We start from the raw sequence: 56,293 nt of genomic DNA, 5'->3' as shown, positions 1-56,293 counted from the left end.
GCCCAGGCCTCCAGGGCCAGGCCGACGACCATGCCGCACGAGCCGATGAGCGCGAGCGGCTTGCGGCCGACGCGGTCCACGAAGATCATCGCGATCACGGTGCCGACGATGTTGATGATCGACGTCGTGAACGAGTAGAGGAACGACTCCGTCGGGTTGACGCCGACCGACTGCCACAGCGTCGCGGAGTAGTAGAACGCGACGTTGATGCCGACGAACTGCTGGAAGGCCGACAGGCCGATGCCGATCCAGACGATCCGCTTGAAGAGGAAACTGCCGCCGAGCAGGTCCTTGAAGGTGGACTTGTGCTCGCGCTTCATGGCGGTCTCGATCTCGGCCACGCGGGCGTCGAGGTCGATGTGGTCGCCCTCGACCTCGGCGAGGATCCGGCGGGCCCGGTCACGGCGGCCGACGGAGAGCAGGAAGCGCGGGGACTCGGGGATGGCGAAGGAGAGCAGTCCGTACAGGACGGCCGGGACGACCATCACGCCGAGCATGACCTGCCAGGCCTCCAGGCCCATCAGCCGGCCGCGCTGGTTGCCGCCGGCGGCGTTGAGCAGACCCCAGTTGACCAGCTGGGAGATGGCGATGCCGACGACGATCGCGGCCTGCTGGAAGGAGCCGAGGCGGCCGCGGTAGGCGGGCGGGGCGACCTCGGCGATGTAGGCGGGGCCGATGACCGAGGCCATGCCGATGGCGAAGCCGCCGACGATGCGCCAGAAGGCGAGGTCCCACAGGGCGAACGGCAGGGCCGAGCCGACAGCGCTGATGGTGAACAGGGTCGCGGCGATCCGCATGCAGCGGATGCGGCCGATGCGGTCGGCGATACGGCCCGCGGTCGCGGCGCCGATCGCGCAGCCGATCAGAGCGATGGCGATGACCTGGGCCAGCTCCGCGGATCCGATGCCGTAGCGGCTCCGGATGGCCTCGACGGCGCCGTTGATCACGGAGCTGTCGTATCCGAACAGGAAGCCGCCCATGGCGGCGGCCGCGGTGATGAAGATGACGTGCCCGAGATGTTCGGGGTGAGCCGTCCGGGCTCCGGGCCCTGGGGCCTGCGTTGTGGTCACGTGTACTCCTCGGGCACACCGGCAGCACTGCCGGGGTGGAGATCAGCCCCTCCAGATGATGAGATCTGAAGACAAAAACTACGACACAGAGATTATGGCTTCATCTATCGAAGTCAATATCACCCCTTCTGGGGGCAATCAGCGACCATCCACCATGGACAGTCCTGGACTTTGAATCAAGTGTTGTAGTCAAGCTGCGGACACGGTTCCGTCTACCCCGAAGTGACGGAGGCACGCGGGATCCCCGGCACCGCACGTGCCGGGGCGCTGACGCAGTGCTAACGCAGGCGCTGACTGATGACCTTCGACACACCGTCGCCCTGCATGGAGACGCCGTAGAGCGCGTCGGCGACCTCCATCGTGCGCTTCTGGTGCGTGATCACGATCAGCTGCGAGGCCTCCTGAAGCTCCTGCATGATCCGGATCAGCCTTTGGAGGTTGGTGTCGTCGAGGGCCGCCTCGACCTCGTCCATGACGTAGAAGGGGCTCGGACGAGCCTTGAAGATCGACACGAGCAGCGCGACGGCGGTCAGCGACCGCTCGCCGCCGGAGAGCAGAGAGAGCCGCTTGACCTTCTTGCCCGGCGGACGTGCCTCGACGTCCACGCCCGTGGTGAGCATGTTGTCGGGGTCGGTCAGTACGAGCCGGCCCTCGCCGCCCGGGAAGAGCCGGCCGAAGACGCCCTCGAACTGGCGGGCGGTGTCCCGGTAGGCCTCGGTGAAGACCTGCTCGACGCGCTCATCGACCTCCTTGACGACCTGGAGCAGGTCGGCGCGGGTCTTCTTGAGGTCCTCGAGCTGCTCGCTGAGGAACTTGTGGCGTTCCTCCAGCGCCGCGAACTCCTCCAGGGCCAGCGGGTTGACCTTGCCGAGTTGCTGGTAGGCGCGCTCGGCGGCCTTCAGCCGCTTCTCCTGCTCGGCCCGCACGTAGGGACGGGGCCGGTTGCGGGGGTGCTGCGGGTCCTCCGGCAGCTGCTCGCCCTCGGCCGGCGGCGAGGGCGGGACGAGCTGGTGCGGCCCGTACTCCGCCATCAGGCCCGCCGGTTCGACCCCGAGTTCCTCCAGTGCCCTGGTCTCCAGCTGCTCGATGCGCAACCGCTTCTCGGCGCCGAGCACCTCGCCCCGGTGGACCGAGTCGGTCAGCTTGTCGAGTTCGGCCTTGAGCTCCCGGCCCTCGGTGCGGGCGGCGGTCAGCTCCTGCTCGCGCCGGGCCTTGGCGGCCTCGGCGGCGGCCCGCTCCTCCTCGGCGCGGGCCACGGAGACCTCGACGTGCGCCAGCAGCTGCCGGGCGCCGGAGGCGACCGCCGAGGCGACCTCCGCCTCGTGGCGCAGCCGGGCGCGCCGCTGCTCTGCACGCGCGCGTGCCTCACGTTCGACGCGGGCAGCCCGGTCCAGTGAGTCGGCCCTGCCGGCCAGCCCCCTGACCCGTTCCTCGTGCGTACGGACCTGGAGGCGGGCCTCCATCTCGGTCTGGCGGGCGTTGGCGCCGTCGGCCGCGAGCCGGTCGCGTGCGAAGGTGTCGGGCTCCTCCTCGATCGGAGTCTCCTCGGCCACGGCGAGCCGCTCGGCGAGTTCCTCCACCTCCTGGAGGGCGTTGTCGAGGGCCTCCTGGGCGCGGGCGGCGGCGGCCGCGGACCGCTCGGCCTCCCCGGCGGCGCCGCGCGCCTGCCCGGCGAGCCGGCCCAGTTGCTGGGCGACGGCCGACTTCTCCCGGTCGGCGGTCCGTCGCCGCTCCCCCAGCTCCTCGACCAGTGCCGTGCACCGGCCGCGCCGCTCGGCGGCCCGCTGCTGGTTCTCGGTCAGCTCCTCGCACCGCACGGCGAGCCGCTCCAGCTCGGCGGCGGCCTCGTCCACGGAGGCCTGCACCTCCAGCAGACTGGGCGCCCCCGCGGAGCCGCCCTGTGCGAAGTACGCCCCGAGCAGATCCCCTTCTCCGGTCACGGCGGTCAGCTCGGGTCGGGCGAGGACCAGATCCTCCGCGTCCTCCAGCGTCCCCACCACGACGATTCCCCGCAGCAGCCACCGCACGGCGGGCATGAGCTCGGCGGGACCGCGCACGAACTCGGCGGCGAAGGGGTGCCCGGACACGGGGGTGCCGGTGGTGACGGATGCGCCCGCCGCACCGCCGGTACGGTCCTCGGACCCACCCCACCCCGCAGCGGCACCATCCGGCCCACCGGCCACGGGGGACCCAGCTCCCGCGGCGCCGCTCCCACCCGCGTCGGCGGCTGCCACGCCTCCGGCCGCGGACGGACCGGCGCAGGCCTCGGAGGTCGTGGCCTCGGCCGGTCGGGGGGCGTCCGGCGTGCCCGGCGAGGTGGTGGGCGTCGTCGGGGCCGCCGTCGGCGCGGGCTGCGGGGCGCTCGGGAGTGCTTCGCCCGACGGCGTGGGTGCTCCGGTCGTGGGGGTTTCGGGTGCGGGGCCCGCGAGGAGCAGGGCGGCTCGGCCCGCGTCCTGTTTGCGCAGCAGGCGGAGGGCTTCGGCGGCGGCGGAGGGGGTGGTCACGGCCAGGGCGTCGGCGGCGGTACCGAAGGCGGTGGCCAGGGGGGTTTCGTAGCCGGGGGTGACCGTCAGGAGTTCGGCGGCGGGGCCCAGCAGGCCGGTGAGGCGATCCTTGGCGTCGAGCAGGGCGCCCGTGCCGTCCTTGCGGCGCAGGCCCAGGGCGAGGGCGTCGTGCCGGGCCCGGGTCGCGGCCCGCCTGCGTTCGGCCCCGGTGACCGCCTCTCGGGCGGCGGTGAGGGCGGCCTCCGCCTCGGCCAGTGCCGCCTTCGCCGCCTCGTGCCGCCCGGCCAGTTCCTCGTCGCCCGCGTCGAGGCCGTCGACCTCGGCCTTGAGCGCCTCGTACTCCTCCTGGGCGTGGACGGCCCGTTCCTGGGCCTCGTCCCGGGCGGCGGCCAGCCGCTCGATCTCGGCCTGGGCGGAGGCGGCGCGGGAACGTGCCGCGTTCACCTGGCCACCCAGCCGGGCCAGGCCCTCGCGGCGGTCGGCGATGGCGCGGGCCGCGTCCTTCAGGCGCCGCTCCTCGACGGCCAGTTCCCGCTCCAGCTCGGCGCGGTGGCCGATGGTGTCGTCCAGGGCGCGCTGGGCCGCCTCCAGGGTCGCCTCCAGCTCGGCTTCCTGTTCGCGCACGCGTTGGGCCTCGTGCTCCAGTTCCTCGGGGTCGCGGCCGCGCCGCTCCTCGGGTGGCGCGGAGGTGGCGCTGTGCACACGCGCGTCGGCGAGCGAGATCGTGCCGCGCACACGTTCGGCGAGCTGGGACAGTTCGTACCAGGTCTGCTGGGCGCGCTGGAGGCGCGGGACGAGCCGGCGCACCTCGTCCTCCAGCAGGGCCTCGCGCTGGAGGGCCTTCTTCAGTTCCTGCTCGGCGGTTTCCTTGCGTTCCTTCAGGGCCGCCTCGTCGGCGACCTCGGCCTTCAGGGCCTCGCGCAGGCCGACGAGGTCGTCGGCCAGAAGCCGCAGGCGCGCGTCCCTCAGATCCGCCTGGATGACCGCGGCTCTGCGCGCGACCGCTGCCTGCCGTCCCAACGGCTTGAGCTGGCGGCGCAGTTCGTCGGTGAGGTCCTGCACGCGCGCGAGGTTGGCCTGCATCGCGTCCAGTTTCCTGAGCGCCTTCTCCTTGCGCTTGCGGTGCTTGAGGACGCCCGCGGCCTCCTCGATGAAGGCGCGGCGGCCCATGGGGTCGGCGTGCAGGACGGAGTCGAGCTGGCCCTGGCCGACGATGACGTGCATCTCGCGGCCGATGCCGGAGTCGGAGAGCAGTTCCTGGATGTCGAGCAGCCGGCAGGTGTCGCCGTTGATCTGGTACTCGCTGCCGCCGTTGCGGAACATGATCCGCGTGATGGTGACCTCGGCGTACTCGATGGGCAGGGCCCCGTCGGAGTTGTCGATGGTCAGGGACACCTCGGCGCGGCCGAGCGGCGGACGGCCGGTGGTGCCGGCGAAGATGACGTCCTCCATCTTGCCGCCGCGCAGCGATTTGGCGCCCTGTTCGCCCATGACCCAGCTGAGCGCGTCCACGACATTGGACTTGCCCGAGCCGTTCGGCCCGACGACACACGTGATCCCCGGCTCGAACCGGAGCGTGGTCGCCGAGGCGAACGACTTGAACCCGCGGAGGGTCAGGGCCTTGAGGTGCACGCCGCCGGACTTTACCGGCCGTCGGTACCCCACTCCACGAACCCCCGCAACCTCGCGGTTTCACCTTTGAATATGCAGGGCACACCAAAAGTTAAAGACGGTGAAAGGACGCGCGGGGGCAGCAAAGGCGGGGCAAGAAGGGCGGGGGAAAGAAGGAAGGGACGCCGAAGCGTCCCTTGCAACTCTGACAACTGAGCGGTTGACGGGCAGCCCAACCACTGTGTCGTTGTGCGATGCAGTGATCAGGTGAGCGCAGGCTCCGCCTGGTGTGCGTCGACTCGCTCCATGATCCTGTCGTGAGAAGCGGCAGCCGTCAGGGCGTCGTTCTCCGCCTGGATCCGCACAAGCTCGGATTCCAGGTCCTGGACGCGCTGCTGGAGCCGTCGCATCTCGGCGAGGAGTCGAGGGTCGGAGCCGCCGACGTAACCGAGAAGCGCCTTTGCCATGATGGATGGTCCTCCACACTGAGTGACCGACCGAAGCGGTGTGGGTCGTGAGGGATTCGCACCCGTGGTGCTTGGCACTGCCTGAGTTGTGGTGCCGTTCATCCATGCCAAACAGCTAAGGTGCGCGGGCTTTTAGCGTCTCACCAAAAAGTTTGACGGTCAACACGATCACGCCCCGTATCCATGGGCGTCCCGGGGGCGCGCGACCGGAAACCAGGTGGCGCTGCGACTCCTGCGGGCCCCTCGGGGCGTGCGGATCATCCTGCTGAGCGGAGCCTCCCACGCCGCGCGTTTCTTGGCAACCACCTGCTCCTTTTCCCTCCGGGCAGATGCCTGTGGCAGTTTCCGCCGCCGCCGGCGGACCCGCGCCGCGCCACACGATCAGCGGATGGCGAAGCCGTCGTACCCACCGCGCGGTGTGTCCCAGATCTCCGTGACACCGTCCACACGTCCGGGCGTGTCGCCGCCCTGCAACCAGTCCAGGAGCTTCTGGCACCCCTCGCGGGCCCCCTCGGCGACCACTTGCACACGCCCGTCCCCGAGATTGAGGGCGAAACCGCTCAGGCCCCCGATCTCCAGCGCCCTGGCCCGGGTGAACCAGCGGAAACCCACTCCCTGGACTCGTCCGCGGACCCAGGCGACCAGTCGAACATCCTCGCTCATGGGTGCAACCTAACCGGCCAATGTCTCTCGGGGCACCTCCGCCTCTCGCGCCATGCGGTACCGTCCCGATCCAATGAATCTCATCTGAAACTCACTCCATTGAGTGAGTTGGGTTGACCGCGTCGGCTCAGGGCGCGCGTCGACAGAGAGAGACGAGGAAGGCCAGCACATGGGACGCCACCGACGCTCGGACGCCGGCCGCGCCGCCACGGGCCGCGCCACGGGGGACAGTCGGACGCACGGCTCGTACGAGCGGGACCGTGATCCGTGGGACAGCCACCCGCAGGACGACGACGGCCGCCTGGGCATCGCGCCCTACCTGAACCCGGATCTGTACGCCGACCCCCGCACCAGGCCCCAGGAGTACCTCTTCGACACCGACGACGGCGCCGCGCACGCCAGGACCACCGTGGTCTTCCCCTCCGAGGGCTTCAGCCCGGCGGACGGACCGCGGGAGCGGGGGCACCGCCGGAAGAAGAAGGCCGCGACACCGGTCCGCACGGGGCTCCTCGGGGTCTCCGCCGCGGTCGCCCTCGGCACCGTCGCGGTCGCCACCGGCGCGGTGCCCGGCCTCGAGAACTACAAGCTGGGCGGCCCGAACGGCGGCGCCGACAAGGTGCAGGCCGCGGGCTCGCCGACGAACAGCGAGAGCCCGCAGGGCGGCACCTCCGGCAGCGCCGACGCCGACCCGGGCGGCACCTCCCGGGGCTCCGCGACGAGCCGCGACGCGGACCGGTCCACGTCACCGGAGCGGTCCGCCTCCGAGTCGGCCCCGGCCTCCGCGCCGGACGCGGACCCGGCGTCGGCCACACCCACGAAGGCGCCGGAGGCGAAGCCGACCACGGCGCCGGAGAAGCCGGAGACCGCGCCGGCCGAGACCGCCACCAAGGCACCGCCGAAGACCCAGGCCCCGACCGCCGTCTCCACACAGGCCGCCGTCGAGGCCGAGGTGCTCAGGCTCGTCAACGAGGAACGGACGAAGGTGGGGTGCAGCGCGCTGACGGCGAGCAGCGCCCTCGCCGGCCTCGCCCAGGACTACAGCGAGGCCATGGCCGACGAGAACTTCTTCGACCACACCGATCCCAGCGGCGCCTCGCCGTGGGACCGGGCGGCGAAGCTCGGCATCACCGGCCTCGGCGGCGAGAACATAGCCCGCGGGCAGGCCGACGCGGCGGCGGTGATGGACGCCTGGATGAACAGCCCCGGCCACCGCGCCAACATACTGAACTGCGACTTCAAGACCCTCGGCGTCGGTGTGCACTTCGGCTCCGGCGGTCCGTGGTGGACGCAGGACTTCGGGTACTGAGATAACCGCAGGTCAGAGGCATAATCCCGCTCCTGGGCCGTCTCGGGGCCGTCTTCCGTAGGTTCGTCGTCCTGGAACACGCGATCCACGGCGGCCCGGGTGCGGGTCTTGCTGGTCGGCATCAGGTGCGTGTACGTGCGCAGCGTGAAGCCGGGGTCATGGTGGCCAGGTACTCACTGAGGGCCTTGATGCTCTCCCCCGCGTCCAGGAGCACCGAGGCGTAGAAGTGCCTCAGCGCGTGCATGCCGTTGTCCCTCCCGGTCTCCACGTCCGCAGTGCGAAGAGCAGGCCGCCACACGCGATCGCCTAGGGGCGGCGGCCGGTGGCCGAGCCGAAGCCCAGCCAGGTGTGCCGGTTGTTCCACCAGCACCAGCCCACCTTGGGGGCGTCGCGCCGCTCGCGGCCGTCCCGACCGGTGCCGTTGCTGATCCAGATCGCCGGGGTGCGGGCGTCCAGGGCGCCGTTGGCCTTGCGTAGCCGCGAAGCGATGGTCATGAAGCAGTGATTGCGCTCCAGCACCTCAGGCTGCTGCAGCAGCCAGTGGATGCCCTCGGTGAGCACGAGCGGGGTGCGGTCCTCCTTGGTGAGGGCGGGCAGGGCCTCGTCCGGGCTCCAGTTGGCCATGTGGTCGCCGCGGTCGAGGCCGGTGACGAGGTAGAGGGGCGCGTCGGGCAACTCGGCGTGGTGGGGCACGAACTGGTCGACGTCGGGCATGTCGACAACGACGAAGCCGGGCTTGCCCTCGCGACGGAGCAGCGATGCGAGGGCGGAGGCGGGGGCCCGGTCCGGGTGGACGGCGAGCAGGACGCCGCCGTCCCCGACCTCGGCGCCCTCGGCGAAGGCCCGCAGCTCGGCGGCGGATATCCCGGCGAGCTCGGGCACCCCGAGCCCGATCAGGCACTCGGCCTGGGCGGCGAGCGGCGGAAGCGGAGTCACAGCGTCACCGGAAACGGCTTCGGGCACGGGCACGGGGGTCGTCCAGCATGCCGCACCCTGCAGCCAGCAAGAACGTGGCCGCTACCGCGACGATCCGCGCGTGGACCGAAACAACCGCCACACAGCGACGACGGGCCCTGCTCTGGCCTGTCGACCGCGCCAGGTGCGCTGGCCTCACCCGCTGCAACTGGTCCGGCACGTCGTTGTCGGCGTCCACGAACAGACCCTTCTTCGCTCTCAAAGCCCCTCCCCAAACCCATGCTTGATCGCAGCCGGACCATACCCGCCGGCACCGACATGAGATGCCCGGTGCCGGCGATGTCGCCTGCAGCAAGGAGCCCAAACAGTCGCGGGACTTCCTCACGGCTGACCGTGCGCATCTGGCCGGGGACCACTGAATCGTCCTCGGTGTCCTCCCAGAGCAGCAGCCCGCCGGCGAACGCGCACCAGCTCGGGCACTGGCGGGACCCGTCCGGTGGATCGTCAGGTGGGGCTGACTCCTGGTTAGCGCCACCTGACGGTTAGCGCTGTGCGCGAGTACGCTTGGGTCATGAGCACCCCACAGACCCAGGACGACCTCCCTTACAGCGTGTTCGCCAGGGCCTGCCCTTCGCGCGGCACGCTGGAGCATGTCACGGGGCGCTGGGGCGGGCTCGCGCTGAGCGCTCTGTACGAGGGCTCGTTCCGCTTCAACGAGCTGCGCCGCCGTGTCGACGGTGTGAGCGAGAAGATGCTGTCCCAGACCCTCCAGGCGCTGGAGCGGGACGGCCTGGTGCATCGCGAGGCCCAGCCGACCAACCCGCCCCGGGTGGACTACGAGCTCACGGCGCTGGGCCGCGAGGTCGCCGAGCGGCTGCTGGCCCTCATCCACTGCGTGGAGGGGCGCATGGACGACGTCCTGGCGGCACGCGACCGTTACGACGCCACGCGCGGCGCCCGCTGACACTTCGGGCAGTAGTAACTGGAGCGGTTCATCCACGGGCGGCGGCGCAGCGGGGTGGCGCAGCGGCGGCAGGGCAGGCCCTCGCGGCCGTAGGCGTCCAGGGAGCGGTCGAAGTAGCCGGATTCCCCGTTGACGTTGACGTAGAGGCTGTCGAAGCTGGTGCCGCCGACGGCGAGGGCTTCGTTCATCACGTCCCGGACGTGGGTGAGGAGTTCGGCCGTGCGGGGGCGGGTGAAGGTCGCGGTGGGGCGTTCGTAGTGGACGCGGGTGCGCCACAAGGCCTCGTCCGCGTAGATGTTGCCGACGCCGCTGATCAGGGACTGGTCGAGCAGGGCCCGTTTGATGGTGGTCCGCTTGCGGCGCAGGGCCTGGTGGAAGGCCTCGTCGTCGAACAGCGGATCGAGGGGGTCGCGGGCGATGTGCGCGATGACGTCGGGCAGCCCGTCGGGGGTGGTGTCGTGCAGCGACAGGCCGCCGAAGGTGCGCTGGTCGACGAAGCGGAGTTCGGTGGCCTCCGCCGCGGAAGCGGCTGATGTCGGCGTGTCGGCGAAGCGGACCCGGATGCGCAGGTGCTTCTCGGTCGGCGCGCTCAGCGGCTGGACCAGCAGCTGGCCGCTCATGCCGAGGTGGGCCAGGATCGCCTGGCCGCTGTCCTGGAGGGGCAGCCACAGGTACTTGCCGCGGCGGCTGGGCAGACCGAGCCGGTGGCCCTGGACGCGGTGCGCGAAGTCCTCCGCGCCGGCCGGGTGGCGGCGTACGGCACGTGGGTGCAGCACTTCGACGCCGGCGACGATCCGGTGCGCGACCCACCGTTCCAGTCCGCGCCGTACGACCTCGACCTCGGGCAGCTCGGGCATGACTTCCCCGTTCACACATCGCGGCCGGTGCGGCCGTCACGGGCCGAGCGCCCGCCCCGGGGCGGGGACGGGCGCTCGGTCGCGTTCTGCTGGGCACGGCCTGGCGGAGGACCGCCGGACAGCCGTGCTCGGTTTCCCGGTTCTCAGGCGGAGGCCGGCGCCTCATCGGCGCCGTCGGAGGACTCCACCGCCTTGGCACGCTCGTCCGCCGCGGCCCGGATGGCCCGCCACGCGGACTCCGCGGCCTGCTGCTCCGCCTCCTTCTTGCTGCGGCCGGTGCCGGTGCCGTACGAGACGCCTCCGACGCGGGCGGCAGCAGTGAAGGTCTTCTCATGATCGGGGCCGGTCTCCGTGACCAGGTACTCGGGGACACCGAGCCCCTCGGTCGCGGTGAGTTCCTGGAGACTGGTCTTCCAGTCCAGGCCGGCTCCGAGGTTGGAGGACTTCTCGATCAGCGGGTCGAACAGGCGGTGCACCAGTTCGGAGGCCGCGTCGAGGCCCTGGTCGAGGTAGACCGCGCCGATCACCGCTTCCAGGGTGTCGGCGAGGATGGATGCCTTGTCCCGGCCGCCCGTGCCCTCTTCACCACGGCCGAGCCGGATGAAGGCGCCCAGGTCGAGGCCACGGCCGACTTCCGCCAGCGCACGCGAGTTGACCACCGCGGCCCGCAGCTTGGCCAGCTGGCCTTCGGGCAGGTCGGGGTGGGTGCGGTACAGCGTGTCCGTGACGACCAGGCCGAGGACGGAGTCACCGAGGAACTCCAGCCGCTCGTTCGTCGGCAGACCGCCGTTCTCGTACGCGTAGGAACGGTGGGTCAGCGCGCGCACCAGAAGGGCGGACTCGAGCTTGTAGCCGAGCCGCCCTTCCAGAAGCGTGTGGGACGAGGCCGTGTTGTCCGACGGAGCACCTGCGCGTCGGCGATTGCCCGCTTCGGCGCCTTCCGCCTTCTTGGCAGTGGACACAGTGCCTCTCACCAGCCGCTCAGACCTCGAGGACCTGGCGCTTGTTGTAGGTGCCGCACGACGGGCACGCGATGTGCTGCTGCTTGGGCTCGTGGCAGCGCTCGCACGCAACCAGGGTGGGGACCGCAGCCTTCCACTGCGACCGGCGGTGGCGCGTGTTGCTGCGCGACATCTTCCGCTTCGGAACAGCCACGGCTACTTCTCCTGCTTCTCGTCGGCGCGTGCTGATCGAGGCGCGCCGCCGCTCATCTCGTCCTTCTCGCCGTCCTTCATGGTGCCGGCGAGTCCCTGCAAAGCCGCCCAACGGATGTCGACGGCGTCGTGGTGGTGGTCCGGGTCGTCCACGAGCCGCGCTCCGCACTCGGAGCACAGACCAGCGCAGTCTTCCCGGCACACCGGCTGCATCGGCAGTGCGAGCACCACCGCATCCCGCAGCAGAGGTTCGAGGTCGAAGAGTCCGTCCTCGAGGAAGAGCCTGTCCTCGTCGTCCTCGTCGTCGGCGGCGTCTTCGTCGGACCGTGCGATCGCACGGCCCCGCTCGTCGGCGTCGGGGTACGAGAACAGCTCCTGGAAGTCCGCGTCGAGTTCGAGCTCGAGCGGCTCCAGACACCTTACGCACTCCCCCTCGGCCTGTGCACGGGCGGTGCCTGTGACGAGCACCCCTTCCATGACCGACTCGAGCCGGAGTTCGAGCTCCACCGGGGCGCCTTCCGGCACTCCGACGACGCCCTGGAGACCGAGGTCCCTGGGGGCGGGGACCGTGCGGGTCTGGCGCTGCAGCGCGCCGGGCCGCCGCCCCAGCTCGTGTGTGTCGAACACAAGAGGGTTGCGGTGGTCGAGGCGGGCGTTCTGAGCCATTCCTGCTTTCGGTTTCCGAACTCGGGGGACGCTTTCCCGGTGGCGTTCCGGGCAGCGCAGATCGCGGACGTATGCACGACCGAAGAGCCAGGATACTTGACCTTTCGCTCTCGGCCCAATCGGGCGGCCCGCCTAGAGGCCGCGACCCTGTTCGTAGGCGCGCAGCTGCTCGGCGCTGATCATGCTGGTGTCGAAGAGGCTGGTCTCGTCGAGGGCGTGGGCCTGCGGCTGCGCGTACCCGTGGTGGTCCTGGGGGTCCTGCTGCCCCTGCTGGGCCTGGTTCGGGTCGTAGCCGGCCGGCTGCTGGGCGTCGTAGGCCTGGAAGGGGGCGCCTCCCGCCTGGGCGTAGCCGGAGGTGCCGGCGGTGGGGGCGTAGGGGTCGGGCTGCTGGTAGCCGTACTGGTCCTGCTGGCCGTAGCCCTGCTGGTAGCCGCCGTACGGATCGCCCTGCTCGGGCTGCTGGTAGCCGTAGGCCGGCTGCGGCTCGTACTGCGGCGCGGCGGGCCGCTCGGCGGGCGGGGCCGCCGCGGAGCGCGGGGCCGCCGGGGCGTCGGCCAGGGCCGCGAGGTCGGCGAGGTAGTCGGCGTCGCTGGAGTGCTGGACGGTGGTGGCGTCGTCGGCGAGGGCGCCGAGGTCGTCGGTGGCGATGCGGCCGTGCAGCTTCTGGCGGCCGCGGCCGACGGCCTCCAGGGTCTTGGCGAGGACCGCCTCGAAGGCACCGAGCTTGGCGTCGACGTACGCGTCGGCGTTGCGGCGCAGGGTCTCGGGGTCGTGGCTGCGCTCGGGGGCGTCCTCGTCCTCGTAGCCGTCCTCGTCGAGGCCGGGGCCGGTGCCGAGCAGCTTCTCCCGGCCGCGGCCGACCGAGCCGAGGGTCTTGGTGAGGACGACCTCGAAGTTGGCGAGCTTGGAGTCGACGTAGTCGTCGGCCTCGGCGCGGACCTCCTCGGCCTCCTGCCGGGCCTCGCCGAGGATCCGGTCGGCCTCGGCCTGGGAGCGGCGGGCGACCTCGGTGCCGGAGACCAACGAGCCGCGCTCGGCGTGCGCGCCCTCGATGATCCGCTCGGCCTCGCGCCGGGCCTCCTGCACCATCTGGTCGCGGTCGCCGATCAGCTCCTGGGCCTGCGCGAGGGAACCGGGCAGGGCCTGGCGCACCTCGTCGAGCAGCGCGAGCAGGTCGGCGCGGTTGACCACGCACGACGCCGACATGGGCATGGACCGGGCGCCGGAGACCGTGGCCACGATCTCGTCGAGCTTCTTCTGCACGTCCACCGTGTGCTCGCCACTCTCTACAGGTGTGTTGGACTACCGATGTGTCGGAGACGGACGGGACGACTGTACGTCCATGAGGTGATCGCCGGACACCGGGTGACGGGCCGTCAGCCGCCTCAGTCCTTCTTCAGCCGCTGACTGAGGGCCTCGAAGACCAGCGGCGGCACCAGGTGGGAGACGTCTCCGCCCCATGCCGCGACCTCCTTGACCAGGGAGGACGACAGGAAGCTGTAGGTGGGGTTGGTGGGCACGAACAGCGTCTCGACGCCGGAGAGGCCGTTGTTCATCTGGGCCATCTGCAGCTCGTAGTCGAAGTCGCTGACGGCGCGCAGGCCCTTGACGATGGCCGGGATGTCGCGCTGCTTGCAGAAGTCGACGAGGAGGCCGTGGAAGGCCTCGACGCGGACGTTTCCGTACTCGGCGGTGACCTGCCGGATGAGGTCGATCCGCTCGTCGATCTCGAACAGGCCCTTCTTCGACTGGTTGATCATCACCGCGACGTAGACCTCGTCGTAGAGACGGGAGGCGCGGGCGATGATGTCCAGGTGTCCGTTGGTGATGGGGTCGAACGACCCGGGGCAGACGGCGCGGCGCACTTGAGATCCCTCGCTCTCCGGTCCGGTCATCGTGCGTCTTCGCACGTAGAGGCGGCGCGACCGTACCAAAACGTCCCTTCGCCGTAGCGACGGGCCCTGATCGCGTCGAACCCTCGCGGCCACGTGAACTCGCCGCCCCTGGTGCTGCGCTCCACGGTGACGAGGGCGCCCTCCGCGAGCCACCCCTCGGTGCGGAGTGTGAGCAGAATCTCGCGAAGATCGTCGTCGGAGACCGCGTACGGCGGGTCGAGGAAGACGATGTCGTACGGCTCCGCCGGGGGCGGCGTGTGGACGATCTGTTCCGCTTTGCCGGCCCGTACGTCGGCGCCGGGGAGGCCGAGCGCCTTGACGTTCTCCCGGACGGTGCGCACCGCTCGCGCGTCGGCCTCCACGAGCAGGGTGTGCCCGGCGCCCCGGGACAGCGCCTCCAGGCCGACGGCGCCCGAGCCGGCGTACAGGTCCAGGACGCGTTCGCCGTCCAGCGGGCCGCCCAGGAGGGACTGCCAGGTGGAGAACAGGCCTTCGCGCGCCCGGTCCGAGGTGGGGCGGGTTCCGCTGCCCGGCGGTACGGCGAGACGGCGTCCGCCGGCCCGGCCGGCGATCACGCGGGTCATGTCTGGTCCTTGCTTGTCGGTGGCGGCCTTGTCGGTGGCGGCTCGGGTGCGGCCGGTCCCAGTCTGTCAGCCCTTCTCCAGGTATTGCTCCCGCTCCTCGTCCAGCAAAGCCTCCAGCGCCGTGCGCAGCCCGGGCAGGTGCTCCAGGTCCGGGTCGGCGGCCACCACCGCGGCGGCCTCCTCTCGGGCCTCGGCGATGATCTCCTCGTCGTCGATGACGGCGAGCACCCGCAGGCTGGAGCGGGCGCCGGACTGGGCCTGGCCGAGGACGTCGCCCTCGCGGCGCTGTTCGAGGTCGATGCGGGAGAGCTCGAAGCCGTCGAGGGTGGAGGCCACCGCGTTCAGCCGCTGCCGGGCGGCGCTCGCCTCCGGCATCTCGGTGACCAGCAGGCACAGGCCGGGCGCCGCGCCGCGGCCGACGCGGCCGCGCAGCTGGTGCAGTTGGGAGACGCCGAAGCGGTCGGCGTCCATGATCACCATCACCGTGGCGTTCGGCACGTTCACGCCGACCTCGATGACCGTGGTGGCGACCAGGACGTCGGTCTCGCCGGCGGCGAAGCGGCGCATGACCGCGTCCTTGTCGTCGGGCTGCATCCGCCCGTGCAGCACCTCGACCTTCAGGCCGTGCAGGGGGCCCTCGGCGAGCCGGCCCGCGATGTCCAGCACGGCGAGCGGCGGTCGCTTCTCCGCCTCGTCCTCGGCGGACTTCTTCGCGGCGGCCTTCTTCGGGTCGTCCTCCTCGTCCCCGATGCGCGGGCAGACCACGTACGCCTGGTGGCCCTTCGCCACCTCCTCGCGCACCCGCTCCCAGGCCCGGGCGAGGAAGTGCGGTTTGTCGGCGGCCGGGACGACATGGCTGGCGATGGGCGAGCGGCCCGCCGGGAGCTGGTCGAGGACGGACGTCTCCAGGTCGCCGAAGACGGTCATCGCGACCGTGCGCGGAATGGGCGTGGCGGTCATGACCAGCAGGTGCGGGGGTTGCCTGCCCTTGCCGCGCAGGGCGTCGCGCTGCTCGACGCCGAACCGGTGCTGCTCGTCCACCACGACCAGCCCCAGGTCGTGGAACTGGACCTTGTCCTCGATCAGCGCGTGGGTGCCGATGACGATGCCCGCCTCGCCGGTGGCCAGGTCGAGCAGGGCCTGCCGGCGGGCCGCGGCGCCCATGGATCCGGTGAGGAGGACCACTTTGGTGCCGTGCTCGGCACCGCCCAGCATGCCTCCCTCGGCGAGCTCCCCCATCATCTCGGTGACCGACCGGTGGTGCTGCTGGGCCAGTACCTCGGTGGGCGCGAGCATCGCGGCCTGCCCGCCCGCGTCGACGACGGCGAGCATGGCGCGCAGGGCGACGAGGGTCTTGCCGCTGCCGACCTCGCCCTGGAGCAGGCGGTGCATCGGGTGCTCGGTGGCCAGGTCGGCGAAGATCTCGCGGGAGACCTTCCGCTGTCCCTCGGTGAGGGTGAAGGGGAGGCGGTCGTCGAAGGCTGCCAGGAGTCCGTCCGGGACGGCTACGCGGGCGACGGCGGGGAGTTGGGTGTCCGCGTGGCGGCGGCGGGCGAGGGCGACCTGGAGGACGAAGGCCTCGTCCCACTTCAGGCGGGCGTGGGCGTCGGCGATGTCCGCCTTGGTGTGCGGGCGGTGGATCTTGAGCAGGGCCTCGGGGAGGGTGACCAGGCCGCGGCCCGCGCGCAGCGACTCGGGCAGCGGGTCGAGCGCCTCCTGGGCACTGGGCAGGACGGTCTGGACCGCCTTGCCGATCTTCCAGGACTCCAGCTTGGCGGTGGCCGGATACATCGGGATGAGGGCGCCGGCCCAGCTCTCGACCGCTTCTCCGTCCTCGCCCTTCAGCAACTCGTACGCCGGGTGGGCCAGTTGCAGCCGCCGGTTGAAGACCGAGACCTTGCCCGCGAACATCGCGCGCGTGCCCGGCAGGAGTTCCTTGTGCGGCTTGTGCACGCCGTTGCCGAAGAAGACCAGTTGGAGCCGGCCGCTGCCGTCCGTGATCGTCACCTCCAGGCGCTGGCCCTTGCCGCGGGGCGCGCGGGCGGAGGCGAACGTGTGCAGGCGGGCGTCGGCGACCTGGGCGACCACCGTGACGTGCTCGTCCATGGGCAGGTCGGCGAGGTGCGTGAGCTGGCCGCGCTCCTCGTACCGGCGCGGGTAGTGGTGCAGGAGGTCGCCGACGGTGTGCAGGCCGAGGTGCTCGGCCATCACCTTCGCGGTGGCGGGGCCGAGCACTGACTTCAGTGGCTGTTTCAGTGGTTCTTGCAGTGCGGGCACGAGATCCATTGCACACCACGGCACCGACAATGCCGTAGACCTCCCGGGAAACCCCTGGTCAGCCGGTCCGTCCGGGCCTAGGATGACGTGCTCCGGCCATCCCCGCGGCAGCCGCCTCACAGGTGCCGCCCTACCCCGCGCCGACGCGAAGTCCCCCCACCGGCGCTGCGACGATGGACTTCCAGATCTCACAGTCAACACAGGCATCCCTCTCACCACAGTCGTCCCGCCGGCCCGACTCGGCCCATATGTTCCAGGTCGATCTGCGGGGTCTGGTGGACCTGCTCTCGCACCACCTGTACTCCAGTCCCAAGGTCTACCTTCGCGAACTGCTCCAGAACGCCGTGGACGCCATCACCGCCCGGCGCGCGGAGGAGCCCGGCGCCCCCGCGCGCGTACGGCTGTTCGCGGACGGCGACATCCTGCGGGTGGAGGACACCGGCGTCGGTCTCACCGAGTCCGACGTGCACGAACTGCTGGCCACCATCGGCCGCAGCTCCAAGCGGGCCGACGGCCTGCGGGAGGCGCGCTCGGACTTCCTCGGCCAGTTCGGCATCGGCCTGCTGGCCTGCTTCGTGGTGGCCGAGCGGATCCGGGTGGTCAGTCGCAGCGCCCGTACACCCGACGCCCCGCCCGTGGAGTGGACGGCACGCGACGACGGCTCGTACACCGTGCGGACCCTCCCGGACTCCGCCCGCCCGGAACCCGGCACCACCGTGTACCTCCAGGCCCGGGCCGGGGCGGGCGAGTGGCTCACCGAGCAGCGTGTGCTCGCCCTGGCACGGGACTTCGGGTCGCTGCTGCCGTACGACGTGCGGGTGGGCGAGGAGCCGGTCACCGACCTGCCGGCGCCCTGGGACCGGGCGTACCCCTCCCCCGCGGCCCGCCGGGTCGCCCTGGCCCGGTACTGCCACGAGGCGTTCGGGTTCACCCCGCTGGACACCATCGGCCTGGACGTACCGCTGGCCGGGATCCGCGGGGTGGCGTACGTGCTTCCGTCGGCGGTCAGCCCGGCGCAGCGGGCGGGTCACCGCGTGCACCTGAAGGGCATGCTGCTGACCGAGCGGGCGGAACAACTGCTGCCCGACTGGGCGTTCTTCGTGCGCTGCGTGCTCGACACCGACAGCCTGCGGCCCACCGCCTCGCGGGAGTCGCTGTACGAGGACGAGACGCTGGCCGCCGTGCGCGAGGCGCTCGGGGAGCGGATCCGGTCCTGGCTGACCTCTCTCGCGGCCGGCGATGCGGAGCGGCTGGCGGCGTTCCTCTCGGTGCACTTCCTGGGCGTGAAGTCCCTGGCCCGGCACGACACGGAGATGCTGCGCACGATGCTGCCGTGGCTGCCCTTCGAGACGACCGACGGGCGGCTGTCCCTGGAGGAGTTCGCGCAGCGGCACCCCGTCGTGCACTTCACGCGCACGGTCGAGGAGTACCGGCAGGTCGCGCCGATCGCCTCCGCGCAGGGCATCGGCGTCGTCAACGGCGGCTACACCTACGACAGCGAGCTGGTCGAGGCGCTGCCGTCGGTACGCCCGGGGACGATGGTCGCCGAGCTGGACGCGGACACCGTGACCGCGCACCTGGACTCCGTCGATCCGGCCGAGGAGCTGGCCCTGTCGGGCTTCCTGGCGGCCGCGCGGGACCGGCTGGACCCGCTGGGCTGCGACGTCGTACTGCGCGCCTTCCACCCGCTGTCCGTGCCGGCGCTGCACCTGGACGACCGGGCGGCCCGGCACGAGCAGGCCCGCGCCGAGGCCGAGGCGCAGGCCGACGACCTGTGGGCGGGCATCCTGGGCTCGCTGCGGGGCGGCGCCCCGCGCGCCCGTCTGGTGCTCAACCACCTCAACCCGCTGATCCGCCGGATCGGTTCGCTGGGCGACCCGGAGCTGATCGGCACGGCGACCGAGTCGTTGTACGGGCAGGCGCTGCTGATGGCGCAGCGCCCGCTGCGGCCGGCGGACTCGGCGCTGCTGAACCGGGCGTTCATCGGCCTGCTGGAGTGGGCCACGCACAGCGGCACCGACGCGACGGGGACGGCCACCGATGAGTGAGATCACCGACTTCGACTCGCTGCGCCGGGAGATGGCGGCCAACGGCGCGCGGCCGGAGGGCCCGGCCCGCAACGCGCGCGCGGAGCGGCTGCTCGCCGAGGCCGAGAGGCTGAACATCCCGCTCGCCGTGATCGAGGCGCTCGGACACCAGCTGAAGGTCTACAACTACAGCTCCGAGAAGGACAGGATGTTCGTCCCGTTCGCGCGGCTGCTGCGCATGTGGGACGAACGCCCGGAGGACTTCGACGAGTACGAGACCCACTCGCTGCACTGGGTCTTCAAGTGGATGTCGGCGGGCATGCTGCGCCAGCCGCACATCCCGCTGGCCGCCGTCGAGAAGTGGCTCGGCGAGATGGAGCACCGCTACCGGCTCGCCGGCCACTCCGAACGCGCCGTGCGCAGCGCCGAGTTCAGCGTCGCCCGGCACATAGGGGACCTCGCGCGGGCGGAACGGGCGTACGCGGAGTGGCTGGCCGCCGACCGGGACAGCATGGCCGACTGCCACGCCTGCGAACTGCACGACCAGGGCCAGTGGCAGGCCGAGTGCGGCCGGGACGCGGAGGCGGTCGAGCTGTGGCGGCCGGTGCTGGACGGCGAGTTCTCCTGCGCCCACGAGCCGCACGGCGTCCTCGCCTCCTCGCTGCTGCCGCTGCTGCGGCTCGGTCGCCTCGACGAGGCGCGCGCCCACCATCTGCGGGGCCTGAGGCTGGTGCGGCCGATGGAGAGCATGCGCGACGCCTACGCCGACCATGTGGAGTTCTGCGCGCTGACCGGCAACGAGGCGCGGGCCCTGGAGCTGCTGGCCGAGCGGCCGGCGTACTTCACGGACGACGGCAACCCGCTCGGCAGGCTGGACTTCCTGGCGGTGGCGGCCCTGCTGATGGACCGGCTGGTCGAGCTGGGGCGGGACGGGCAGGCGGTGCCCGGTCCGGCGGGGCGTGCCTGGACGGCCGGCGAACTCGCCGTGCACGCGCGCGCGGAGGCGTCGGCTCTGGCGGCCCGCTTCGACGAACGCAACGGCACGTCCCGGGTCGGCGAGTGGGCACGCGCGCGCATGGCGCGGCGCCCGCTGGTGGACCGGCTGCCGCTGGGTGTGCGCACGGCTCGGACCGCCGGCGTCGCTCCGGCTCCCGCCGTGCGCGGGACCGTTGAGGCGGCGGCCGAAGCGGCGGCGCCCGAAGAAGCCGACCTGCCCGTGCTGATCGCGAAGGCGCGGCGGCTGTCGGACACCCTGCGGCCGCACGCCGTGGAGGCGTGGGCGGCGGTCGCGCGCGCCGCGGAGGGCGTCCAGCTGGAGGCCCGGGACCTGGCCGAGATCGCCGACCACGAGGCGATGGACCGGGGCCCCGAGGGCGACGCGCTGTTCGAGCGGGCCGCCGAGCTGTACGCGCGGGCGGGCGATCCGGGCGAGGCGTTGGCGGCACGCTCGCGTGCGGCCTACGTGAGGGCGCTGACCGGCGACGTGGACGGGGCGCTCGCCGCGGTCGCCGAACCCTACGAGCGGGTCCTCGCGCTGTACGCCGAGGAGGGCACCGGCGTACGGCAGGCCGCGTCCGTGGTGATGGGACGGGCGCGGATCCTGATGCGGCCGGTGTACGAGGCCGAAGGGCCCGTGGACCCGGGGACGCTGTCCGCCGCCGAGGAGGCCGCGCGCGAGGTCCTGGCCCTCGTGGAGGGGCACGCCGGGGACGATGTGCGGCTCGCCTCCCGGGCGGCCGAGGCACGGGCGATGCTCGCCGAGACAGCCGCGCGCACCGGGAACCTCCGGGGGGCCGCGGAGCTGTTCGCGCGGGCGGCGGCCGAGTACGTCGGGGCGGGCCTGCCGTGGTTCGCGGTGGAGTACGAGGCCCGGCTGGCGGCGCTCGCGCACCACCTGGGCGATCCGGAGGGCGCCGAGCGGGCGCTGCGGGCGGCCCTGGAGCACGGCGGGACGCATCTGGAGGCCGTGGGCCGGGCACAGCTGCACCTTCAGCTCGCCGAGGTGCTCGGCGGCCTGGACCGGACCGAGGAGGCGGCGGAACACGCCCTGGAGGCGGCGCACTGGGCCGACGAGGCGGACCAGGGGCCGGCGCTCGGGGCCTGGGCCCGGCAGCAGCTCGGTGGTCTGCTGCTGCGGCTGGGGCGGTGGGCGGAGGCCGCCGAGGTGCTGGAGTCCGCGCTGCCCGACCTGTCCGCCGGGACGCACGGCGACGGGGCCGTCGTACAGACGCAGTGGTGGCTCGGCGACTGTCTGAGCGAGCTCGGGGAGCACCGTGCGGCGGCCGAACGCCGGCTCCAGGCCGCCGAGACCGCCCGGCACTGGCCCGAGCAGCAGGACCACGCGACCCTCGCCCATCTGGCCGCCGAGTCGCTGAGCCGGGCCGGGCTGCACGACGAGGCGGACCGTGCCTACACGCGCGCGGGCGACCTGTGGCGCTCCCTGGGCGACGTGCACGGTCTGGTCCGCGCCCTGCGCGCACGCGCGTGGCTGGCGCTGGGCACCGAGGCCGGCTTGGACGCGGCGCGGGAGCTGATGTTGGCCGCCGTCACCGAGTGCGAGGCGGCGCTGGACGCGGTGGACGACACGGCGGCGCGGCAGCGGCTGGTCGCCGAACTCGGGCACACCCACCGGCAGTTCGGCGACCTGCTCGCGGACAGCGCGGAGGACGAAGGGGACGGGGCCGCGTCCGAGGAGGCCCTGTCCAGGCTGGAGCAGGCGATCGCCGCCTTCGCCCTGCTGGGTCCGGCCGCCCTGCACGACCGGACCGGAGCGGAACTCGCCGCGGGCCGGCTGGCGACCGACCTGGGCCGCCCCGCAGAGGCCACCACACGCGCGCGTGCCGTGCTGGCGGCCTTCGAGGACGCCGACGAGGAGGACGGCAGGACGCCTTCCCGCCGCACGGAAGCCGAAAGACTCCTGCGAGCCCTCGAGGAGGGATCCGAGGACTGAGGCTCACTCCACCCCGATGAGCAGCAGCGCCCCCTGCCGGCCGCCCTGGTAGACCACCGTGTCGACGGCGAGGTAGGTCTCGCGGACGCGGGTCTGGAGGCGGTCTGCGATCGAGTCGGGGGCCTCGTCGCCGAGGACGAGGGTGACCAGTTCGCCGCCGGCCGAGAGCATGCGGTCCAGGACGGTCTCGGCGGTGGCCGCGACGTCCGAACCGATCACGGCCACGTCGCCGTCGATGAGGCCGAGGACGTCACCGGCCTGGCAGATGCCGGCCGTGGTCCAGGACTGGCGTTCCGCGACGGCGACCTCGGCGTGCCGGGTCGCCCCTGCCGCCGAGGTCATGGCGACGACGTCCTCGTCGAAGCGGCGCCCCGGCTCGTGCACGGCGAGGGCGGCGATGCCCTGCACGGCCGAGCGGGTCGGGATCAGGGCGACGCGGACGCCCTCCCCGCGGGCCTGCTCGGCTGCGGCGGACGCGGTGTGGCGCAGTTCGGGGTCGTTGGGCAGCAGGACCACCTCGCGCGCGTGTGCCCGCCGTACGGCCTCGACGAGCTCCCCGCTCGCGAGCTGCTCCCCGGGCCGGGCGAGCACCGCGGTCGCCCCGGCCTCGGTGTAGAGCCCGGCCAGGCCCTCGCCGGGCACGACGGCCACCACGGCGCGCTGGGCCCGCTCCCGGTGCGGCCGCCCGGACCCGCCGGTGTGCGCGTCACCGGCGCCGAAGTGCGTGATCCGGATCCGGTGCGGCCGCCCGGCCTCCACGCCCGCCTCCACGGCGGCTCCGGCGTCGTCGACGTGCACGTGCACGTTCCACAGGCCGTCGCCGCCGACCACGACGAGGGAGTCCCCGAGCCCGTCGAGCCGCTCGCGCAGCCGGGCGACGGCCGCGTCCTCGGCGTCCAGCAGGTAGATCACCTCGAAGGCGGGACCGCTCGCGGGCGGCGCGCAGGTGCCGGGCCCGTCGTCCTCGGCGGCGGACACGCGCGCGTGAGGCACGACCGGCCGGCCGTCAGCCGCCACCGCGGCTGCCGAGGGGGACGCGCCCTGCTCCGGCGTCCGTCCCGTGAACGTCTCCACCAGGGCCGCGAGGACCGCCACCAGCCCCCGCCCGCCCGCGTCGACCACCCCGGCACGCTCCAGGACCGCCAGCTGGCCGGGGGTCGCGGCGAGGGCCGCGCACGCTCCCTCGTAGGCGGCCAGCGCGACCGTCCCGCAGTCTCCCTCCGCCCCGGTGGCCGCGTCCGCGGCGGCCGAGGCCACCGACAGGACCGTGCCCTCCATCGGATGTGCCACGGCCTGCCGGGCGGAGTCGGCCGCGCGGCGCAGGGCCAGGCACAGGCCGCGCCCGTCGGCGTGCGCGCGGTCACCGTCGGCGGCGAACACCTGGGCCATGCCGCGCAGCAGCTGGGCGAGGATCGTCCCGGAGTTGCCGCGGGCCCCGATCAGCGCGCCGTGCGCCATCGCCCGCGCGGCGTCGGCCAGGGAGGGGCCGAAGGAAGTCCCGGCGGCCCCGCCGGTCCCGCCGCCCACCTCGTGCGCGGCGAACACGGCCTCCACCGCCGCCGCGGCGGACTCCACGGTCAGATACAGGTTGGTGCCGGTGTCCCCGTCGGCCACGGGGTAGACGTTGATCGCGTCGATCTCCTCGCGCGCGCGCCCCAGCGCCCGCAGCGCCAGTCCGCACCAGGTGCGCACCGCCGGCGCGTCGAACGTCTGCGGCACCTGCGCCACCTGCGCCTCCCTGAGCTGCTGGACTGGACGCAGCGTAGACCCCGGGGCGGTGCCGGACGGAAGAGGGCCCGCGCGGGCCCCGGAGCCACCATGGTAGTTTCGCCCTACGGACGCAGCCGTTGTATGCTGCTCCGGTTGCCCGATCCTGATCGGGCTCTCCCCCTGGCAACGCCACTCGGATTTCAAGTTTCAAGAGCATTCTCTGAGCCTGAGATCTTGATCCCGGCATGCCGGGATCAACCGTAAGTGCATCTGAAGTCTTTGGAGTGACCCGTGGCTGCCAACTGCGACGTCTGCGGCAAGGGGCCGGGCTTCGGCAACAACATCTCGCACTCGCACCGCCGTACGTCCCGTCGCTGGAACCCGAACATCCAGCGTGTGCGTACCGTGGTCGGCGGGACGCCGAAGCGCGTGAACGCCTGCACCTCGTGCATCAAGGCCGGCAAGGTCTCGCGCTGACGCACAGCAACAGCTAAGCGCGCGGCCACCGCTGGTTCGCTGCACTGAGCCGGTCCACCTCGGTGGACCGGCTTTTTGCCGTACCCTCGCACGCCATGCCCGCACAAGCCGTACCCGCGCACCGGGACCGCCCGTCGGTGCGCGGGCCGCGCGACTACCCCGCCCGAGACCTGCGCAGGGCCCACCCGTGGTCCACGGGCCCGATCCCCCCGCCGAGCGCGAAGCCGGCCGCGATCGCCCCGGTGACGTACTCCTTGGACGCCGCCACTGCCTCCGGCACGGAATCGCCCTTCGCCAGCTGCGAGGCGATCGCGGAGGCGAGGGTGCAGCCGGTGCCGTGCGTGTGCCGGTTGTCGTACCGGGAGGCGCGCAGCCAGTGCTCCTCGGCGCCGTCGGTGAGCAGGTCCACGGCCTGGTCACCGACGCCCTGCCCGGCCTCCCCGGCGAGGTGGCCGCCCTTGATCAGCACCCACTTCGGCCCGAACGCCAGCACCGCCTCCGCGGCCTCCCGCATCTGCTCCTCCGTCCGGACCCGGACGCCGGTCAGCTGGGCCACCTCATCGAGGTTCGGCGTGGCCACGGTCGCCACCGGCAGCAGCCTGGTCCGTACGGCCCGAAGGGCGGACGCGGCAAGGAGCGAGTCGCCGTGCTTGGAGACGCCGACCGGGTCGACGACCGCGGGCGCGTCGGTCCCGGCGATCAATTCGGCGACGGCCCCGGCCAGTTCCGCCGAGGCCAGCATCCCGGTCTTGACCGCCTGGACGCCGATGTCGTCCACGACGCTGCGGTACTGGGCCCGGACCGCCTCCACGGGCAGTTCCCACGCGCCCTGCACGCCGAGGGAGTTCTGCGCGGTGACCGCGGTGATCACGCTCATGCCGTGCACACCGAGGGCGAGCATCGTCTTCAGGTCGGCCTGGATCCCGGCGCCGCCGCCGGAGTCGGAGCCCGCGACGGTCAGTACCCGGGGAGGGGCGGCGGTCATGACTCGATGTCCCCGAAGTGGTCCCAGCCGCCCTTGCTGGTCCACGGCGCGCCGTCGACCGTGACCTGGGGCAGGGCCGAGGGGCTGAGCACTTCGCCGATCACCTTCCAGCGGGCCGGCAGCTTCACGTCCGAGGGGAAGGCCGCCACGATGGCGTGGTCCTCTCCCCCGGTCAGCACCCACTGCAACGGGTCGACGCCGACGGCCTGCCCGATGTCGTTCATCTGCGAGGGGATGTCTATGGCTCCGGAGCGGATGTCGATGTGGACCTTGCTGGCCTCCGCGATGTGCCCGAGATCGGCGATCAGTCCGTCGCTGACGTCGCACATCGCGGTGGCGCCGAGCCCGGCGGCCGCGGGGCCCGCGTGGTACGGCGGCTCGGGGCGGCGGTGGGCCTCGACGAAGGCGCGGGGCGAGCGGAAGCCCCGGGAGAGCACCGCGTATCCGGCCGCTGACCAGCCCAGCCAGCCGGTCACCGCGATCAGGTCGCCGGGTTGCGCGCCGGCGCGGGTGACGGGCTCGTGGTTGCGCAGATCACCGAGCGCGGTGATCGACACCATGATCGTGTCGCCGCGCACCACGTCGCCTCCGACGACGGCGGCTCCGGCGACCTGGCACTCGTCGCGCAGCCCGTCCATCAGCTCGGTGGGCCAGGTGACCGGGAGCTCGGTGGGGACGACCAGGCCGAGCAGCAGCGCGGTCGGCACGGCGCCCATGGCGGCGATGTCCGCGAGGTTCTGGGCGGCCGCCTTGCGGCCCACGTCGTAGGCCGTGGACCAGTCCCGGCGGAAGTGCCGCCCCTCCAGGAGTATGTCGGTGCTCGCCACGACCCTGCGGTCGGGGGCGGCGACCACCGCGGCGTCGTCGCCGGGGCCGACCCGGACCGCCGGGGTGGTGGTGAGACGGGAGGTGAGCTCCCTGATGAGCCCGAACTCCCCGAGCTCACCAACAGTGCCCTTCATCGACCTTTCGCCCCTTCTGTCCCTGTACGTTCCCAGTCGCGCTTCAACGCGGTCCTCGCTACGGTCGAGGTGACCGTCAACTTCTGTCCTACCTGCACCCCGGCGCGTGCGTCACGGTCTTCCCGGGTCTCCCCACGGCGTGTGACGACGCGATACCGTGGCGTTCCTTTTCCCCACATGATCCTCGTGGCCGCCCTGGAGGTTCCGTGGTACAGGCGTACATCCTGATCCAGACGGAGGTCGGCAAGGCGTCGACCGTCGCCGAGACGATCAGCAAGATCCCTGGGGTGATCCAGGCCGAGGACGTGACGGGACCGTACGACGTCATCGTGCGCGCCCAAGCCGACACCGTGGACGACCTGGGCCGCATGGTGGTCGCGAAAGTCCAGCAGGTGGACGGCATCACGCGCACCCTGACCTGCCCGGTCGTGCATCTGTAGCCCCCGTCTACCCTTGGCCGGTGAGCTTCTTCCGTCACCGGCTTCTCGGCCTGCCCGTTCTCGCCGCGCTGATCACCGCCGCGGGCTGTTCCCCAAGCGACGACAGCGCCACCGTGGCGGTTCCCAGCCCACGGCCGTCGGTTGCCGAACTGTGCCGGAATCTGGACAGGGAACTGCCTGGGAAAGTGGACGGACTGAGCCGCGAGGACCCCCGGCCCGCCTCCGCGCTGACCGCGGGCTGGGGAAGCCCGGCGATCATACTGCGCTGCGGCGTCCCGCGGCCCGCCGCGATGGACGATCCGGAGGCCGACGGGGCCGAGGTGAACGACGTGGGCTGGCTGCTGCAGAAGCAGGGGGACGGGTCGTTCCGCTTCACCACCACGCTGCGCCTTGCCTATGTGGAGGTGACGATCCCCGCCGGGCGGACGGACCACGGGGTGGCGCCGCTGATCGATCTGGCCCCGGCCGTGAAGAAGGCGATCCCCAAGGGGATCGCCGACTGAGCGCCCGACACGCGCCGCGGGGGCCCTGGACGCCTGCCGGCGCCCGCCGCCCCCTGGGCGCGCGTCCTCAGCGCAGGCCCGTCGAGCGGCGCAGCGCCGCCTGGATCAGCCGGTCCACCAGTTCCGGGTAGCTGATCCCGCTCGCCTGCCACATCTGCGGGTACATCGAGATGGGCGTGAAGCCGGGCATGGTGTTGATCTCGTTGATCACGAACTCGCCGTCCTCGGTGAGGAAGAAGTCCGCGCGGACCAGGCCTTCGCAGGAGGCCGCCTCGAACGCCTCCACCGCGAGCCGCCGCACCTCGGCGGTCTCCTCGTCGGTCAGCGGGGCGGGCACGACGCCGGGCGTGGAGTCGATGTACTTGGCCTCGAAGTCGTAGTACGCGTGCGCCTCGGGCGGCGGGATCTCGGCCGGCACGGAGGCCCGCGGGCCGTCCTCGAACTCCAGCACCCCGCACTCGATCTCACGGCCGCGCAGCGCGGCCTCCACGAGCACCTTCGGGTCGTGCCGCTGGGCCTCCTCGACCGCCTCGTCCAGGCCGGAGAGGTCGTCGACCTTGGTGATGCCGATCGACGAACCGGCGCGCGCGGGCTTCACGAACAGCGGCCAGCCGTACTCGCCTGCGAAGTCGACGATCTTCTTGCGGGCGGCGGACGGGTCCTGAGCCCACTCGCGCGGCCGGATCACCACGTACGGGCCGACCTTGAGCCCGAAGGAGGTGAACACCCGCTTCATGTACTCCTTGTCCTGGCCGACGGCCGAGGCGAGCACGCCCGAGCCCACGTACGGCACGCCGGACAGCTCCAGGAGGCCCTGGAGGGTGCCGTCCTCGCCGTAGGGGCCGTGGAGCACCGGGAAGACCACGTCGACCTCGCCGAGCGCCTTGGGCACCGAACCGGGCTCGCTGTAGACGACTTCGCGGTTGGCCGGGTCGACGGGGAGCACCACGCCGCCCTCGGCGGAGTCGGTGAGCTCCTCGACGCTCGGGGTGCGGCCCTCGGTGATGGCCATGCGCTCCGGCTCGTCGGCGGTCAGCGCCCAGCGGCCGTCGCGGGTGATGCCGATCGGCAGGACCTCGTACTTGGTCCGGTCGATGGCGCGCAGCACCGCGCCCGCGGTGACCACGGAGATCCCGTGTTCGGAGCTGCGGCCGCCGCACACGACGGCCACGCGGGGCTTGCGGGACGGCTGCTCGGGGCTCTGGGGGAGGTTCTCGCTGCTCATATCGCGATGAGAGTACCCGCTGGTATCCACGACGTCAGTGCCCGCATGGGCACCGTAGCTCAGCGTCGCACGGACGGTCGCGCAACGTGATGCGGACGGCCGAACGGCGCCGGTTTCAGCGGCGTTCGGGCTTGGCGCTGCGCGACATCAGTTCCCGGAGGGCCACCACGGGCGGCTTGCCCTCGTGCACGATGCCGACGACGGTCTCCGTGATGGGCATGTCGACGCCGTGCCGGCGGGCCAGATCCAGCACCGACTCACAGGACTTGACGCCCTCGGCGGTCTGCTTGGTGACCGCGATGGTCTCCTGGAGGGTCATGCCCTTGCCGAGGTTGGTGCCGAAGGTGTGGTTGCGCGACAGCGGCGAGGAGCAGGTGGCCACCAGGTCGCCGAGACCGGCGAGTCCGGAGAAGGTGAGCGGGTCGGCGCCCAGGGCCATGCCCAGCCGGGTGGTCTCGGCGAGGCCGCGGGTGATGAGCGAGCCCTTGGCGTTGTCGCCGAGCCCCATGCCGTCCGCGATGCCGACGGCCAGACCGATCACGTTCTTGACGGCGCCGCCGAGTTCGCAGCCGACCACGTCGGTGTTGGTGTACGGCCGGAAGTACGGGGTGTGGCAGGCGGCCTGCAACCGCCGGGCCACCGCCTCGTCGGTGCACGCGACCACGGCGGCGGCCGGCATGCGGGCGGCGATCTCCCGGGCCAGGTTGGGCCCGGTGACGACGGCGACGCGGTCGGCGCCGACCTTGGCGACGTCCTCGACGACTTCGCTCATCCGCATGGCCGAGCCCAGTTCGACGCCCTTCATCAGGGAGACGAGGACCGTGTCCGGGGCGAGCAGCGGCGCCCATTCGGCGAGGTTGGCCCGCATGGTCTGCGAGGGGATGGCGAGCACCGTGAAGTCGGCGTCGCGGGCGGCCTCGGCGGCGTCGGCCGTGGCCCGCAGGTTCTCCGGGAGTTCGACTCCGGGCAGGTAGTCGGGGTTGGTCCGGGTGGAGTTGACCGCGTCGACGAGTTCGGCGCGGCGGGCCCACAGGGTCACCTCGCAACCGGCGTCGGCGAGGACCATGCCGAAGGCGGTGCCCCACGATCCGGTACCGAAGACGGCCACCTTGACCGGCTTGCTCACGTGCCCTGCCCCTCTTCCTGTACGGATTCCCGCACGGCCGGCCCGCGCTGCGCGGCCGGCACGGTCCTGCCCTGGTTCTGCGACTCGGTGCGGCGGCGCTGCTCGATCCGCTCCCGACGCGGATCGTACGGCTCGGCGGGCGCCTTCTCGCCGCGGATCTCCTCCAGTCGGCGGGTGATGGCCGCCATGATGACCTCGGTCGCCTCCTTCAGCAGTTCCGGGGTCATCTCCTGGTCGTAGAAGCGCGAGAGGTCCACGGGCGGTCCGGCCAGCACGTGGTGGGTCTTGCGGGGCAGCAGGTGGGGCTTCTTGGCGTAGGGCGGCAGCAGTTCGTTGGCCCCCCACTGGGCGACCGGAATCACCGGGCACTTGGTCTGGAGGGCGACCCGGGCGGCGCCGGTCTTGCCGGTCATCGGCCAGCCGTCGGGGTCGCGGGTGAGGGTGCCCTCGGGGTAGAACGCGACGCACTCGCCGCGCTCCACGGCGTCGATGGCGGCCCGGAACGCGCTCAGCGCGTCCGTGCTCTCGCGGTAGACGGGGATCTGCCCGGTGCCGCGCATCGCGGCGCCCACCAATCCCTTCTTGAAAAGCCCGCTCTTCGCCAGGAATCGCGGCACGCGGCCGGTGTTGTACTGAAAGTGGGCGTACGCGAAGGGGTCGACGTGCGAATTGTGGTTCACCACGGTGATAAATCCGCCGTCGGCCGGAATGTTCTCCATTCCGCGCCAGTCCCGCTTGATCAGAACCACCAGTGGCGGTTTGCAGATCACCGCTGCGAAGCGATACCAGAAGCCGATTCTGCGGCGGGGCACGCGGACACCTTCCTCTAGGGCCTGGGGGGCCGCACAAGTGTCGCCCCAGGCCGCCTGTCTGTCGAGAACACCGTACGCCCGCACGTCACCGGACAGCGCTCTTGGAAGGCGCCTCGCGCCCCTCCCCTTCCCGGCCCCTCGGACGGTCCGGGGGGACTCCGGGAGACAATGACGACCACACGAGAGGGGCGGAACGCCGGTGCAGTGGACCTTGGTCATCCCCCTGAAGCCCCTGACTCGGGCCAAGAGCAGGCTGTCGGACACCGCGGGCGACGGGGTGCGCCCCGGCCTGGCCCTCGCCTTCGCCGTGGACACGGTGGCGGCCGCACTGGCCTGCCCCGCGGTGGCGGATGTGGCGGTCGTCACGGACGACGCCGAGGCCGGGCGGGAGCTGGCGGCGCTGGGCGCCCGGATCGTCGCCGACGAGCCGCGGGCCGGTCTGAACGCCGCGCTCGCGCACGGAACGGCGGTGGTACGGGCCTCGCACCCCCGAAGTCCGGTGGCGGCCCTGAACGCCGATCTCCCCGCGCTGCGGCCCATGGAATTGGCCCGGGTTCTGGAGGCGGCCGCACAATTCCCGCGGGCATTTCTCGCGGATTCCGCGGCCATCGGCACGACTTTGCTTGCGGCGTCCGTCGGGCATCCGCTGCTCCCGGCTTTCGGCGCCGATTCCCGGGCCCGCCACCGGGCGTCCGGCGCGGTGGAACTGTGCCTTCAGGCGGTGGAATCCGTACGCCAGGACGTGGACACCGGGCACGACCTGCGGGCTGCGCTGGCCCTCGGAGTGGGACCGCGGACGGCCGCCGCCGCCGCGCGACTGCCGGTCCCGGGACAGTAGGCTGCCGTCATGCACGCGACCGCCTACACGTACGACCCCGAAAGCCGCAGCGGACAGGTGCTCCTGGACGACGGGACCCCGGTGCCCTTCGACGCGCCGGCGTTCGACGCGGGCGGTCTGCGGTTGCTGCGGCCGGGGCAGCGGGTGCGGATCGAGACCGAGGGTGAGGGGAACGGCCTGCGGATCACCCTGGTGACGCTGCAGACCTTCTGAGCAGGCAGGAAGACCGTCCGGTCGGCGCGTGAGGCCTTCCCCACCGGGCGGACCGGGCCGAGCGTGCCCGAACACGCCGCGGGCCGGGCTCCCTCGGGAGTCCGGCCCGGCGCGTGAGTACCCTGCGCCGCTACTTGCCGCGGGCGGTGGTCTTCTTGGCGGTGGTCTTGCGGGCGGTCGACTTCTTGGCGGGGGCCTTCTTGGCCGTCACCTTCTTCGCCGGCGCCTTCTTGGCCGTGGTCTTCTTGGCGGCGGCCTTCGTGGCCGTCGTCTTCTTGGCGGCCGCCGTGGTCTTCTTCGCCGCCGGGGTCGTCTTCTTCGCGGCCGCCGTGGTCTTCTTCGCCGCCGCGGTCGTCTTCTTCGCGGCGGTCTTCTTCGCCGCCGCGGTGACCTTCTTCGCCGCGGCCTTCTTGCCGGCGGCCTTGGCAATGGTGGCGGTCGGGCCGGACAGGCTGCCCTTGGGCGCCTTCTTGACCGCGATGTCGTGCTTCGGGAGCTTCTTCGAGCCGCTCACCAGGTCCTTGAAGCCCTGGCCGGCCCGGAAGCGGGGAACGGAGGTCTTCTTGACCCGCACCCGCTCACCCGTCTGCGGGTTGCGCGCATAACGGGCGGGACGGTCGACCTTCTCGAAGGACCCGAAGCCGGTGACCGAGACCCGGTCTCCCGCGACGACCGCGCGGACGACGGCGTCCAGCACCGCGTCCACGGCGTCGGCAGCCTGCTGGCGGCCGCCCATCTTGTCGGCAATCGCTTCTACGAGCTGCGCCTTGTTCACGTCTTCCCCTTCGGAGACCTTGCCAGAACGAAAGTGTTCAAGCGTTTTCGCACGTTAGGCAGATATATACCGCAAATCAAACACGAAACGGGCTAATCACCCTTGTGCCGCAACGGACTCGACGGCCTCGGGCTGTTCAGCCTTCCTCGCCGGGGATTCGCCCCTGGTCGAGGTCTGCCGTGAACCTCTCCAGACGCCTTGTCGCACCGGCGAGATCGTGCTTGGCCGCGGCCGTAATGACCAGCAGCTTCCGGGTCAGCGCCATCCGTACGCTCTCCGGGACTTGCAGTGCGCGCACTCTTTCGTGCGCTTCCTTGAGCTGGGCCGCGACTGCCGTATAGAGCTCGAGTTGGCCGTCGTTGTCCATGCACAGATTGTGCCATCTGGGGCGAGTTGTCGCCTGCGCTGGGGGGCAACTGGCGCCTGTGACGGCCATCCGGGCGGCTGCGGCGGGCGGGGTCCGGAACCGCGTCTACCCCGGCAATAACCCACTTAACGTGGGAAGTTGAGTGCCCCGACGGCGGCGCGCCGGGTGGTACGGACGCCAAAACGGCTGTACCCCCGATCGCCTCGATCGGGGGTACAGCGGGGTCGTACGGTGGCCGAAAGTCGACTTGCCACAGCGCCGGAGAGCGGTGTCCGGCTCGGCGGCCGATCATCGGCCGGGGCCGTGGATCAGACCGGCAGGGTGCGCGGCTTGAAGGCCGGGCGCTTCGCCTCGTAGGCGGCGATGTCGGACTCGTCCTGGAGGGTGATGGAGATGTCGTCCAGCCCGTTCAGCAGCCGCCAGCGGGAGTTCTCGTCCAGCTCGAAGGATGCGGTGATCCCCTCGGCGCGCACCTCGCGGGCGACCAGGTCGACGGTCACCTCGGCCTCGGGGTCCTTCTCGGTGAGTTCCCACAGCGCGTCCACGACCTGCTGGTCCAGGACCACGGTCAGCAGACCGTTCTTCAGCGAGTTGCCGCGGAAGATGTCCGCGAAGCGGGAGGAGATCACGGTCTTGAAGCCGTAGTTCTGCAGTGCCCAGACGGCGTGCTCGCGGGAGGAGCCTGTACCGAAGTCGGGGCCGGCGACCAGGACCGTGGCACCGTGGCGCTCCGGGCGGTTGAGCACGAACTCGGGGTCCTTGCGCCAGGCCTCGAACAGCCCGTCCTCGAACCCGTCGCGGGTGACCTTCTTGAGCCAGTGGGCGGGGATGATCTGGTCGGTGTCGACGTTGCTGCGGCGCAGCGGGACGGCCCGGCCGGTGTGGGTGGTGAAGGCTTCCATGATTCTCAGACTCCAGCGGGCGCGGGGGCGTCGGACAGGTCGGCCGGGGAGGCCAGGTGGCCGAGGACCGCGGTGGCCGCGGCGACCTGCGGGGAGACCAGGTGCGTGCGGCCGCCCTTGCCCTGCCTGCCCTCGAAGTTGCGGTTGGAGGTGGAGGCGGAGCGCTCGCCGGGGGCGAGCTGGTCGGGGTTCATGCCCAGGCACATCGAGCAGCCCGCGTGCCGCCATTCGGCGCCGGCCTCCTTGAAGACCACGTCCAGGCCCTCGGAGACGGCCTGGAGACCCACGCGCGCGGAGCCCGGGACGACCAGCATCCGTACGCCGTCGGCGACTTTGCGGCTCCGCAGGATCTCGGCGGCCGCACGCAGGTCCTCGATGCGGCCGTTGGTGCAGGAGCCTACGAAGACGGTGTCCACACCGATGGAGCGCAGCGGCTGTCCGGCCTCCAACCCCATGTATTCCAGGGCCTTTTCGGCGGACAGGCGCTCCGATGCGTCTTCGTACGAAGCCGGGTCGGGGACGGCGGCCGAAAGCGGCGCGCCCTGGCCGGGGTTGGTGCCCCAGGTGACGAACGGGGACAGTGCGGCGGCGTCGATGACGACCTCGGCGTCGAAGGCGGCGTCGTCGTCCGAGCGCAGGGTCTTCCAGTACGCCACGGCGGCGTCCCAGTCCTCGCCCTGGGGGGCGTGCGGGCGGCCCTGGAGGTAGGCGAAGGTGGTCTCGTCGGGGGCGATCATGCCCGCGCGGGCGCCGGCCTCGATGGACATGTTGCAGATGGTCATGCGGGCCTCCATCGAGAGCTTCTCGATGGCGGAGCCGCGGTACTCCAGGACGTAGCCCTGGCCGCCGCCGGTGCCGATCCTCGCGATGATCGCCAGGATCAGGTCCTTGGCCGTGACGCCCTCGGGCAGTTCGCCCTCGACCGTGATCGCCATGGTCTTCGGGCGGGCCATCGGCAGGGTCTGGGTGGCGAGCACGTGCTCGACCTGGGAGGTGCCGATGCCGAACGCCAGCGCGCCGAAGGCGCCGTGCGTGGAGGTGTGCGAGTCGCCGCAGACCACGGTGGTGCCCGGCTGGGTCAGGCCCAGCTGCGGTCCCACCACGTGGACGACGCCCTGCTCTACGTCGCCCAGCGGGTGCAGCCGCACCCCGAAGTCGGCGCAGTTCTTGCGCAGCGTCTCCAGCTGGACGCGGGAGACGGGGTCCGCGATGGGCTTGTCGATGTCGAGGGTCGGGGTGTTGTGATCCTCGGTCGCGATGGTCAGGTCGAGCCGGCGCACGGTGCGGCCGCTCTTGCGCAGGCCGTCGAAGGCCTGGGGGCTGGTCACCTCGTGCAGCAGGTGCAGATCGATGAAGAGGAGGTCGGGCTCGCCCTCGGCGCGCCGGACGACGTGGTCGTCCCAGACCTTCTCCGCGAGTGTCCTACCCATCGCTTTCCCTCCGGCCGGGCGCCAAGGGCGCCGGCCCAACTAGAGATCTTGAGGATGCGGCACCCGCGCCCCCCTCCGGGCGTCCGCCGCCGAGCCCGCCGGTCCACGGGCCGCCATGACTTCCAGAGTGGCGTGTTCCACGGAAAATTGAACTTGCGTTTCACAGAGTGAGACGCAAGTATCGTTGCATGGACAACAGTAGCGGCGTCGGCGTTCTGGACAAGGCAGCCCTTGTCCTGAGCGCTCTGGAGTCCGGTCCGGCCACCCTCGCGGGTCTGGTCGCGTCCACCGGACTGGCACGACCCACGGCCCACCGGCTGGCCGTGGCGCTGGAACACCACCGCATGGTGGCGCGCGACATGCAGGGCCGGTTCATCCTCGGCCCGCGCCTCGCGGAACTGGCCGCGGCCGCGGGCGAGGACCGCCTGCTGGCCACCGCGGGGCCGGTGCTCACACATCTGAGGGACGTGACGGGCGAGAGCGCGCAGCTCTACCGCCGCCAGGGCGACATGCGCATCTGCGTCGCCGCGGCCGAGCGCCTGTCCGGCCTTCGGGACACCGTCCCGGTCGGTTCCACGCTCACGATGAAGGCGGGTTCGTCGGCGCAGGTCCTGATGGCCTGGGAGGAGCCGGAGCGGCTCCATCGCGGCCTCCAGGGTGCCCGCTTCACGGCGACGGCCCTGTCGGGCGTACGGCGCCGCGGCTGGGCCCAGTCGATCGGCGAGCGCGAGCCGGGCGTCGCGTCCGTCTCCGCGCCCGTGCGCGGCCCCTCCAACCGCGTGGTGGCCGCCGTCTCGGTCTCCGGCCCCATCGAGCGCCTCACCCGCCACCCCGGCCGCATGCACGCCCAGGCGGTCATCGACGCCGCCGCGCGCCTGTCCGAGGCCCTGCGCCGCTCCGGCTGACGCAGGAAAAACCGCAAGGGCCGGCCTCAACGCCGCGGCAGGCCCTTCCGGCAGCCGACTCCCCCACCCGCCGACCCACCGCCGCCCCTCCCCAGCCCACCGGGGCGGGGGCAGGAACTCCGCGGAAACGCCGAAGGGCCCTCCCGAGGGAGGGCCCTTCCGACTGCGTACCCCCGACCGGATTCGAACCGGCGCTACCGCCTTGAGAGGGCGGCGTGCTAGGCCGCTACACAACGGGGGCATGGACACTGCGTTTCCGCAGGTCCGAGCTGGTCTACCTGGACTCGAACCAAGACTAACTGAACCAGAATCAGTCGTGCTGCCAATTACACCATAGACCAATGATGGTTTAGACCAGTCGTACCCCCGACCGGATTCGAACCGGCGCTACCGCCTTGAGAGGGCGGCGTGCTAGGCCGCTACACAACGGGGGCCTTGATCCCTGGAATACTCCTGAGATCCGTACCCCCGACCGGATTCGAACCGGCGCTACTGCCTTGAGAGGGCAGCGTGCTAGGCCGCTACACAACGGGGGCCTGCGGATGAGATCCGCGGTGCAGATGAGCTCTGCGAGCTGGCCTACCTGGACTCGAACCAAGACTAACTGAACCAGAATCAGTCGTGCTGCCAATTACACCATAGGCCACTGAAAAGCAAGATCCTATGGGGATCCTGTTCTAGTGTTGCACCCGCGGTTCCGGACCTTCGGCCCGCGCCCCGCGGCGCAGGAAGAACATTACCTGAAGGTGGACGGGGCTCCAAAACGAGTATCGGAGCCGAGGATCGCGGGCAGTTCGGCGAGCGAGGCGATCCGGTGCCGGCGCGCGCCGTCATGGTCTTCGGCGTGCACGCCCGCGCGGTCGATCCAGACCGACAGCAGCCCGGCCTCTGCGGCACCCCGCCCGTCGATCTCCGGGTGGTCGCCGACGTACGCCACCTGGTGCGGGCCGAGTTCCAGGGCCTCACAGGCCGCGTGGAACGCCCGCGGCTCCGGCTTGGACACCCCGAGTTCGGCGGCGCACAGTACGGTCTCGAAGCGGTCGCGCACACCGAGGGTGCGCAGCTTGCGCTCCTGCACGTGGATGCTGGAGTTGGACAGCACGGCGTGTCGATGACTGACGGCCAGCGCGTCCAGGACGGGCAGCACGTCCGGGAAGAGCGCCCAAGCTGCCTCGTAGTGGCCCAGGTAGCGCTCGAACCACGCGTCGATCGCGTCGTCGGTCAGCTCCGGCCGGGCGAGGAAGTCCCGCACCCGGTCCCGCCGCTGCTCCTCGAAGGTCGCCTCCCCCGCCGAGAACCGCGCCCACTGCGCGTCGGTGATCCGCCGCCAGTGGGCCAGGGCCTCCTCCACGGTCCCGTACCCGTCCAGCAGCCCCTCGGCCACCAGGTGCGCCCGCATGCCGGCCCGGTCGGCGGTCGTGTAGTCGAAGAGGGTGTCGTCGACGTCCCACAGGACCGCTCTGATCGCCATGCCACCGACGGTACCGTCCGGACGGCCGCGCGGCGGCGGGCCGCTGAAAGATCCGTTCCCGGCGGGCGGTGCCGAACGCCGAGGGGCGGCACCCCGGCCGGGTGCCGCCCCTCGCGCGTAGCCTGTGACAGCCGTATCCGTGACGGCCGTATCCGTGTCAGCGCCGCACGCTCACGCCGCCAGCTTCGCCAGCGCCGCGTCGATGCGGGCCAGGGTCGTCTCCTTGCCCAGCACCTCGAGGGACTCGAAGAGGGGCAGGCCGACCGTGCGGCCGGTGACGGCCACGCGGACCGGGGCCTGGGCCTTGCCGAGCTTGAGGCCGTGGGCCTCGCCGGCGGCCAGGACGGCCTCCTTCAGGGAGTCGGGGGAGGTCCAGTCGGCCGACTCCAGCTTCTCCCGGGCGGTGCGGAGCAGGGCGTCCGAGCCCTCCTTCATCGCCTTGGTCCAGCTCGGCTCGTCGAAGACCGGCTCGGGCAGGAACAGGAAGTCCACGTTGTCCGTGATCTCGGACAGGACCTTCAGACGCGTCTGCGCCTGCGGGGCGATCGCCTGCCACTTGGTCTCGTCGAAGTCCTCCGGGGCCCAGGGGGCGGACGGAGCCTGGAGCCAGGGGCGGCAGCGCTCGGTGAAGTCCTTCACGTCGAGCAGCCGGATGTGATCGGCGTTGATCGCCTCGCACTTCTTCAGGTCGAAGCGGGCCGGGTTGGGGTTCACATCCGCGATGTCGAAGGCCGCGACCATCTCCTCGACGGAGAAGATGTCCCGGTCGGCGGAGAGCGACCAGCCGAGCAGGGAGAGGTAGTTGAGCAGGCCCTCGGGCAGGAAGCCGCGCTCGCGGTAGAGGTTCAGCGACGACTGCGGGTCGCGCTTGGAGAGCTTCTTGTTGCCCTCACCCATCACGTACGGCAGGTGACCGAAGGCCGGGGTCTCCTTGGCGATGCCCAGTTCCATCAGCGCCTTGTACAGGGCGACCTGGCGCGGGGTGGAGGAGAGCAGGTCCTCGCCGCGCAGGATGTGGGTGATCTCCATGAGCGCGTCGTCGACCGGGTTGACCAGGGTGTACAGGGGGGCGCCGTTGGCGCGGACGATGCCGTAGTCCGGGACGTTCTCCGGGGTGAAGGTCAGCTCGCCGCGGACCAGGTCGGTGAAGGTGATCGTCTCGTCGGGCATGCGGAAGCGGACGATCGGTGCCCGGCCCTGGGCCTTGTACTCCTCCACCTGCGCGGCGGTCAGGTCGCGGCAGTGGCCGTCGTAGCCGGACGGCTTGCCGGCCGCGCGAGCGGCCTCGCGGCGGCTGTCCAGCTCCTCCTGGGAGCAGTAGCAGTGGTAGGCGTGGCCGGCCTCGAGCAGCTTGTGGGCGACGTCCTGGTAGATGTCCATGCGCTGCGACTGCCGGTACGGCGCGTGCGGTCCGCCGACCTCGGGGCCCTCGTCCCAGTCGAAGCCCAGCCAGCGCATCGCGTCGAGCAGCTGGTTGTAGGACTCCTCGGAGTCGCGGGCCGCGTCGGTGTCCTCGATGCGGAAGACCAGAGTGCCCTGGTGGTGCCGGGCGAACGCCCAGTTGAACAGGGCGGTGCGGACCAGGCCCACATGGGGGTTACCGGTGGGCGACGGGCAGAAACGGACGCGTACGGGGGAACCGGATGCGCTAGCCACGCTTGACAACCTTGTTGGTGAGAGTGCCGATGCCTTCGATGGTGACGGCGACCTCGTCGCCGACGTTGAGGGGGCCGACCCCAGCCGGGGTGCCCGTGAGGATCACGTCGCCGGGGAGCAGCGTCATGGCCTCGGAGATGTTGACGATCAGATCCTCGATCGGGTGGATCATCTCGCTGGTGCGGCCCAGCTGCCGCTGCTCGCCGTTGACGGTGAGCTGGATGGTCAGGTCGGCCGCGGCGGTGAGGTCGATGTCCGTCTCCACCCAGGGGCCTAGCGGGCAGGAGGTGTCGAAGCCCTTGGCCCTGGCCCACTGCTTCTCGCGCCGCTGCACGTCGCGGGCGGTGACGTCGTTGGCGCAGGTGTAGCCGAAGATCACGTCCTTGACGCGCTCGCGCGGGACCTCGCGGCACATGCGGCCGATGACCACGGCCAGCTCGGCCTCGTGGTGCAGCTCCTGGGAGAAGGAGGGGTACTGGATCGGGTCGCCGGGGCCGATCACCGAGGTGGACGGCTTGAAGAAGGCGAACGGCGCGTCGGGCACCTCGTTGCCGAGTTCGCGTGCGTGCTCGGCGTAGTTGCGGCCGAAGGCCACGACCTTGTTGGGGAGCACCGGCGGCAGCAGCCGTACCTTGCTCAGTGGCACCCGGGTGCCACTGAGCTCGAAGTCCGCGAACGGGATGCCCTTGATGATGTCGAGGACGAGTTCGTCCGGCTTGTCGCCCTCGACCGCGCCGAAGGCGACGTTCCCGTCGATGGAGAACCTGGCGATGCGCACGGGTTGCTTGGCCCCTTGACTGAAGCGGCTGGAGTCTGACGCTCCAGGCTAACGCGGCCGGGGCCCCGGACCTCGCGCCATTACGGCGCGCGGGGCACGAAGGCGGGGCGCCCCGCAGGCGGGACGCCCCTGAATCTCCGTCCGTGACCGGACCGCGCGCTACTCCGCGACGGCGGCCGCCACGGGCACCTCCATGAGGACGGTGCGCCGGGGGTTGGCGGTCTGTTCGGGAAGGGAGACGGAGTGCTCCGGCTGCTCCGGCGTCGGCAGCGCGTCGGCTCCTTCGAGGTGCATCAGCGTCGTGCGCCGGGGGTTGGCTATGGTGCGGAACATCATCGTCGTCTTCACGGTTGTACGAGACCTTGTCGTCTTCGGGCACCGGGAGGTCCGCATGACCCCCGCGCGGGCGCCGGTTGTCGGATTTGCCATCCCTGTAAAGCGTCAGGCTAAACATTCAATTCCCGGCCGAAGGCGTGAAGAGCCCGTGATGTCGGTGTGAGTTTGCTCACGAACACCTCGACAATCCAGACAATTCATGAGCGCTTTACCTGCCGCTGAATCGGACATTGACCCACTGAAGCCATCATTCCGCTCCCGATCATGGCGACTGGGACACCTCAAGTGACTCGCGGGTACGTAGCGAAATGTCCCCTATACGGGAGATCACTTTCCACATCAGGTAATCCGTCACTCACGGGCTGTCACGGAGGTCACAGCCTGGTCCACATGCCTTGTTGGAGATCCGGCACTGTGCTGGAATGCCACGGACCGCTGCAGGATCGAGCCGGCGCGCAGGGGGCGCAACGCAGCGCCGAGTGGCGGCGAGAAGGGGGAACCAGCGCCGGTCACTCACGACCATCCGGGAAGTGTGTTCAGGGCGCTTCCCACAACGCCGACACCGTCCTTCCGCTCGCGCGGAGGGGCGCCTGGTCCAGAGGTTGCGACGCTAGTGCAGGGACGTTTCAAGAGGGATGGCAGCGCTTCGGCGGAGCCGGAGCCGCACGGCGGGACTGGCCCCATGGCCGTCAGCTCCTCGCCCCAGCACGCCCAGAACCCGGCCCCGGCCGGCGACGGCGCAGAGCGCCCCGGACGCTCGGGCACGACCGGCCCGACGGGTGCGTCGGCGTCGTCGAGCCGGGCTCCGGCGGCCAAGCAGACAGGGAGCCAGGGTCCGTCGGGCTCCGGCTCGCGCATGGCCCTGCGCAACTGGCGCATCTCCACGCGTCTGGTGTCGCTGCTCGCCCTGCCCGTGGTCGCGGCGACCTCGCTGGGCGGGATGCGCATCAGCCAGAGCCTGGACGACATCCAGCAGCTCGACAACATGAAGCTGCTGACGGACATGACCAAGCAGGCCACCGAACTGGCCGCCGCGCTCCAGGAGGAGCGCGACCAGTCCGCCGGCCCGCTGGCGCAGCGCTCCAGCGCGGCCGCCATCACCATCAAGGGCTACCGGGACCGGACCGACCGGGCCCGGGACAACTTCGTCTCCGCGTCCGAGGAGATCGACGCCGCCAGCAAGAACGGCACCCTCCTGGGTGTCCGCCAGACCCTCGTCGGCCTGGCGAGCGACCTCAACGGCCTCACCAAGATCCGCAAGGACGCGTACCAGTCCCAGGAGAACTCGGCCCGGACGGTCGAGAGCTACCACCGGCTCATCACCGAGCTGCTCGCCCTCTCCCAGGACATGGCCGAGGCGACCAGCAACCCGCAGATGATCCAGCGCACACGCGCCCTGGCCGCCTTCTCCTCCGCCAAGGAGTACGCGTCCGTCCAGCGCGCCGTCATCGCCGCCGCGCTGCCGGCCAACAACACCAGCGCCGGCAAGCTCTCGGAGAACGACCGCCTCTACGCCCAGCAGGCGCTGGAGAGCCAGATCTCCGACCTCGACGGCTTCCGCAACATCTACGGGGACGGCTCCGAGGAGCTCATCAAGCCCATCGCAGAGGGCAACCCGACGATCCTGTCCGCGGACACCTACGCCAAGCGCGTCCTGGACCGCCCCGAGGGCCTGGCGCAGGCACCCAAGCGCTCCTACCGCGACTGGGTCGACGACAGCTCCACCAAGATCCAGCAGATGAAGAACATCGAGCACACGCTGCTCGAGGAGATGGAGCAGAAGGCCCGCGAGCTGCGCAGCGCCACCGAGTACGACGCCATCGTCTCCGGTGTGCTGATCCTGCTCGTGCTCGGCGTGTCGCTGGTCGGCGCCTTCGTCGTGGCCCGCTCCATGATCCGCTCGCTGCACCGGCTCCAGGAGACCGCCACCAGGGTCGCCCAGGACCGCCTGCCCGAACTGGTCCGGCAGCTGTCGGAGTCCGACCCGCAGGACGTGGACACGTCCGTGGAGTCGGTCGGTGTGCACTCCCGGGACGAGATCGGCCAGGTGGCCGCGGCCTTCGACGACGTGCACCGCGAGGCGGTCCGCCTCGCCGCCGAGCAGGCCCTGCTGCGGGGCAACGTCAACGCGATGTTCACCAACCTCTCGCGCCGCTCCCAGGGTCTGATCCAGCGCCAGCTGTCGCTGATCTCCGAGCTCGAGTCCCGCGAGGCCGACCCGGACCAGCTGTCCTCGCTGTTCAAGCTCGACCACCTCGCCACGCGCATGCGCCGTAACGGTGAGAACCTCCTCGTCCTCGCCGGTGAGGAGCCCGGCCGCCGCTGGACCCGTCCGGTCCCGCTGGTCGACGTGCTCCGCGCCGCCGCGTCCGAGGTGGAGCAGTACGAGCGCATCGAGCTGGCCTCGGTGCCGGGCACCGAGGTCGCCGGCCGGGTCGTCAACGACCTCGTGCACCTGCTCGCCGAGCTGCTGGAGAACGCGACCTCGTTCTCCTCGCCGCAGACCAAGGTCAAGGTCACCGGTCACGCGCTGCCGGACGGCCGGGTGCTGATCGAGATCCACGACACCGGTATCGGTCTGTCCCCGGAGGACCTCGCCGCGATCAACGAGCGGCTCGCCTCGCCGCCCACCGTGGACGTGTCGGTCTCCCGCCGCATGGGCCTCTTCGTGGTCGGTCGTCTGTCCCAGCGCCACGGCATCCGCATCCAGCTGCGCCCCTCCGACTCCGGTGGTACGACGGCTCTGGTCATGCTGCCCGTCGACGTCGCCCAGGGCGGCAAGAAGCCGGGCGCGGGCAAGCCCGGCGGCCCGTCCGCGGGTGGTCCGGCGGCGGCTGCCGCCGCCGCCGGCGCCGCAGCGGCCCGTCGTCAGAGCGGTCAGCAGGGCGGCGGAGCCCTCGGTGCGGGCGGTCAGCAGGGCGGGGCAGGCCGGCTCGGTGCCGGAGCCGCTCCCCGCGGCCAGGTCGGTGGCGGCCAGGGTCCGCGGGCCGCGCTGCCCGGCGCCGGCCGCCAGGGCGGTCCAAACGGTCCGAACGGACCGCGCGGCCAGCAGGGTCCGGGGCAGCCGCAGCAGGGCCGCCCGGCCTCGTCGGGCATGGCCGGCGGCTTCGGCGGCCAGGCACCCGGCGGGCCGCAGGGTCCGCAGGGTCCCGGTGCGGGCGCTCCGCAGGGCTTCGGCGACGGACACCGCCAGGACACCTTCGGCAGCGCACGCGGTGGCGTGCCCCCGCAGCGCGGAAACGGCGGAGAGACGGGCCGGCAGCCCCAACTGCCGCCGCGCGGTGGCGCGCGGGCCGAGCTGCCGGGCGGCAACGGGCCGTCCCGTACGCCGGGTTGGGGCGACGAGAACGCTCAGGGCCGGGCCGCTCTGGACGCGCCGCGCGGCCACGACGAGCAGGACCCGTCGCAGACCTCCCGGATGCCGCGGATCGACGACCGGCAGGGACCCGGCTCGACGGCCGAGATACCCCGCTTCGACGACCGTCAGGGACCGGGCTCCGCAGCGGATACCTCGGCGTTCCCCCGCCCCGACTTCAACGCCCCCCACCCGGGTGCCAACGACGCCCAGAACACGGGCCAGTTCGTCCGCCCGGACGTCTACGGCCAGGGCGGGCAGAACAACCCCGCCGACACGGGCCGGTTCGCCGCCCAGCAGGGGTATGACAACGCCTCCACAGGCCAGTTCGCCGCCCAGCAGGGATACGACAACTGCTCCACCGGGCAGTTCGCCGCCCAGCAGGGGTACGACAACGGCTCCACGGGCCAGTTCACCCAGCCCGGGCACGACAACGGCGCGCCCGGCCGCAACGCCCACCCGGGCGGCGCCGCCGACTTCGGCGGCCTGCGCGGTCCGGCCGCCCAGCGGCCCCAGCAGCGTCCCGCCCGCCCGGAACCGGGCAACGCGGCTGCCCCGCAGCAGCGGCCGGACGACGCCTGGGCCCTGCCGCCGGCCCCGGGTCCCGGCGACGGCCGTACACCTCTGTTCGACACCCTGGAGACCAACTGGTTCCGCGGTGACCGGCATCAGCAGAGCAGCGAACCGGCTCCCGCCTCGCCGCCGCAGCAACAGCAACAGCCGCAGACTCCTGCGGCCCCCCAGCGTCCCGCCGCCTCCACCTGGCGCACCTCGCCGAACGACGACCTCGTACGGCAGGCCGAGCGTGTCAGGCAGCCGGCTGCGGGCGGTGTCACCACCTCCGGCCTGCCGCGCCGGGTGCCCCGGGCCAACCTCGTCCCGGGCACGGCTCAGCAGCAACAGCACCAGAGCGGTCCGCAGGTCTCGCGTTCGCCTGACGACGTACGCGGCCGGCTGACCAATCTCCGTCGGGGCATCGCACAGGGCCGTCAGGCCGGCACAGGTCAGACGGGCAGTTTCCCGAGCCCCACTCACCAGCAGGAGCGTTAGTTGAGTCCGATGAGCCAGGCGGCACAGAACCTGAACTGGTTGATCACCAACTTCGTGGACAACACCCCCGGGGTGTCCCACACCGTCGTGGTGTCCGCCGACGGACTCCTACTGGCGATGTCCGAAGGGTTCCCCCGCGACCGCGCCGACCAGCTCGCGGCCGTGGCGTCCGGTCTGACCTCGCTGACCGCGGGGGCCTCCCGGATCTTCGAGGGCGGCGACGTGTCGCAGACGGTCGTCGAGATGGAGCGCGGCTTCCTCTTCCTGATGTCCGTCTCGGACGGGTCGTCCCTGGCGGTTCTGGCCCACCCCGAGTGCGACATCGGCCTCGTCGGCTACGAAATGGCGCTGCTCGTCGACCGCGCGGGGGCGGTCCTCACACCCGACCTGCGCGCCGAACTACAGGGCAGTCTGCTGCACTGACCGGCTCCGGCACCATCCACCTCACCAAATCACCGTCCGGCCGCCACAATCCCCCCACCGGCCCCGTCAGACGGCTTGACTGACCGACTTGCTGTCCCGCCCGGAGGATTCATGACCCCGCCCCCCGCCTCTCATGATCCGTACGCTGAGCCGTACGGGGATGAGGGCGACCAGCCGCTGGTACGTCCCTATGCGATGACCGGCGGCCGGACCCGGCCGCGCTACCAGCTCGCCATCGAGGCACTGATCAGTACGACGGCCGACCCGGCAGCGCTGATGGGACTGCTCCCGGAGCACCAGCGGATCTGCCACCTGTGCCGCGAGGTGAAATCCGTGGCCGAGGTCTCGGCGCTCCTCGCCATGCCGCTGGGCGTGGCCAGGATCCTCGTAGCGGACCTCGCGGAGGCCGGCCTGGTGGCCATCCACCAGCCGGGCGGGGACGAGAACAACGGTGGCGCACCGGATGTGACGCTGCTCGAAAGGGTGCTCAGTGGACTTCGCAAGCTCTGACGGGGGCCGGGCGACCACCTCCGCGAAGATTGTGGTGGCGGGCGGCTTCGGCGTGGGCAAGACCACGTTCGTGGGTGCCGTCTCGGAGATCAACCCGCTGCGCACGGAGGCCGTGATGACATCCGCTTCGGCGGGCATCGACGACCTCACCCACACCGGGGACAAGACCACCACCACGGTGGCCATGGACTTCGGCCGCATCACGCTCGACCAGGACCTGATCCTCTACCTGTTCGGCACCCCCGGTCAGGACCGCTTCTGGTTCATGTGGGACGACCTCGTCCGCGGCGCCATCGGCGCCGTCGTACTCGTCGACACCCGCAGGCTCGCCGACTGCTTCCCCGCCGTCGACTACTTCGAGAACAGCGGACTGCCCTTCGTCATCGCCCTCAACGGCTTCGACGGCCAGCAGCCCTACACCCCCGACGAGGTCCGCGAAGCACTCCAGATCGGCCCCGACGCACCCATCATCACCACGGACGCCCGCCACCGCGCCGACGCCAAATCCACCCTCATCACCCTGGTGGAACACGCCCTCATGGCCCGACTGAGGTAGCCGAAGCTCCACGAGCAGCCCCAAGTCGGCAGCGCAATGCGGCAGTTGTCGTAGATGCACCGGAGCCGGCTGTGTCCTTTGACACGGTCGGCCCCGGTGTTCATAACGTTTCGGCAGAGGAATCGCGTGGTATGGCCACGCGTCGCGCACATACGGTGCCGCTGTGCGCACATTCCCCCGGCTTTTTGCCGGGGCTAGCTCTTTATGACCGTTTTATGTGGGACGTGCGTCACGTGGAACCACTCGTTTCCGCTGTTTGGAAGTGCGCATGTTGACGTGCTGGAATGCGTGAACTACCCAATGGTCAAAGACGTACTCACCGGTAGTGGCCGCCTATGGCGGACAGGGTTCTGAGACACTGCGGCACAACGTAGGTGCCGACCGCCGAGAGGTTGTTGGTCGAGTGAGGCGAAGCAAGAACGGCCCCGAGCCGTCGGCCCGGGGCAATTTCACCCCGCCGCCGCGCGGAGCGGCGCCCGCGCACGTGCCCGGTTCGGAGCCGACGGCCGCGCCCACCGCGAGCGGTGGCCGTTTCTCCCCGCGCAACTGGCGGGTGCCGACCCGGCTGAACGCCATCCTGCTCCTGCCCGTGCTGGTCGGCCTGGTCATGGGCGGTTTCCAGGTCAACAGCTCGATCAACACCTGGCAGAACGCGCAGGACGCCGAGCACACCGCTCGCCTGGTGCAGGCCTCGCTGGCCTACGCCGACGCCCTCTATCACGAGCGCGACGTCAGCGCGGCCCCCCTGCTCCAGGGCAAGGGCGAGAACGACCCGGCCGTCACCGAGGCACGCGAGGTCACCGACAAGGCCGCCGACGCCTTCGACCGGGCCGCGCAGTCCATGCCGCACAAGGCCGGGCTGGATCGCCGGCTCAAGCTGTTCCGCGACGCCGAGCCCGAGCTGCAGAAGCTGCGTGCCGCGTCGTTCACCTCCAAGCTGCCCGGCGTGCAGACCGAGGAGGGCTACGTCAAGGTCGCCCACCCGCTGATGGAGTTCGCCAACGAACTCGGCCTGGGCACCGGCAACATCACCTCCTACGGCCGTACCGTCTACGCCATCTCGCTGACCAAGGCCGCGCTGTCGCTGGAGCGCTCGATCGGCATGCACCTGCTGATCAAGCCCGGCCCCGACGCCACCAGCCTGGCCGGCCAGCGCGTCGCCCTGTCCTCCTACGCCTACCTCGAGGGCATCGCCATCGAGGAGTACATCGGCGGCGGCACCCAGGAGGACGCGGACAAGCTGGACGCGCTGAAGAGGGAGATCCAGGCCAACGCCGCGACCATGGCCCAGCAGGCCAAGGCCAAGGACCCGAACTACGTGCCCCCGCCGCAGGATCCGACCCAGATGGTCACGGCGCTGGCCACGCTGAACGGCACGGACCCGGCCGAGCGCGCGGCCCTGGCTCAGAAGGGCATCACGCCCGAGAACTGGTGGGCGGTCAACACCCTCAAGTTCGACGCCTACGGCCAGATCGAGTCGGACATGGCCGACACCGCGGTGAACGAGGCGGCCTCGATCGCCGACAACGCCAAGCAGTCGACGTTCATCACCGGCGCGATCGTCCTGGTCGCCCTGCTCGCCGCCTTCATCCTGGCCGCTCTGGTGGCCCGCCAGATGAGCCGCTCGATGCGCCGGCTGCGCAACGCCGCCTTCGGCATCGCCGAGCAGCGCCTGCCGATGCTGGTCGACCAGCTCTCGCGCACCGACCCCGGCCGTGTCGACACCCGGGTCGCGCCGATCCCGATCACCTCGACCGACGAGATCGGCGAGGTCGCCCGCGCCTTCGACCAGGTGCACCGCGAGGCCGTCCGGCTCGCCTCCGAACAGGCCCTGCTGCGGGGCAACATCAACGCGATCTTCACCAACCTCTCGCGCCGCAACCAGTCGCTGATCGAGGGTCAGCTGACCCTGATCACCGACCTGGAGAACAACGAGGCCGACCCGGACCAGCTGGAGAACCTCTTCCGCCTGGACCACCTGGCGACCCGTATGCGCCGCAACGGCGAGAACCTCCTCGTCCTCGCCGGCGAGGAGCCCGGCCGCCGCTGGGACCAGCCCGTCCCGCTGGTCGACGTGCTGCGCGCCGCCTCCTCCGAGGTGGAGCAGTACGAGCGCATCGAGCTCTCCGGCGTACCCCAGGCCGAGATCCACGGCCGCGCCGTGACCGACCTCGTGCACCTGCTGGCCGAGCTGCTGGAGAACGCCACCACCTTCTCCTCGCCGCAGACCAAGGTCCGGGTCACCGCGACCCGGCTGCCCGACGGCCGGATCATGGTCGAGATCCACGACAAGGGCATCGGCCTGACCGCCGAGGACTTCGCGGACATCAACCACAAGCTGGCCAACCCGCCCACCGTGGACGCCGCGATCTCCCAGCGCATGGGCCTGTTCGTGGTCGGCCGCCTCGCCGACCGGCACGGCATCCGCGTCCAGCTGCGCCCCTCCGGCGAGCAGGCCGGCACCACCTCGCTGGTCATGCTGCCGGACGCGATCACCCATGGCGGTGGCGGCGAACAGGCGCTGGACCGTGACGACTTCACCGTCTCGCAGATCATCCCGGAGCAGAAGATCCCGGGCGAGGACTTCGGGGCTCTCCCGCCGTTGCGCACCGCCGCGGAGCTCGGCTTCGACGACAGCCGGTACGCCGACGCCCCGGACGGCTCCCAGGAGCTGGACCCCGTCGGCCGCTCCCTCAAGCGCGAGGAGCGCCGCGCCGCCCTGGAGGCCCAGACGCACGACCGGCCGACGGGCCCGGAGACGGCCGAGCCGGCCGGGTACCCCGGCGAGCACACCGGGCAGCAGCAGCCGTACGACACCGGCCGGATGCCCTTCCCGGAGCAGGGCGGGTACGACCCGCAGACGCCGTACGAGGAACCGCAGCACTCTGCGTACGACCAGCAGCAGACGGCGTACGACGAGCAGGCCCGGCCGGCGTACGACGAGGGTTACTACGCACCGAACGGCGGTATGCCGCAGGGCGATGCCTACTCGTCCAACGGCGGCTACCCCGACCCCGGCTATGCGGAGCCCGGACAGCAGGAGCCCACGTCGGCGCACGCCGCGGCGCCGGAGGCGTTCGCCGGCTTCCAGGAGCAGTCCTACCAGGACGACTGGCCGCAGCCGGACGGATACCAGAACGGCTACCCGGACCAGTACGCTCCGGAAGCGGAATCCACGCAGGCCGCTGACGTGACCGAGGCGGACCACGTAGGCTTCGAGCGTCCTGGACCGGCCCCCTCCGCCGCCCACGACCTGACCGACGCCGGGCTGCCCCGTCGCGGATCCGTCGCGAGCGGTTCGAACGGCGCGGGGCCCCTGGACCAGGAAGCACCGACCCAGACTTCGGAGAGCGACGGCGACGCCTGGCGTTCGGCGAACGACAATCGCTGGCAGCAGGCCTCGCAGCTCCGCAAGCCCAAGGCAGGCGGAGTGACCTCCTCCGGACTGCCGCGGCGTGTACCCAAGGCCAACCTGGTCGAAGGCACCGCGGAATCAACCCCGCAGGGAGGCCCACAGGTCTCCCGCGCCCCCGAGGACATCCGGGGCAGGCTGAGCAACCTGCGCCGGGGCGTCCAACGAGGACGCAGCGCAGGAATTGACAAGAACGGCCAGGCCACAAGGAATGAACACAGTGGTCCTGACAGCACCTACAACCAGGAGCGTTAGTGTGAGCCCGATGAGCCAGGCGGCACAGAACCTGAACTGGTTGATCACCAACTTCGTGGACAACACCCCCGGGGTGTCCCACACCGTGGTGGTCTCCGCCGACGGACTCCTTCTGGCGATGTCCGAAGGCTTCCCCCGCGACCGCGCCGACCAGCTCGCGGCCGTCGCCTCTGGTCTGACCTCGCTGACCGCCGGTGCCTCGCGCATCTTCGAGGGCGGCAGCGTGAACCAGACGGTTGTGGAGATGGAGCGGGGATTCCTCTTCATCATGTCCATTTCCGACGGTTCCTCACTCGCGGTCCTCGCACACCCCGATGCGGACATCGGCCTCATCGGGTACGAGATGGCCCTTCTGGTGGACCGTGCGGGCACGGTCCTGACGCCGGATCTCCGTGCGGAGCTCCAGGGGAGCCTTCTCAACTAACAGACAGCCGGTGCGTTTTGGCGTCCCGGGGCCGTAAGGTTTCGGGACGCGGCTTCCACCCGTTGGATGCCCGGCACAGTCGGAGGAGGAGAGAACGTGGCAACACCCCCAGGCGGTTCGTCTTCGGGCAACTGGTCGTATGGCCCTGCCCAGGGCCCGAACGACGGTTCGGCGAATTCGTACGGCTTCCCCTCCACCCCCCACCACCGGCAGCCATACGCGCCGCAGGGCCCCGGTCCGTCACCGTACGACCAGCCGCCCGCGCCGCGCATCCAGCCGGTCCAACCCCAGCGACGCACCCCTGAACCGGCGCCCGCGGGGGCATCGAACAACCCCCTGGTGCGCCCGTACGCCATGACGGGCGGCCGCACCAGGCCGCGGTACCAGCTCGCCATAGAGGCACTGGTGCACACCACCGCGCAGCCGCACCAGATGCAGGGCCAGCTGCCCGAACATCAGCGGATCTGCCATCTGTGCCGCGAGATCAAATCGGTGGCCGAGATCTCGGCCCTGCTTTCGATCCCTCTCGGCGTGGCCAGGATCCTCGTCGCCGACTTGGCGGAGGCGGGCCTGGTCGCCATCCATCAGCCCGGCGGCAACGAGAACGCCGGTGGCCAGCCAGACGTGACACTGCTCGAAAGGGTGCTCAGTGGACTTCGCAAGCTCTAGCGGCGGTCCTTCCCGCTCCACCACCTCCGCGAAGATTGTGGTGGCGGGCGGCTTCGGCGTGGGCAAGACCACGTTCGTCGGCGCTGTCTCGGAGATCAACCCGCTGCGCACGGAGGCCGTGATGACATCCGCTTCGGCGGGCATCGACGACCTCACCCACACCGGGGACAAGACCACCACCACGGTGGCCATGGACTTCGGCCGCATCACGCTCGACCAGGACCTGATCCTCTACCTGTTCGGCACCCCCGGTCAGGACCGCTTCTGGTTCATGTGGGACGACCTCGTCCGCGGCGCCATCGGCGCCGTCGTACTCGTCGACACCCGCAGGCTCGCCGACTGCTTCCCCGCCGTCGACTACTTCGAGAACAGCGGACTGCCCTTCGTCATCGCCCTCAACGGCTTCGACGGCCAGCAGCCCTACACCCCCGACGAGGTCCGCGAAGCACTCCAGATCGGCCCCGACGCACCCATCATCATCACCGACGCCCGCCACCGCGCCGACGCCAAATCCACCCTCATCACCCTGGTGGAACACGCCCTCATGGCCCGGCTCCGCTAGCACTCGGGACGAACAAGCAGGCGGCCCTCCCTCATGGGAAGGGCCGCCTGCTTTTTTGCCGGCCCAGGGGGCTCGACCACAGCACGAGTACGACGGAAGAGGGCCCCTCCCAGCGGAGGGGCCCTCTTCCGTCGTGGGCGGCCGGCTCGACCGGCGGCCGGCGGTCTAGCCGTGCCAGCTGTGCGGGGCGCGGAAGCCGTTCTCGCGCTCCAGGCGGCGCCAGCCGGCCTTGGCGCGGCCGCGGTGGGCCGGGGTCGTGTCGGCGGGGCGGGCCGCGGCGCGGGCCAGGAGGATGGCCGTGATGGCTGCGACCTCCTCGGGCTCGGCGTGGCCCTTCTCGACCCGGATGTCTACGTTGTCCATGGGTGTCAGTCTCCGTGGCTGAGGGGTCCGCGGGATGACCGCGGCGAGTCCGCTGTGTTACTGCGGGGGGTTGCCGTGCTTGCGGGAGGGCAGGTCGGCGTGCTTCGCGTGCAGCATCGCCAGGGACTTGACCAGGACCTCGCGGGTGTCCGCCGGGTCGATGACGTCGTCCACCAGACCGCGCTCGGCGGCGTAGTAGGGGTGCATCAGCTCGGCCTTGTACTCCTTGACCATCTTCTGCCGCATGGCCTCGGGGTCCTCGGCCCCGGCGATCTGGCGGCGGAAGATGACGTTGGCCGCGCCCTCGGCGCCCATCACGGCGATCTCGTTCGTCGGCCAGGCGTAGGTGAGGTCGGCCCCGATCGACTGGCTGTCCATGACGATGTAGGCACCTCCGTACGCCTTGCGCAGGATCAGCGAGATCCTCGGCACGGTGGCGTTGCAGTAGGCGTAGAGCAGCTTGGCGCCGTGCCTGATGATTCCACCGTGCTCCTGATCGACGCCGGGCAGGAAGCCGGGTACGTCCAAAAGAGTGACGATGGGGATGTTGAAGGCGTCGCACATCTGCACGAAGCGGGCGGCCTTCTCACTGGCCTCGATGTCCAGGACACCCGCCAGGACCTGGGGCTGGTTGGCGATGATGCCGACGACCTGACCGTCCAGACGGGCCAGCACGCAGATGATGTTCCGCGCCCAGCGCTCGTGGACCTCCAGGTACTCGCCGTCGTCGACGATCTCCTCGATGACCTTGACCATGTCGTAGGGCCGGTTGCCGTCGGCCGGGACCAGGTCGAGCAGGACCTCGGAGCGGCGGTCGACCGGGTCGGCCGACTCCACCCGCGGCGGGTTCTCCCGGTTGTTCTGCGGGAGCAGGGACAGGAGGTAGCGCACCTCGGCGATGCACGTCTCCTCGTCGTCGTAGGCGAAGTGGCACACCCCGGAGGTCTCGGCGTGCACGTCCGCGCCGCCCAGGCCGTTCTGGGTGATCTCCTCGCCGGTGACCGCCTTGACCACGTCCGGGCCGGTGATGAACATCTGCGAGGTCTCGCGGACCATGAACACGAAGTCCGTGAGCGCGGGGCTGTAGGCGGCGCCGCCGGCGCACGGGCCGAGCATCACGCTGATCTGCGGGATGACCCCGGAGGCCTTGGTGTTGCGCTGGAAGATGCCGCCGTAGCCGGCCAGGGCGGAGACGCCCTCCTGGATCCGGGCGCCGGCGCCGTCGTTGAGGGAGACCAGCGGGGCACCGGCCGCGATGGCCATGTCCATGATCTTGTGGATCTTCTTGGCGTGGGCCTCACCCAGCGCGCCGCCGAAGATGCGGAAGTCGTGGGCGTAGACGAAGACCGTCCGGCCCTCCACCGTGCCCCAGCCGGTGATCACACCGTCGGTGTACGGCTTCTTGGCCTCGAGACCGAACCCGCTCGCCCGGTGCCGGCGCAGCTGCTCGACCTCCTGGAAGGAGTCCGGGTCCAGGAGCAGTTCGATCCGCTCCCGTGCGGTCAGCTTGCCCTTGGCGTGCTGTGCCGCGGTCGCCTTCTCGCTGGGGCCCGCCACCGCCTGCGCACGGATTCCGTGCAGCTCGGCGACCCGCCCGCGTGCGTCCGCCGGATCACCCGTCGTCTCTTCCAAAACGGTCATGTAGCGACCTTACGAAGGACACCTGGGAAACCGGGCCGTTGACTCCGTACAGTCTCCGACCCGTTTTCCTGGTGCCACTGAACAGAACCATGACGGCTTGCAGCCCTTCCAACTGCTCAGAGGGCTTCAGCGTTGTGGGGATGCCACAAAGTCACGGCATGGGAGTCTGCTCACATTCGGATCGGGCACATGCCCTCGCTGGAGTGACGCGCAGACCCGGACGGCGGCGCGCTCGCACAGAGCGTAGCCGCCGTCCGGGGGTGTGACGGCGGCGGGTCAGCAGCCGCCGCAGTTGTAGTACAGGACGTCCCAGTGGTTGCCCTCGTCGGCGTAGATGTTGCCGGAGCCCGACTGGTACTGGGGGGCGCCGTCGCCGCGCAGGCCGATGTAGGCGAAGTAGTTCTTGATGTAGTTGGTCACGCAGGTGTTCTTGCCGTAGTCGAGCTTGTAGCCGTTCCAGTGGGAGTAGGTGCCGGAGGCGTGGCCGGTCTCGGTGCCGCCGGTGATGTTGAGGGCGCAGCCGCTGGCCCGCTTGAGCGTCTGGGCCCCTTGTGCGGTGGCGAGGTTGAGCTGGTCGAAGGACGTGCAGGTCGAGACGTTGCGGTTGGAGCAGTTGCCGGACGAGGACCAGGTGATGCCCACGTCGCGGAACATCTGGGTGGCGGTGGCGTGGCTGATCTTGGTGGCGGCGGAGGCCTCGGTGGCCGTGCCGATCACTGCGACGCCGGGGGCGACGACCAGGGCGAGGGCGGTGACTGCCGCGCGGGCCTTGGTGAGCTTGCTGACCTTCGTGGTCTTCATTGGGGAACCTTTCCTGCTGTCGGCCGTGCGTCCTGTGGGGCGGCTGTGCAGGTGATGCAGGGAGATAGTGCCCGAGGTCTACGCGCGTCCGCCAGAGGGCGTAAACGATTACCGTGCGCGATTCGGCAAACACGTGCCGGATGATGTTGAAAGTCGAACGGAATAGGTCTACGGTCGTACTCGTTCACCTCGTTGAATCTTCAACTTACTCGGCGCTCTGTCTCCGCGCCGAGCGACCCACCGTCCTCAAGGAGCACCTCATGGGCATCTTCGGCCGCAAGAACGACACCGCCAACACCACCGCCGCCCCGGCCGCCGTGAACCCGGACCTGGCCGCCCTCACCGGCGACTACACGATCGACCCGTCCCACACCACGCTCGGCTTCGTCGCGCGGCACGCCATGGTCACGAACGTCAAGGGCAAGTTCAACGACTTCACCGGCAGCCTGCACCTGGACGGCACCGACCCCGCCGCTTCCACCGCGTCCATCGACGTCAAGATGGAGAGCATCGACACGGGCTCCGCGGACCGCGACGGCCACCTGAAGAGCGCGGACTTCTTCAAGACCGAGGAGTTCCCGCAGATGACCTTCCGCTCCACCAAGGCGGAGGCCGTGGGCGGCGACGACTACCGCATCACCGGCGACCTGACCATCCTCGGCGTGACCAAGCCGCTCACCATCGAGCTGGAGTTCAACGGCGCCGCCAAGGACCCGTTCGGCAACGAGCGCGTCGGCTTCGAGGGCAAGGCCGAGATCCTGCGCTCGGAGTGGGGCCTGACCTGGAACGCGGCCCTGGAGACCGGTGGCGTCCTGGTCTCCGACAAGATCAAGCTGAACTTCGACATCTCGGCCGTCAAGAACGCCTGAGCCGGACTCAGAAGCCGCCCCCGAAGTCGCCGCCTCCCCCACCGAAGTCGCCTCCCCCTCCGTCGCCGAAGCCGCCGCTGAAGTCGCCCGGGTCGAAGTCCGCGCCCGACAGGTCGCCGCCCTGGTAGGCGCCGAAGTCGCCGTAACCGGTGCCGTAGTCGGCCGCGTACGACGGGGTGGCCATCATGCTGCCGAGCAGCGTGCCGACCAGGAGGCCGGGCAGGAGGCCGCCGCCGAAGTAGCCGCCCGCCCAGGGACCGTACGCGGGGCCGGCGTCCCAGTAGGGGCGTCGGCCCCCGTCGGTGTCGACCTCGCGGACGTGCGGGTCGCGGCCGTCGGCCAGGCGGGCCTGGTCGGCGGCGCACACCGGGACCTGACGGGGCGACCCGCCCGGGGGCGTCCAGGTGGCATCGGTCACCGAGGGACCGTGGCGCGGGTCGAAGAAGCAGGGCGGCCGGCGCTCGGGCAGCGGACGGCCCTCGCGGCGCGCGGCGAGCTGGGCGAGCGAGAACCGCCCGTCCTCCAGAGCCTGGGTCACCGCCCGCACGTCCTCCGGCCTGCGGGCGTCGGCCATGTACTGCTTGGCCTGCTCGTAGGCGTCCAGCGCGCGCTCGTAGTCCGCGCGCATGGCGTCGTCCGCGCCGACCTCCGCGGGATGGAAATCGAGGCGGTCCAGCTCCTCGCCGAAGGCGGTGATGTCCTCGTCGACGACGACCCGCAGTTTCTCCAGCGCGGCCCGCTGCTCCGCCTCCTGACGGCTCCTGCCGCGCCGGACCAGGGCGTACGCGCCCACACCGCCCGCCACCAGGACCGCGCCGGCGGTGATCAGCGCGGTGTTCGAGACCGTGCCGCCGTGCCCGGTGCCGCCCCAGGTGGAGGGCGCCCTGCCGCCCATGTTGGCCAGGGCCCGGTCGGTGAAGTCGGTGAGCTGGGTCCGGGGGCTCTCGCCCTGGACGCTGGTGACGAGATTGCTCACGGCGGTGCGCGGCAGCACCGAGGAGTCGGCGCGGGCGTCGAACCGGTCGCCGAGGCGGACGGCATAGGCGCCTGTGACGCCGGTGGCCGTGCGCAGCTCGGTGAACAGGTTCCGCGTCGGGTAGTTCGCGGGCAGGACGACGATGAACAGGGGTTTTCCGGCGTCCTTGATCCGCCGGGTGAGCGCGGCGGCGTCGGCGGGCGGCAGCTGGGCGGACGCGGCCGGGTCGACGTAGACCGGACCCTTGCGGAGCGCCTCGGCGATCGCGGAGACGCTGGTGGCCGCCGCGACCCGCGGCACGCCGCCCGGCGCCGGCACCCGGGGCACGCCGTCCGGCAGGACGTTCACGACCGGTGCGGCCACGGACCGGGTGGTACCGACCGCCGTCGTCCCGGCGCCCGCGGGTCCCACCGCCGCGACGGCCGCCACGGCGGCGGCGAGGATGAGCAGAGGGCGGAGAAAGACTCGGGCCGGGGTGTCGACCTTCATGCTTAGAAGCTACCCGAAGGCGGACAAAACCGGTTCTTCAGACGGTGGCCGTACACGGAATGGGGGCGTGGCGCCCCCCCCCCCCCGCCCCCCCCCCCCACCCCCCCCCCCCCCCCG

General features: G+C 71.3%; 50 protein-coding genes, 5 tRNA genes and 1 pseudogene (1 of these 56 running past the window's edge). 19 read left to right on the top strand and 37 right to left on the bottom strand.

Features of this window, described 5'->3' with window-relative positions:
- The 4 genes from ABZ818_RS20900 to ABZ818_RS20885 form a co-directional block, all read right to left on the bottom strand.
- A protein-coding gene (locus ABZ818_RS20900) for a sugar porter family MFS transporter (protein WP_361416414.1) crosses the window boundary here: on the bottom strand, positions 1 to 980 show its 5' portion. Its footprint begins 346 nt before the window's first position; the window shows 980 of its 1,326 coding nt (coding positions 1–980); the start codon lies at positions 978 to 980; the stop codon falls past the left edge of the window.
- Between the two features lie 368 nt (positions 981 to 1,348).
- Complete coding sequence (locus tag ABZ818_RS20895) at positions 1,349 to 5,206, bottom strand: AAA family ATPase (protein ID WP_361416390.1); 3,858 nt, start codon at positions 5,204 to 5,206, stop codon at positions 1,349 to 1,351.
- Positions 5,207 to 5,448: 242 nt separating this feature from the next.
- Positions 5,449 to 5,652 (bottom strand): hypothetical protein, encoded by a 204-nt coding sequence (locus ABZ818_RS20890; protein ID WP_009190853.1) that lies wholly within the window; start codon positions 5,650 to 5,652, stop codon positions 5,449 to 5,451.
- 381 nt (positions 5,653 to 6,033) lie between these two features.
- On the bottom strand, positions 6,034 to 6,315 hold the full coding sequence (locus ABZ818_RS20885; protein ID WP_361416386.1) for an acylphosphatase: 282 nt from the start codon (positions 6,313 to 6,315) through the stop codon (positions 6,034 to 6,036).
- A gap of 169 nt (positions 6,316 to 6,484) precedes the next feature.
- Between ABZ818_RS20885 and ABZ818_RS20880 the strand changes: the two genes are divergently transcribed.
- On the top strand, positions 6,485 to 7,621 hold the full coding sequence (locus ABZ818_RS20880) for a CAP domain-containing protein (RefSeq protein ID WP_361416383.1): 1,137 nt from the start codon (positions 6,485 to 6,487) through the stop codon (positions 7,619 to 7,621).
- A 32-nt stretch (positions 7,622 to 7,653) separates the two neighbouring features.
- On the opposite strand, the pseudogene ABZ818_RS20875 reads toward ABZ818_RS20880, so the two are convergent.
- Together ABZ818_RS20875 and ABZ818_RS20870 are read right to left on the bottom strand one after the other, a co-directional pair.
- Positions 7,654 to 7,916: pseudogene (locus tag ABZ818_RS20875) on the bottom strand (tyrosine-type recombinase/integrase); the annotation flags it as partial.
- Positions 7,917 to 7,927: 11 nt separating this feature from the next.
- Complete coding sequence (locus tag ABZ818_RS20870) at positions 7,928 to 8,584, bottom strand: DUF5701 family protein (RefSeq protein ID WP_361416380.1); 657 nt, start codon at positions 8,582 to 8,584, stop codon at positions 7,928 to 7,930.
- 523 nt (positions 8,585 to 9,107) lie between these two features.
- Between ABZ818_RS20870 and ABZ818_RS20865 the strand changes: the two genes are divergently transcribed.
- Entirely contained in the window at positions 9,108 to 9,500 is a 393-nt protein-coding gene (locus tag ABZ818_RS20865; protein WP_361416377.1) for a helix-turn-helix domain-containing protein, read from the top strand.
- Here ABZ818_RS20865 and mutM read toward each other — a convergent pair.
- From mutM to recG, 8 genes are all read right to left on the bottom strand, one after another.
- Positions 9,473 to 10,357: a bifunctional DNA-formamidopyrimidine glycosylase/DNA-(apurinic or apyrimidinic site) lyase gene (gene mutM, locus ABZ818_RS20860; RefSeq protein ID WP_361416374.1), complete on the bottom strand. Its 885-nt coding sequence runs from the start codon at positions 10,355 to 10,357 to the stop codon at positions 9,473 to 9,475. The two genes, ABZ818_RS20865 and mutM, sit on opposite strands and share 28 nt — an antisense overlap.
- Before the next feature lie 143 nt (positions 10,358 to 10,500).
- On the bottom strand, positions 10,501 to 11,331 hold the full coding sequence (gene rnc, locus ABZ818_RS20855) for a ribonuclease III (protein ID WP_361416371.1): 831 nt from the start codon (positions 11,329 to 11,331) through the stop codon (positions 10,501 to 10,503).
- Between the two features lie 7 nt (positions 11,332 to 11,338).
- Entirely contained in the window at positions 11,339 to 11,512 is a 174-nt protein-coding gene (gene rpmF, locus ABZ818_RS20850) for a 50S ribosomal protein L32 (RefSeq protein ID WP_003951102.1), read from the bottom strand.
- A 2-nt stretch (positions 11,513 to 11,514) separates the two neighbouring features.
- A complete protein-coding gene (locus ABZ818_RS20845; protein WP_361416369.1) occupies positions 11,515 to 12,177 on the bottom strand; it encodes a YceD family protein in 663 nt (220 codons plus the stop codon).
- A gap of 132 nt (positions 12,178 to 12,309) precedes the next feature.
- A complete protein-coding gene (locus tag ABZ818_RS20840; RefSeq protein WP_361416367.1) occupies positions 12,310 to 13,446 on the bottom strand; it encodes an ATP synthase F0 subunit B in 1,137 nt (378 codons plus the stop codon).
- 116 nt (positions 13,447 to 13,562) lie between these two features.
- Positions 13,563 to 14,072, bottom strand: a complete 510-nt coding sequence (coaD, locus tag ABZ818_RS20835) for a pantetheine-phosphate adenylyltransferase (protein ID WP_361416365.1) — start codon at positions 14,070 to 14,072, stop codon at positions 13,563 to 13,565.
- Entirely contained in the window at positions 14,069 to 14,656 is a 588-nt protein-coding gene (gene rsmD / locus ABZ818_RS20830) for a 16S rRNA (guanine(966)-N(2))-methyltransferase RsmD (RefSeq protein WP_361416363.1), read from the bottom strand. Before rsmD ends, coaD begins: the two co-directional genes overlap by 4 nt.
- A gap of 66 nt (positions 14,657 to 14,722) precedes the next feature.
- Positions 14,723 to 16,942: an ATP-dependent DNA helicase RecG gene (gene recG / locus ABZ818_RS20825; RefSeq protein WP_361416361.1), complete on the bottom strand. Its 2,220-nt coding sequence runs from the start codon at positions 16,940 to 16,942 to the stop codon at positions 14,723 to 14,725.
- A gap of 164 nt (positions 16,943 to 17,106) precedes the next feature.
- Between recG and ABZ818_RS20820 the strand changes: the two genes are divergently transcribed.
- Positions 17,107 to 18,981: an HSP90 family protein gene (locus ABZ818_RS20820; protein ID WP_361416359.1), complete on the top strand. Its 1,875-nt coding sequence runs from the start codon at positions 17,107 to 17,109 to the stop codon at positions 18,979 to 18,981.
- Positions 18,974 to 21,910: a tetratricopeptide repeat protein gene (locus ABZ818_RS20815; protein ID WP_361416357.1), complete on the top strand. Its 2,937-nt coding sequence runs from the start codon at positions 18,974 to 18,976 to the stop codon at positions 21,908 to 21,910. Before ABZ818_RS20820 ends, ABZ818_RS20815 begins: the two co-directional genes overlap by 8 nt.
- Positions 21,911 to 21,913: 3 nt before the next feature.
- Here the strand turns inward: ABZ818_RS20815 and ABZ818_RS20810 are convergent, their stop codons facing one another.
- Complete coding sequence (locus tag ABZ818_RS20810) at positions 21,914 to 23,638, bottom strand: DAK2 domain-containing protein (protein WP_361416355.1); 1,725 nt, start codon at positions 23,636 to 23,638, stop codon at positions 21,914 to 21,916.
- A gap of 273 nt (positions 23,639 to 23,911) precedes the next feature.
- Here ABZ818_RS20810 and rpmB point away from each other — a divergent pair, with 273 nt between their 5' ends.
- Positions 23,912 to 24,097: a 50S ribosomal protein L28 gene (gene rpmB / locus ABZ818_RS20805; RefSeq protein WP_003993230.1), complete on the top strand. Its 186-nt coding sequence runs from the start codon at positions 23,912 to 23,914 to the stop codon at positions 24,095 to 24,097.
- Positions 24,098 to 24,251: 154 nt separating this feature from the next.
- Here rpmB and thiD read toward each other — a convergent pair whose 3' ends face one another.
- Positions 24,252 to 25,082 (bottom strand): bifunctional hydroxymethylpyrimidine kinase/phosphomethylpyrimidine kinase, encoded by an 831-nt coding sequence (gene thiD / locus ABZ818_RS20800; protein WP_361416353.1) that lies wholly within the window; start codon positions 25,080 to 25,082, stop codon positions 24,252 to 24,254.
- Positions 25,079 to 26,044 carry a thiamine-phosphate kinase gene (locus tag ABZ818_RS20795; RefSeq protein ID WP_361416351.1) on the bottom strand — a complete coding sequence of 322 codons (966 nt, stop codon included), beginning with the start codon at positions 26,042 to 26,044 and terminating at the stop codon, positions 25,079 to 25,081. The genes thiD and ABZ818_RS20795 overlap by 4 nt, the downstream gene beginning before the upstream one ends.
- Before the next feature lie 206 nt (positions 26,045 to 26,250).
- Here ABZ818_RS20795 and ABZ818_RS20790 point away from each other — a divergent pair, with 206 nt between their 5' ends.
- A complete protein-coding gene (locus ABZ818_RS20790; protein WP_003997603.1) occupies positions 26,251 to 26,484 on the top strand; it encodes an Lrp/AsnC ligand binding domain-containing protein in 234 nt (77 codons plus the stop codon).
- Positions 26,485 to 26,504: 20 nt separating this feature from the next.
- Positions 26,505 to 26,987, top strand: a complete 483-nt coding sequence (locus ABZ818_RS20785; protein ID WP_361416349.1) for a DUF3515 domain-containing protein — start codon at positions 26,505 to 26,507, stop codon at positions 26,985 to 26,987.
- 67 nt (positions 26,988 to 27,054) lie between these two features.
- On the opposite strand, the gene ABZ818_RS20780 is transcribed toward ABZ818_RS20785, so the two are convergent.
- The 3 genes from ABZ818_RS20780 to ABZ818_RS20770 all read right to left on the bottom strand — a co-directional run bounded on the left by ABZ818_RS20780 (position 27,055) and on the right by ABZ818_RS20770 (position 30,150).
- Complete coding sequence (locus tag ABZ818_RS20780) at positions 27,055 to 28,212, bottom strand: D-alanine--D-alanine ligase family protein (protein ID WP_361416347.1); 1,158 nt, start codon at positions 28,210 to 28,212, stop codon at positions 27,055 to 27,057.
- A gap of 115 nt (positions 28,213 to 28,327) precedes the next feature.
- On the bottom strand, positions 28,328 to 29,338 hold the full coding sequence (locus ABZ818_RS20775; RefSeq protein WP_361416345.1) for an NAD(P)H-dependent glycerol-3-phosphate dehydrogenase: 1,011 nt from the start codon (positions 29,336 to 29,338) through the stop codon (positions 28,328 to 28,330).
- A complete protein-coding gene (locus tag ABZ818_RS20770) occupies positions 29,335 to 30,150 on the bottom strand; it encodes a lysophospholipid acyltransferase family protein (protein ID WP_361416343.1) in 816 nt (271 codons plus the stop codon). Before ABZ818_RS20770 ends, ABZ818_RS20775 begins: the two co-directional genes overlap by 4 nt.
- A 199-nt stretch (positions 30,151 to 30,349) precedes the next feature.
- Here ABZ818_RS20770 and cofC point away from each other — a divergent pair, with 199 nt between their 5' ends.
- The gene (gene cofC / locus ABZ818_RS20765; protein WP_361416341.1) at positions 30,350 to 30,988 is read left to right on the top strand and encodes a 2-phospho-L-lactate guanylyltransferase; all 639 of its coding nucleotides are present in this window, start codon (positions 30,350 to 30,352) and stop codon (positions 30,986 to 30,988) included.
- A 9-nt stretch (positions 30,989 to 30,997) separates the two neighbouring features.
- Positions 30,998 to 31,201 carry a hypothetical protein gene (locus ABZ818_RS20760; protein WP_141358005.1) on the top strand — a complete coding sequence of 68 codons (204 nt, stop codon included), beginning with the start codon at positions 30,998 to 31,000 and terminating at the stop codon, positions 31,199 to 31,201.
- A gap of 130 nt (positions 31,202 to 31,331) precedes the next feature.
- On the opposite strand, the gene ABZ818_RS20755 is transcribed toward ABZ818_RS20760, so the two are convergent.
- The 4 genes from ABZ818_RS20755 to leuC all read right to left on the bottom strand — a co-directional run bounded on the left by ABZ818_RS20755 (position 31,332) and on the right by leuC (position 34,675).
- On the bottom strand, positions 31,332 to 31,976 hold the full coding sequence (locus tag ABZ818_RS20755; RefSeq protein WP_361416338.1) for an HU family DNA-binding protein: 645 nt from the start codon (positions 31,974 to 31,976) through the stop codon (positions 31,332 to 31,334).
- A 136-nt stretch (positions 31,977 to 32,112) separates the two neighbouring features.
- The gene (locus tag ABZ818_RS20750; protein WP_361416336.1) at positions 32,113 to 32,343 is read right to left on the bottom strand and encodes a hypothetical protein; all 231 of its coding nucleotides are present in this window, start codon (positions 32,341 to 32,343) and stop codon (positions 32,113 to 32,115) included.
- A 308-nt stretch (positions 32,344 to 32,651) separates the two neighbouring features.
- Positions 32,652 to 33,245, bottom strand: coding sequence for a 3-isopropylmalate dehydratase small subunit (gene leuD, locus ABZ818_RS20745; protein ID WP_361416334.1), 594 nt, complete (start codon positions 33,243 to 33,245; stop codon positions 32,652 to 32,654).
- Positions 33,246 to 33,250: 5 nt separating this feature from the next.
- On the bottom strand, positions 33,251 to 34,675 hold the full coding sequence (leuC, locus tag ABZ818_RS20740) for a 3-isopropylmalate dehydratase large subunit (RefSeq protein WP_361416332.1): 1,425 nt from the start codon (positions 34,673 to 34,675) through the stop codon (positions 33,251 to 33,253).
- 188 nt (positions 34,676 to 34,863) lie between these two features.
- On the opposite strand from leuC, the gene ndgR reads away from it, so the two are divergent.
- A complete protein-coding gene (ndgR, locus tag ABZ818_RS20735) occupies positions 34,864 to 35,580 on the top strand; it encodes an IclR family transcriptional regulator NdgR (protein ID WP_141358015.1) in 717 nt (238 codons plus the stop codon).
- 168 nt (positions 35,581 to 35,748) lie between these two features.
- Here the strand turns inward: ndgR and ABZ818_RS20730 are convergent.
- The 9 genes from ABZ818_RS20730 to ABZ818_RS20690 all read right to left on the bottom strand — a co-directional run bounded on the left by ABZ818_RS20730 (position 35,749) and on the right by ABZ818_RS20690 (position 39,833).
- A tRNA-Glu gene (locus tag ABZ818_RS20730) sits at positions 35,749 to 35,821 on the bottom strand.
- A gap of 28 nt (positions 35,822 to 35,849) precedes the next feature.
- Positions 35,850 to 35,921: transfer RNA gene (locus tag ABZ818_RS20725), tRNA-Gln, on the bottom strand.
- 20 nt (positions 35,922 to 35,941) lie between these two features.
- Positions 35,942 to 36,014, bottom strand: a tRNA-Glu gene (locus ABZ818_RS20720).
- Between the two features lie 29 nt (positions 36,015 to 36,043).
- Positions 36,044 to 36,116, bottom strand: a tRNA-Glu gene (locus ABZ818_RS20715).
- Positions 36,117 to 36,154: 38 nt separating this feature from the next.
- Positions 36,155 to 36,226: transfer RNA gene (locus ABZ818_RS20710), tRNA-Gln, on the bottom strand.
- 90 nt (positions 36,227 to 36,316) lie between these two features.
- Positions 36,317 to 37,051 (bottom strand): HAD family hydrolase, encoded by a 735-nt coding sequence (locus ABZ818_RS20705; protein ID WP_361416330.1) that lies wholly within the window; start codon positions 37,049 to 37,051, stop codon positions 36,317 to 36,319.
- A gap of 171 nt (positions 37,052 to 37,222) precedes the next feature.
- Positions 37,223 to 38,707, bottom strand: coding sequence for a glutamate--tRNA ligase (gene gltX / locus ABZ818_RS20700; RefSeq protein WP_361416328.1), 1,485 nt, complete (start codon positions 38,705 to 38,707; stop codon positions 37,223 to 37,225).
- The gene (locus ABZ818_RS20695; RefSeq protein WP_141358021.1) at positions 38,700 to 39,485 is read right to left on the bottom strand and encodes a fumarylacetoacetate hydrolase family protein; all 786 of its coding nucleotides are present in this window, start codon (positions 39,483 to 39,485) and stop codon (positions 38,700 to 38,702) included. The genes gltX and ABZ818_RS20695 overlap by 8 nt, the downstream gene beginning before the upstream one ends.
- Before the next feature lie 159 nt (positions 39,486 to 39,644).
- Entirely contained in the window at positions 39,645 to 39,833 is a 189-nt protein-coding gene (locus ABZ818_RS20690) for a hypothetical protein (protein ID WP_361416325.1), read from the bottom strand.
- A gap of 601 nt (positions 39,834 to 40,434) precedes the next feature.
- Here ABZ818_RS20690 and ABZ818_RS20685 point away from each other — a divergent pair.
- The 8 genes from ABZ818_RS20685 to ABZ818_RS20650 all read left to right on the top strand — a co-directional run bounded on the left by ABZ818_RS20685 (position 40,435) and on the right by ABZ818_RS20650 (position 51,037).
- On the top strand, positions 40,435 to 44,226 hold the full coding sequence (locus tag ABZ818_RS20685) for a nitrate- and nitrite sensing domain-containing protein (protein WP_361416323.1): 3,792 nt from the start codon (positions 40,435 to 40,437) through the stop codon (positions 44,224 to 44,226).
- Positions 44,227 to 44,235: 9 nt separating this feature from the next.
- Positions 44,236 to 44,649 carry a roadblock/LC7 domain-containing protein gene (locus tag ABZ818_RS20680; RefSeq protein WP_007503778.1) on the top strand — a complete coding sequence of 138 codons (414 nt, stop codon included), beginning with the start codon at positions 44,236 to 44,238 and terminating at the stop codon, positions 44,647 to 44,649.
- Positions 44,650 to 44,760: 111 nt separating this feature from the next.
- Positions 44,761 to 45,159, top strand: coding sequence for a DUF742 domain-containing protein (locus tag ABZ818_RS20675; RefSeq protein ID WP_141358025.1), 399 nt, complete (start codon positions 44,761 to 44,763; stop codon positions 45,157 to 45,159).
- Complete coding sequence (locus tag ABZ818_RS20670) at positions 45,140 to 45,715, top strand: ATP/GTP-binding protein (protein ID WP_361416320.1); 576 nt, start codon at positions 45,140 to 45,142, stop codon at positions 45,713 to 45,715. Before ABZ818_RS20675 ends, ABZ818_RS20670 begins: the two co-directional genes overlap by 20 nt.
- A 403-nt stretch (positions 45,716 to 46,118) precedes the next feature.
- Positions 46,119 to 49,382 (top strand): nitrate- and nitrite sensing domain-containing protein, encoded by a 3,264-nt coding sequence (locus ABZ818_RS20665; RefSeq protein ID WP_361416318.1) that lies wholly within the window; start codon positions 46,119 to 46,121, stop codon positions 49,380 to 49,382.
- 10 nt (positions 49,383 to 49,392) lie between these two features.
- Positions 49,393 to 49,806, top strand: a complete 414-nt coding sequence (locus tag ABZ818_RS20660; protein WP_055493648.1) for a roadblock/LC7 domain-containing protein — start codon at positions 49,393 to 49,395, stop codon at positions 49,804 to 49,806.
- A 96-nt stretch (positions 49,807 to 49,902) separates the two neighbouring features.
- A complete protein-coding gene (locus tag ABZ818_RS20655; RefSeq protein ID WP_361416316.1) occupies positions 49,903 to 50,475 on the top strand; it encodes a DUF742 domain-containing protein in 573 nt (190 codons plus the stop codon).
- The gene (locus tag ABZ818_RS20650; RefSeq protein WP_361416314.1) at positions 50,456 to 51,037 is read left to right on the top strand and encodes an ATP/GTP-binding protein; all 582 of its coding nucleotides are present in this window, start codon (positions 50,456 to 50,458) and stop codon (positions 51,035 to 51,037) included. Before ABZ818_RS20655 ends, ABZ818_RS20650 begins: the two co-directional genes overlap by 20 nt.
- Before the next feature lie 165 nt (positions 51,038 to 51,202).
- Here the strand turns inward: ABZ818_RS20650 and ABZ818_RS20645 are convergent, their stop codons facing one another.
- The 3 genes from ABZ818_RS20645 to ABZ818_RS20635 all read right to left on the bottom strand — a co-directional run bounded on the left by ABZ818_RS20645 (position 51,203) and on the right by ABZ818_RS20635 (position 53,842).
- Complete coding sequence (locus ABZ818_RS20645) at positions 51,203 to 51,400, bottom strand: acyl-CoA carboxylase subunit epsilon (protein WP_225079617.1); 198 nt, start codon at positions 51,398 to 51,400, stop codon at positions 51,203 to 51,205.
- A gap of 57 nt (positions 51,401 to 51,457) precedes the next feature.
- Positions 51,458 to 53,041, bottom strand: a complete 1,584-nt coding sequence (locus tag ABZ818_RS20640) for an acyl-CoA carboxylase subunit beta (RefSeq protein WP_361416312.1) — start codon at positions 53,039 to 53,041, stop codon at positions 51,458 to 51,460.
- 276 nt (positions 53,042 to 53,317) lie between these two features.
- Positions 53,318 to 53,842 carry a hypothetical protein gene (locus ABZ818_RS20635; RefSeq protein WP_361416310.1) on the bottom strand — a complete coding sequence of 175 codons (525 nt, stop codon included), beginning with the start codon at positions 53,840 to 53,842 and terminating at the stop codon, positions 53,318 to 53,320.
- A gap of 260 nt (positions 53,843 to 54,102) precedes the next feature.
- Here ABZ818_RS20635 and ABZ818_RS20630 point away from each other — a divergent pair, with 260 nt between their 5' ends.
- Complete coding sequence (locus ABZ818_RS20630) at positions 54,103 to 54,711, top strand: YceI family protein (protein ID WP_361416308.1); 609 nt, start codon at positions 54,103 to 54,105, stop codon at positions 54,709 to 54,711.
- Between the two features lie 7 nt (positions 54,712 to 54,718).
- Here the strand turns inward: ABZ818_RS20630 and ABZ818_RS20625 are convergent, their stop codons facing one another.
- Positions 54,719 to 56,176 carry a hypothetical protein gene (locus tag ABZ818_RS20625; protein WP_361416306.1) on the bottom strand — a complete coding sequence of 486 codons (1,458 nt, stop codon included), beginning with the start codon at positions 56,174 to 56,176 and terminating at the stop codon, positions 54,719 to 54,721.
- Positions 56,177 to 56,293: the final 117 nt, after the last annotated feature.

Origin of the sequence: Streptomyces sp. NPDC047453, assembly GCF_040643155.1 — a bacterium.
In the GTDB taxonomy this organism is placed as follows: domain Bacteria; phylum Actinomycetota; class Actinomycetes; order Streptomycetales; family Streptomycetaceae; genus Streptomyces.
Note: the sequence above shows the minus strand (reverse complement) of the source record. Positions and strands in the feature narration are given on the sequence as shown.

Excerpts from the sequence above, each read along its gene's own strand:
- ABZ818_RS20890 (WP_009190853.1), bottom strand. The coding sequence starts at position 5,652 with ATGGCAAAGGCGCTTCTCGGTTACGTCGGCGGCTCCGACCCTCGACTC.
- ABZ818_RS20885 (WP_361416386.1), bottom strand. The coding sequence starts at position 6,315 with ATGAGCGAGGATGTTCGACTGGTCGCCTGGGTCCGCGGACGAGTCCAG.
- ABZ818_RS20880 (WP_361416383.1), top strand. The coding sequence starts at position 6,485 with ATGGGACGCCACCGACGCTCGGACGCCGGCCGCGCCGCCACGGGCCGC.
- ABZ818_RS20865 (WP_361416377.1), top strand. The coding sequence starts at position 9,108 with ATGAGCACCCCACAGACCCAGGACGACCTCCCTTACAGCGTGTTCGCC.
- mutM (WP_361416374.1), bottom strand. The coding sequence starts at position 10,357 with ATGCCCGAGCTGCCCGAGGTCGAGGTCGTACGGCGCGGACTGGAACGG.
- ABZ818_RS20845 (WP_361416369.1), bottom strand. The coding sequence starts at position 12,177 with ATGGCTCAGAACGCCCGCCTCGACCACCGCAACCCTCTTGTGTTCGAC.
- coaD (WP_361416365.1), bottom strand. The coding sequence starts at position 14,072 with ATGACCGGACCGGAGAGCGAGGGATCTCAAGTGCGCCGCGCCGTCTGC.
- rsmD (WP_361416363.1), bottom strand. The coding sequence starts at position 14,656 with ATGACCCGCGTGATCGCCGGCCGGGCCGGCGGACGCCGTCTCGCCGTA.
- recG (WP_361416361.1), bottom strand. The coding sequence starts at position 16,942 with ATGGATCTCGTGCCCGCACTGCAAGAACCACTGAAACAGCCACTGAAG.
- ABZ818_RS20820 (WP_361416359.1), top strand. The coding sequence starts at position 17,107 with ATGGACTTCCAGATCTCACAGTCAACACAGGCATCCCTCTCACCACAG.
- ABZ818_RS20815 (WP_361416357.1), top strand. The coding sequence starts at position 18,974 with ATGAGTGAGATCACCGACTTCGACTCGCTGCGCCGGGAGATGGCGGCC.
- thiD (WP_361416353.1), bottom strand. The coding sequence starts at position 25,082 with ATGACCGCCGCCCCTCCCCGGGTACTGACCGTCGCGGGCTCCGACTCC.
- ABZ818_RS20795 (WP_361416351.1), bottom strand. The coding sequence starts at position 26,044 with ATGAAGGGCACTGTTGGTGAGCTCGGGGAGTTCGGGCTCATCAGGGAG.
- ABZ818_RS20780 (WP_361416347.1), bottom strand. The coding sequence starts at position 28,212 with ATGAGCAGCGAGAACCTCCCCCAGAGCCCCGAGCAGCCGTCCCGCAAG.
- ABZ818_RS20760 (WP_141358005.1), top strand. The coding sequence starts at position 30,998 with ATGCACGCGACCGCCTACACGTACGACCCCGAAAGCCGCAGCGGACAG.
- ABZ818_RS20750 (WP_361416336.1), bottom strand. The coding sequence starts at position 32,343 with ATGGACAACGACGGCCAACTCGAGCTCTATACGGCAGTCGCGGCCCAG.
- leuD (WP_361416334.1), bottom strand. The coding sequence starts at position 33,245 with ATGGAAGCCTTCACCACCCACACCGGCCGGGCCGTCCCGCTGCGCCGC.
- leuC (WP_361416332.1), bottom strand. The coding sequence starts at position 34,675 with ATGGGTAGGACACTCGCGGAGAAGGTCTGGGACGACCACGTCGTCCGG.
- ndgR (WP_141358015.1), top strand. The coding sequence starts at position 34,864 with ATGGACAACAGTAGCGGCGTCGGCGTTCTGGACAAGGCAGCCCTTGTC.
- ABZ818_RS20705 (WP_361416330.1), bottom strand. The coding sequence starts at position 37,051 with ATGGCGATCAGAGCGGTCCTGTGGGACGTCGACGACACCCTCTTCGAC.
- ABZ818_RS20680 (WP_007503778.1), top strand. The coding sequence starts at position 44,236 with ATGAGCCAGGCGGCACAGAACCTGAACTGGTTGATCACCAACTTCGTG.
- ABZ818_RS20675 (WP_141358025.1), top strand. The coding sequence starts at position 44,761 with ATGACCCCGCCCCCCGCCTCTCATGATCCGTACGCTGAGCCGTACGGG.
- ABZ818_RS20660 (WP_055493648.1), top strand. The coding sequence starts at position 49,393 with ATGAGCCAGGCGGCACAGAACCTGAACTGGTTGATCACCAACTTCGTG.
- ABZ818_RS20645 (WP_225079617.1), bottom strand. The coding sequence starts at position 51,400 with ATGGACAACGTAGACATCCGGGTCGAGAAGGGCCACGCCGAGCCCGAG.
- ABZ818_RS20640 (WP_361416312.1), bottom strand. The coding sequence starts at position 53,041 with ATGACCGTTTTGGAAGAGACGACGGGTGATCCGGCGGACGCACGCGGG.
- ABZ818_RS20635 (WP_361416310.1), bottom strand. The coding sequence starts at position 53,842 with ATGAAGACCACGAAGGTCAGCAAGCTCACCAAGGCCCGCGCGGCAGTC.
- ABZ818_RS20630 (WP_361416308.1), top strand. The coding sequence starts at position 54,103 with ATGGGCATCTTCGGCCGCAAGAACGACACCGCCAACACCACCGCCGCC.
- ABZ818_RS20625 (WP_361416306.1), bottom strand. The coding sequence starts at position 56,176 with ATGAAGGTCGACACCCCGGCCCGAGTCTTTCTCCGCCCTCTGCTCATC.